General features: G+C 32.2%; 41 protein-coding genes, 3 tRNA genes and 1 other RNA gene (1 of these 45 only partly in view). 17 read left to right on the forward strand and 28 right to left on the reverse strand.

Features of this window, described 5'->3' with window-relative positions; all coding sequences use genetic code 11:
* Positions 1-553: the 3' end of a glycosyltransferase gene (locus C8P70_RS02075; protein ID WP_133711697.1), read on the forward strand. It extends 863 nt beyond the left edge of the window; only the last 553 of its 1,416 coding nucleotides appear in the window; its start codon lies off the left edge, out of view; it ends in the stop codon at positions 551-553.
* An 80-nt stretch (positions 554-633) separates the two neighbouring features.
* On the opposite strand, the gene C8P70_RS02080 is transcribed toward C8P70_RS02075, so the two are convergent.
* The gene (locus C8P70_RS02080) at positions 634-1,098 is read right to left on the reverse strand and encodes a hypothetical protein (RefSeq protein WP_133711698.1); all 465 of its coding nucleotides are present in this window, start codon (positions 1,096-1,098) and stop codon (positions 634-636) included.
* A 414-nt stretch (positions 1,099-1,512) separates the two neighbouring features.
* Here C8P70_RS02080 and C8P70_RS02085 point away from each other — a divergent pair, with 414 nt between their 5' ends.
* Positions 1,513-3,789, forward strand: coding sequence for an FUSC family protein (locus C8P70_RS02085; protein ID WP_133711699.1), 2,277 nt, complete (start codon positions 1,513-1,515; stop codon positions 3,787-3,789).
* Positions 3,790-3,815: 26 nt separating this feature from the next.
* On the opposite strand, the gene C8P70_RS02090 is transcribed toward C8P70_RS02085, so the two are convergent.
* Positions 3,816-5,018, reverse strand: coding sequence for an NAD(P)-dependent oxidoreductase (locus tag C8P70_RS02090; RefSeq protein ID WP_133711740.1), 1,203 nt, complete (start codon positions 5,016-5,018; stop codon positions 3,816-3,818).
* A gap of 157 nt (positions 5,019-5,175) precedes the next feature.
* Here C8P70_RS02090 and ssrA point away from each other — a divergent pair.
* Positions 5,176-5,574, forward strand: a transfer-messenger RNA (tmRNA) gene (ssrA, locus tag C8P70_RS02095).
* 64 nt (positions 5,575-5,638) lie between these two features.
* Here the strand turns inward: ssrA and C8P70_RS02100 are convergent.
* The 4 genes from C8P70_RS02100 to C8P70_RS02115 form a co-directional block, all read right to left on the reverse strand.
* Positions 5,639-5,983 carry a hypothetical protein gene (locus C8P70_RS02100; RefSeq protein WP_133711700.1) on the reverse strand — a complete coding sequence of 115 codons (345 nt, stop codon included), beginning with the start codon at positions 5,981-5,983 and terminating at the stop codon, positions 5,639-5,641.
* A gap of 100 nt (positions 5,984-6,083) precedes the next feature.
* Positions 6,084-6,263, reverse strand: coding sequence for a transposase (locus C8P70_RS02105; protein WP_133711701.1), 180 nt, complete (start codon positions 6,261-6,263; stop codon positions 6,084-6,086).
* A gap of 167 nt (positions 6,264-6,430) precedes the next feature.
* Positions 6,431-6,847: a DoxX family protein gene (locus C8P70_RS02110; RefSeq protein ID WP_133711702.1), complete on the reverse strand. Its 417-nt coding sequence runs from the start codon at positions 6,845-6,847 to the stop codon at positions 6,431-6,433.
* A 1-nt stretch (position 6,848) separates the two neighbouring features.
* Positions 6,849-7,556, reverse strand: coding sequence for an SDR family oxidoreductase (locus C8P70_RS02115; RefSeq protein WP_133711703.1), 708 nt, complete (start codon positions 7,554-7,556; stop codon positions 6,849-6,851).
* 168 nt (positions 7,557-7,724) lie between these two features.
* On the opposite strand from C8P70_RS02115, the gene C8P70_RS02120 reads away from it, so the two are divergent.
* From C8P70_RS02120 to C8P70_RS02130, 3 genes are all read left to right on the forward strand, one after another.
* A complete protein-coding gene (locus C8P70_RS02120) occupies positions 7,725-9,917 on the forward strand; it encodes a S9 family peptidase (RefSeq protein ID WP_133711704.1) in 2,193 nt (730 codons plus the stop codon).
* 206 nt (positions 9,918-10,123) lie between these two features.
* On the forward strand, positions 10,124-11,413 hold the full coding sequence (locus C8P70_RS02125; RefSeq protein ID WP_133711705.1) for a M48 family metalloprotease: 1,290 nt from the start codon (positions 10,124-10,126) through the stop codon (positions 11,411-11,413).
* Positions 11,414-11,432: 19 nt separating this feature from the next.
* Complete coding sequence (locus C8P70_RS02130; RefSeq protein ID WP_133711706.1) at positions 11,433-13,067, forward strand: DUF6770 family protein; 1,635 nt, start codon at positions 11,433-11,435, stop codon at positions 13,065-13,067.
* Between the two features lie 58 nt (positions 13,068-13,125).
* Here C8P70_RS02130 and C8P70_RS02135 read toward each other — a convergent pair.
* The 3 genes from C8P70_RS02135 to C8P70_RS02145 form a co-directional block, all read right to left on the reverse strand.
* Positions 13,126-13,202, reverse strand: a tRNA-Ala gene (locus C8P70_RS02135).
* 127 nt (positions 13,203-13,329) lie between these two features.
* Positions 13,330-13,986 (reverse strand): fructose-6-phosphate aldolase, encoded by a 657-nt coding sequence (gene fsa, locus C8P70_RS02140; RefSeq protein ID WP_133711707.1) that lies wholly within the window; start codon positions 13,984-13,986, stop codon positions 13,330-13,332.
* 72 nt (positions 13,987-14,058) lie between these two features.
* The gene (locus tag C8P70_RS02145; protein WP_133711708.1) at positions 14,059-14,868 is read right to left on the reverse strand and encodes an SDR family oxidoreductase; all 810 of its coding nucleotides are present in this window, start codon (positions 14,866-14,868) and stop codon (positions 14,059-14,061) included.
* 112 nt (positions 14,869-14,980) lie between these two features.
* Between C8P70_RS02145 and C8P70_RS02150 the strand changes: the two genes are divergently transcribed.
* Positions 14,981-16,015: a M28 family metallopeptidase gene (locus C8P70_RS02150; protein ID WP_394346285.1), complete on the forward strand. Its 1,035-nt coding sequence runs from the start codon at positions 14,981-14,983 to the stop codon at positions 16,013-16,015.
* A 464-nt stretch (positions 16,016-16,479) separates the two neighbouring features.
* Here C8P70_RS02150 and C8P70_RS02155 read toward each other — a convergent pair.
* From C8P70_RS02155 to C8P70_RS02175, 5 genes are all read right to left on the reverse strand, one after another.
* Positions 16,480-16,553: transfer RNA gene (locus C8P70_RS02155), tRNA-His, on the reverse strand.
* A 27-nt stretch (positions 16,554-16,580) separates the two neighbouring features.
* Positions 16,581-16,654 (reverse strand) — tRNA-His (locus C8P70_RS02160).
* 68 nt (positions 16,655-16,722) lie between these two features.
* Complete coding sequence (bshB1, locus tag C8P70_RS02165; RefSeq protein ID WP_133711710.1) at positions 16,723-17,439, reverse strand: bacillithiol biosynthesis deacetylase BshB1; 717 nt, start codon at positions 17,437-17,439, stop codon at positions 16,723-16,725.
* Positions 17,440-17,445: 6 nt separating this feature from the next.
* Complete coding sequence (locus C8P70_RS02170) at positions 17,446-18,507, reverse strand: chorismate-binding protein (protein WP_133711711.1); 1,062 nt, start codon at positions 18,505-18,507, stop codon at positions 17,446-17,448.
* A gap of 4 nt (positions 18,508-18,511) precedes the next feature.
* Positions 18,512-18,940 carry a hotdog fold thioesterase gene (locus C8P70_RS02175; protein WP_133711712.1) on the reverse strand — a complete coding sequence of 143 codons (429 nt, stop codon included), beginning with the start codon at positions 18,938-18,940 and terminating at the stop codon, positions 18,512-18,514.
* A gap of 202 nt (positions 18,941-19,142) precedes the next feature.
* Between C8P70_RS02175 and C8P70_RS02180 the strand changes: the two genes are divergently transcribed.
* From C8P70_RS02180 to C8P70_RS02190, 3 genes are read left to right on the forward strand one after another with little or no spacing between them, the layout of a single operon-like run.
* Positions 19,143-19,712 carry an L-threonylcarbamoyladenylate synthase gene (locus C8P70_RS02180; protein ID WP_133711713.1) on the forward strand — a complete coding sequence of 190 codons (570 nt, stop codon included), beginning with the start codon at positions 19,143-19,145 and terminating at the stop codon, positions 19,710-19,712.
* A 16-nt stretch (positions 19,713-19,728) separates the two neighbouring features.
* The gene (locus C8P70_RS02185; RefSeq protein ID WP_133711714.1) at positions 19,729-21,165 is read left to right on the forward strand and encodes a CCA tRNA nucleotidyltransferase; all 1,437 of its coding nucleotides are present in this window, start codon (positions 19,729-19,731) and stop codon (positions 21,163-21,165) included.
* Between the two features lie 10 nt (positions 21,166-21,175).
* Positions 21,176-22,213, forward strand: a complete 1,038-nt coding sequence (locus tag C8P70_RS02190; protein WP_133711715.1) for a COX15/CtaA family protein — start codon at positions 21,176-21,178, stop codon at positions 22,211-22,213.
* A gap of 74 nt (positions 22,214-22,287) precedes the next feature.
* On the opposite strand, the gene C8P70_RS02195 is transcribed toward C8P70_RS02190, so the two are convergent.
* On the reverse strand, positions 22,288-23,904 hold the full coding sequence (locus C8P70_RS02195; RefSeq protein WP_133711716.1) for an ABC-F family ATP-binding cassette domain-containing protein: 1,617 nt from the start codon (positions 23,902-23,904) through the stop codon (positions 22,288-22,290).
* 185 nt (positions 23,905-24,089) lie between these two features.
* Here C8P70_RS02195 and C8P70_RS02200 point away from each other — a divergent pair, with 185 nt between their 5' ends.
* On the forward strand, positions 24,090-25,514 hold the full coding sequence (locus tag C8P70_RS02200; protein WP_133711717.1) for a thioredoxin-like domain-containing protein: 1,425 nt from the start codon (positions 24,090-24,092) through the stop codon (positions 25,512-25,514).
* A gap of 327 nt (positions 25,515-25,841) precedes the next feature.
* On the opposite strand, the gene dnaK is transcribed toward C8P70_RS02200, so the two are convergent.
* The 4 genes from dnaK to lpdA all read right to left on the reverse strand — a co-directional run bounded on the left by dnaK (position 25,842) and on the right by lpdA (position 30,581).
* Positions 25,842-27,746 (reverse strand): molecular chaperone DnaK, encoded by a 1,905-nt coding sequence (dnaK, locus tag C8P70_RS02210; RefSeq protein ID WP_133711718.1) that lies wholly within the window; start codon positions 27,744-27,746, stop codon positions 25,842-25,844.
* Between the two features lie 288 nt (positions 27,747-28,034).
* Positions 28,035-28,625 carry a hypothetical protein gene (locus tag C8P70_RS02215; protein ID WP_133711719.1) on the reverse strand — a complete coding sequence of 197 codons (591 nt, stop codon included), beginning with the start codon at positions 28,623-28,625 and terminating at the stop codon, positions 28,035-28,037.
* A gap of 40 nt (positions 28,626-28,665) precedes the next feature.
* Positions 28,666-29,136, reverse strand: a complete 471-nt coding sequence (locus tag C8P70_RS02220) for a GNAT family N-acetyltransferase (RefSeq protein ID WP_243832642.1) — start codon at positions 29,134-29,136, stop codon at positions 28,666-28,668.
* Positions 29,137-29,180: 44 nt separating this feature from the next.
* Complete coding sequence (gene lpdA / locus C8P70_RS02225) at positions 29,181-30,581, reverse strand: dihydrolipoyl dehydrogenase (protein WP_133711721.1); 1,401 nt, start codon at positions 30,579-30,581, stop codon at positions 29,181-29,183.
* Positions 30,582-30,737: 156 nt separating this feature from the next.
* Here lpdA and C8P70_RS02230 point away from each other — a divergent pair, with 156 nt between their 5' ends.
* Entirely contained in the window at positions 30,738-31,943 is a 1,206-nt protein-coding gene (locus C8P70_RS02230) for an aminotransferase class I/II-fold pyridoxal phosphate-dependent enzyme (RefSeq protein WP_133711722.1), read from the forward strand.
* 28 nt (positions 31,944-31,971) lie between these two features.
* Here C8P70_RS02230 and C8P70_RS02235 read toward each other — a convergent pair whose 3' ends face one another.
* Together C8P70_RS02235 and C8P70_RS02240 are read right to left on the reverse strand one after the other, a co-directional pair.
* The gene (locus tag C8P70_RS02235) at positions 31,972-32,850 is read right to left on the reverse strand and encodes a diacylglycerol/lipid kinase family protein (RefSeq protein ID WP_133711723.1); all 879 of its coding nucleotides are present in this window, start codon (positions 32,848-32,850) and stop codon (positions 31,972-31,974) included.
* A gap of 84 nt (positions 32,851-32,934) precedes the next feature.
* On the reverse strand, positions 32,935-33,246 hold the full coding sequence (locus C8P70_RS02240; RefSeq protein ID WP_133711724.1) for a rhodanese-like domain-containing protein: 312 nt from the start codon (positions 33,244-33,246) through the stop codon (positions 32,935-32,937).
* A gap of 115 nt (positions 33,247-33,361) precedes the next feature.
* Here C8P70_RS02240 and C8P70_RS02245 point away from each other — a divergent pair, with 115 nt between their 5' ends.
* On the forward strand, positions 33,362-34,024 hold the full coding sequence (locus tag C8P70_RS02245) for a thiamine diphosphokinase (RefSeq protein WP_133711725.1): 663 nt from the start codon (positions 33,362-33,364) through the stop codon (positions 34,022-34,024).
* A gap of 68 nt (positions 34,025-34,092) precedes the next feature.
* Here C8P70_RS02245 and C8P70_RS02250 read toward each other — a convergent pair whose 3' ends face one another.
* The 4 genes from C8P70_RS02250 to rocD form a co-directional block, all read right to left on the reverse strand.
* Positions 34,093-34,674, reverse strand: a complete 582-nt coding sequence (locus C8P70_RS02250; RefSeq protein WP_133711726.1) for a porin family protein — start codon at positions 34,672-34,674, stop codon at positions 34,093-34,095.
* A gap of 76 nt (positions 34,675-34,750) precedes the next feature.
* A complete protein-coding gene (locus C8P70_RS02255; RefSeq protein WP_133711727.1) occupies positions 34,751-35,302 on the reverse strand; it encodes a hypothetical protein in 552 nt (183 codons plus the stop codon).
* Positions 35,303-35,917, reverse strand: coding sequence for a bifunctional nicotinamidase/pyrazinamidase (gene pncA / locus C8P70_RS02260; protein WP_133711728.1), 615 nt, complete (start codon positions 35,915-35,917; stop codon positions 35,303-35,305). It lies immediately after the preceding gene.
* A 46-nt stretch (positions 35,918-35,963) separates the two neighbouring features.
* Entirely contained in the window at positions 35,964-37,202 is a 1,239-nt protein-coding gene (gene rocD / locus C8P70_RS02265; RefSeq protein WP_133711729.1) for an ornithine--oxo-acid transaminase, read from the reverse strand.
* A gap of 232 nt (positions 37,203-37,434) precedes the next feature.
* On the opposite strand from rocD, the gene thrS reads away from it, so the two are divergent.
* The 4 genes from thrS (at position 37,435) to rplT (ending at position 40,691) form a co-directional block, all read left to right on the forward strand.
* Positions 37,435-39,387, forward strand: a complete 1,953-nt coding sequence (thrS, locus tag C8P70_RS02270; protein ID WP_133711741.1) for a threonine--tRNA ligase — start codon at positions 37,435-37,437, stop codon at positions 39,385-39,387.
* A 47-nt stretch (positions 39,388-39,434) separates the two neighbouring features.
* Positions 39,435-39,989 (forward strand): translation initiation factor IF-3, encoded by a 555-nt coding sequence (infC, locus tag C8P70_RS02275; protein WP_166666161.1) that lies wholly within the window; start codon positions 39,435-39,437, stop codon positions 39,987-39,989.
* Between the two features lie 60 nt (positions 39,990-40,049).
* Positions 40,050-40,247, forward strand: a complete 198-nt coding sequence (gene rpmI / locus C8P70_RS02280; protein WP_133711731.1) for a 50S ribosomal protein L35 — start codon at positions 40,050-40,052, stop codon at positions 40,245-40,247.
* 99 nt (positions 40,248-40,346) lie between these two features.
* Positions 40,347-40,691, forward strand: coding sequence for a 50S ribosomal protein L20 (gene rplT, locus C8P70_RS02285; protein WP_133711732.1), 345 nt, complete (start codon positions 40,347-40,349; stop codon positions 40,689-40,691).
* A 106-nt stretch (positions 40,692-40,797) separates the two neighbouring features.
* On the opposite strand, the gene C8P70_RS02290 is transcribed toward rplT, so the two are convergent.
* The 3 genes from C8P70_RS02290 to C8P70_RS02300 form a co-directional block, all read right to left on the reverse strand.
* The gene (locus tag C8P70_RS02290; protein ID WP_133711733.1) at positions 40,798-42,663 is read right to left on the reverse strand and encodes an LTA synthase family protein; all 1,866 of its coding nucleotides are present in this window, start codon (positions 42,661-42,663) and stop codon (positions 40,798-40,800) included.
* A gap of 69 nt (positions 42,664-42,732) precedes the next feature.
* Positions 42,733-43,548 carry a 2,3,4,5-tetrahydropyridine-2,6-dicarboxylate N-succinyltransferase gene (locus C8P70_RS02295; protein WP_133711734.1) on the reverse strand — a complete coding sequence of 272 codons (816 nt, stop codon included), beginning with the start codon at positions 43,546-43,548 and terminating at the stop codon, positions 42,733-42,735.
* A 229-nt stretch (positions 43,549-43,777) separates the two neighbouring features.
* Positions 43,778-44,080: type IX secretion system membrane protein PorP/SprF (locus C8P70_RS02300; RefSeq protein WP_133711735.1), on the reverse strand; the 303-nt coding region annotated here is incomplete at its 5' end.

Here is a 44,080-nt window from a genome sequence, read left to right on the forward strand (position 1 = left end):
ACCAGAATGGATCAGCCAAACTTTTATGGGACAACCTACGGATATTGGAGAAGACAGAGCAATGACTAATATGATTTTAAAACAAGGTTTTCATGTATTATTCCAACAAAATGCACATGTTTTAACTAATACACCCGAAAAATACAAAAATCTATATAAAATGTTTATCCGATGGGAGCGCAGTAACGTGCGCGAAAATATTATGATGAGCAAGTTTGCTTTTAGCAATTTTAGAGAAGGACCAAAAGCAGGTGCCAGAATATTGTTAATTAATCAATGGATAAAAGTTATTATGGCTTACCCTGCCACATTTTTAATGCTATACTTTATATTTACACATCCAATTTTATTTATTAGTTCTGCTTTGGTAAGTACTTTTATTTTTTCGAGTATTCAGGTATTATTTTATTCCAAAAAATATAACTTCCTTGAATCGTTTTGGGCATATCCATACAGTATTTTTTATATCTTTACTCTCTTTTGGATTACTCCTTACGCTATTGCAACAGCCAACAAAAGAGGTTGGCTAACTCGAGGATTACCTCAAAAATAAATTTGAAGACCCAATTTACACATAGCCAATAAAGAGGTAGTACTACTTTAAGTTACTGCCTCTTTATTTTTAAGTAAACTTTAAAAATCTTTATACCGCTCGCTAAAAATATTAGCCTTTTTATTTATCATATCAAAAGCTATAGGAATTCTACTGTATTTTCCATTCCAAAAACCTCCCTCCGATTCACTATTTGCACCATACTTTAGAATAAGAACAATTTGAAAATTAGGATTATCTTCCCCTTTGCGCATTAGCGGTTCACCCTGTTCATTCACTTCCATCCAATATTCAATCGGATAAACCGGTGTGCCATGCATTTGAAAAAAACCTTTATTGCCCTTGTTTAGTTTTACATAGGGTTCACCGTTACTGCTATCATATTTATAATGTCCAAGCATTTTTTGTAAAATATAAGTTGGGATATCTTTTGTCCCAAAATGCTCATTTGGACTGTCGTGAACATTTATAAACTTTTCAATATTCTGACTTTGCATAGTCCCCGAAATCATCAGTGCGAAAAAAGTTAAAATAATTATTTTCATAATTTTTTATTTTTGTGTTTAACAACTATTTGGAATTTAATATATACTTGATTTTATATTTAAATTTACTTAATTAACCATCTACTTGTCAATACCCATTTTGGGGTATTTTGAATCTATTTTTCTAGTTAGATTTCCTAAAAAAGATTTCTAACTTAATTTTTCATTTTTACTATGTAGCTATACAGTCTGTATAATTAATTAGACAATCCAAATTCGTTATAGTAACACAAAATTTAAAAGATATATTAAACCGTTCATATATTACTTTTATTTTCACTTAAATTATAGATTTACAAAAAATTGTCTTGTAAACATTATTCCAGACCTTATGTATCTTAAAAAATTAATTTCAATTCAAAGTTTAATCCTTGAAATTATCTTATCTTGCTACATCAAAAATCATGGGTAAACATGCTAAGCAAAGCTAGAAAATACACTGATAATTCGCACTTGGGAGATTCTTTAAAAATCACGATATCAGCAGTCATTCCTTTTTTGATATTAATGCCTTATGAAAAGTTTAGTTGGGCATTTGCTGCTGCCATTGGCGCCATGCTTACTGCTCTTTTAGATATTCCAAGTAGTGTAAAAGATAAAGTAAAAGGATTATTAGTTGGCTCAATTACTGTACCTGCTATTTCGCTAATTTTATCTTTTACATATCATCATTGGTATTTTTATCCTATTTTTATCTTTATTGTATTCTCCTTGGGAATGATTTCTGTTTACGGACATCGAGCCAATATGCTTTCTTTCATCGGTCTTCTCGCTACTAGCTTAGGATTAGCTCATAATTATTCTGGTGTAGAAATATGGATACACTGCCTGATGATGCTTTTTGGAGGATTGCTCTATTTAGTTGTTTCTCTATTTTTTTATTTTATAAGACCTAGACGTTATGGAATTCTTCAAACGTCTGAATGTATAAATCTAACGTCTGAATATTTAAAATACAGAGGGGATTTGTGGGCAAAAGAGGCTAATATTGAAAAAATAACAGCCGAGCAGCTCAGGATTCAGGTTAAACTTAATGAAGTTCATGAAAATCTACGAGAATATTTAATAAGAAATAAAGCTAATACAAAAAACTCCTCCAATAATCGCAGATTATTAGTAGCCTTCTCTACCTTGGTAGAAATTTTAGAAATAGCTGTTTCCTCTACTTTTGATCATAAAAAACTACATAAATTATTTAAAGATGAACCCCAAATTATTGGAACTTATCAAAAGCTTGCCTATCATTTCTCAAACACTATATCTGATATAGGACTAACACTCAACACAGGACTTAAATACCAATCTAAATACAATTTGAGTGAAGAATTAAATAATCTAAGAAAAGAATTATCTGATTTTGTACAAGAAAACCGATCTGAAAATACACTAGAAGCTATTTTATTATTTTCAAATGTTTTACATTATGCTGAAAATCAAATAAATAAAATACATATTTTAGAGAAAATTTTAATTGAAAAAACTTTTCAGACAAATGTTGAAGAGAGGTTTAAAGATTTAGAAAAATTTTTAACCCCTGTACACTACCGTTGGGAAACACTGAGAGAAAATCTTAATTTTTCATCTACTATTTTTCGTCACTCTTTAAGGCTGACGATAACTATCCTTATAGGACTTATTATCAGTAATTTTTTTAATCTCTTAAATGGTTATTGGATTTTATTAACGATAGTCGTAATCATGCGTCCGGGATATGGGTTAACTAAACAAAGATCCTTTGAAAGAGTTATTGGAACTGTAATTGGTGGATTACTCGCTTTTGCTTTGCTGTATTTTATTGACAATACAACAATTATAGCTTATCTGACCGTGTTTACGATGATTTTCGGATATTGGTTTTCCCACACTGACTATAAAATAGGAGTAACATTTATAACCATGTATGTTGTATTGATTTATGGAATATTAACACCCAATGTCATAGATTTATTAATCTACAGAATCATAGATACCTTGATTGGGGCACTGCTTGCTTTTTCTGCTAATTATCTTTTGTGGCCATCATGGGAATTTTTAAATGTAAATATACATTTGTCAAAAGCTATACAAGCAAATAAAAATTATGTAAAAGAAATAACATTACTCTACAATGAAAAAGGAGAGGTCAATCTACCCTATAAATTAGCACGAAAATATGCTTTTATTGAAGTTGGAAACTTAATGGCTTCTTTTCAGAGAATGATTCAAGAACCAAAATCAAAACAAAAATTCAGGACAGAAATATATGAATTAGCAGTACTAAACCATACTTTTTTATCAACAGCAGCATCTATTGGAATTTATGTCCAATCACATACTACTACTAAAGCATCCGAAGCTTTTAATGTAGTAATGGATTATTCAAATAAAAACCTAAATTTTGCCATACAACTCCTTGAAGATAAATTTGATATGAGTAATATATCTGATGAAGAAACAGAGAATTACAATATCAGCCTTTCTTATTTGAAAGGAATCAGAGAATACGAACTTAAAAAGACTTATTCAGACGATGAAAAAATAAAAAGCATGATGGAAGAGTCTGTCTTAGTTATCGAACAATTAATATGGTTATCAAGTTTATCTGAAAAAATTCTAAAAACTAGCCGCACCATTGCTGAGAAAAAACAGAATACAGAAGATACATATTTATTTAAAAATTTTACTAAAAAAATTCCTTTTGGAAGAGAATAAATTATTCAAACTAAATCTCTCTAAATCTAACCATCAACATAATCCTGTAAATATAAAAATCTATCTGTTAATTTTCCGTTTTTAGTGACAGTAGCCCTCTCTAAAATACCATCTTTGTCTCCGTTAAAAAAAGCAGGTAATATTTCCTCTACAAATATTGCTCCAAAACCTTCACTGGCATCCTTAGGCAGTTCGCACGGGAGGTTATCAATAGCCATAACCGTAATTGCTGCTGAATGGTTAAACTCTACCTCAACATGTTTTCCTGGATAATAGCCATAGAAAGGATCTGCGATAGTTGAAGCCCTCAACGTACTGTCTATCGGACCATGATCTACATCACAAGATATATCACCAATTACTTTAATTTGATTTTTTGAACTATTCAACATTTCTTGGGTTAAAATTTTAGGTGAACCCGCTTTAAAAAAATGGCCTGCAATAAAAATATCTGCTGTTTGCGAAAATCTTTCAAAATTACTTTCATATTGCTCAGGATATTGATAAAAATCAGCTTTTTCTGCGGGCTGTCCATCTTTACGTTTATAATAATCAGTTACTCCGATTTGAGTATATACCGGACAGTCATATTTTTGTTTAAGAAAGTGTTCAATAGACACCTTCTTTACTTTCATTCCATCTAAAATTTCCATCGCTCCTTTGGCTACTTTACCTGTTCCTGTTAAAACAACTTTGATAGGCGGAAAAAATTCTTTTTTTAGTTTAGCTATTAAATCTTCTTTATGCAATAATGTTTCTGCTTTAGGAAGATTAAATAATTCATATTTTATTGCAAAAGCTCTAAAAGTATTATAAGCCCCTACTATTCCAGCATATCTTCCAAATCCGATTAAACGATGATTATTTTCATCAACAAAAGCTTCATGATCCATTAAAGTAATGTTTTTTTCCAAACATGCTTTTAATAATTTTCTGTTGTACTCCTGTTTTTTTATTGTATGCGAGAAAAAAATATAAGTTTTGTTGGGAATAAGCGCATTTACAGGCACTTCTTTTACTCCTAATAATATATCACAATTACTTAAATCATTAGTAACATTAAAGCTTTCTGCTTTATATTGATCGTCTGAAAAAATTCGAATATCTGAAGATTCTACTACTGCTGCTAATTCAGGAAAAATATTTAAGGCTTTTTTTAATTGTTGAGGATCAAGTACAACTCTTCTGTCTGGCGGATTTTTTCTTTCTTTTATAATGCCTAATCTTATCATTAAATTTATTGTTTATCTTAGGTTAGTTTGAGTTTTCCAAATATACTGCTTTTCCTTCGTTACTGAAAACAATCCTTTTGATTAGTTTTATATAAGTTTGAAAGATTTTAAAAAAGTATTATTTTTGCAATAATTAATTCCTTAAAAGAAATAGGGGGTCGATCGGTTTTGACAGCAGGTGGAATTAGTTAGTAAGCATGTCGAGCGTTGTTATGCAGCTCGTAAATATCACGTAACAAACTTTTTAAACGGCGAAGAAAATTACGCTTTAGCTGCTTAATCTGAATTACAGTAAGATTTGCCTTTAGTTCTCACCAGGTGAGAAAGCTAAATTCTCCTTAAGAGCCTTGGTTTGTGGCACTTTGTTGAGGGGAACCGTAAAATAAACCTAGGAAGTTTAGTGTCTCGGACATCTTCCGAAATCTTAGAGGCTAAGTTAGCAGTGGTTGTTTCAAACCAAGCTGCTGATCGAAAATTCAAGTTGAAACTAAGCGTGTAGAAAGCTCTCTGATTGCTTGTTTGGACCCGAGTTCGATTCTCGGCGACTCCACAAAAAAAATAATAACCTACTAAATAACAGTAGGTTATTATTTTTTAGATTAGTTTTTGTATAGTTTTTAAAAATCGACTTTACTTTTCGAGTATATTTTATACCCAAAAACAACAATAAAAATCATCAGCAAAAGAGTTTCAGTCCAATCAAACTGTTTTTTATCTACATTTTTATTTTGCGACTGAACTTCTTTTTTACTGACTTCATCAATTTTTGATTCACTTTCAGTTTGCAAAACTTTATCTTTTAATTGTTCCTGATTAGTTTCTTTCTTTTCAGAATCAATCACAGGTTGCGAAATATCAACTCTACCATTCGGATGGATAGTTATATTGTCCGCTTTAAAATTAAGCTTGTAAATCAACTCCCAAATCGCATACGCTATTTGCCACATGATTTCATTTTCCATTTTTAGCTTTTCAAACTCTGCCTAATCCGCTAAGTATTGCTATATGATTGTAATAATTTATTCATCGGCATACATCTGTTTAAGCTTGTGATTCTCTTCTTCAAGCTCTTTTAAACGCTCCAATACTTGTTTTTTTCATATCTCCATACTTCTTTCTCCAGTAGTAAAAAGTACTCTTATCAATACCTAGTTCTCGAGAAATTTCACTTACTGATCTTCCCTGTCCATTTTCTTTGAGAGTCTTAATGATTTGGTTCTCACTAAAATTACTTGTTTCCATCTTTGACAGTCTTGTTTAAAGTTAATAATTTCGAATTAAAAACTGTCCTATTTTTGGGGAAGCCTGCCTACAATATTATACGAATCATCCAAGTGCTAAACCAATCAAGTTTAGATTTTATTTAGGAAAATTATCTTTTGTAAACCTTGTTACCTAAAGAGTTATTTTTATATCCAAATTCCTCTTTTTTGCTTATTTATTCTTATTTTTCCCGGACCTATAAGTAAAATGGCAACCGAAGCAATGAGAAATAGCAAATTTAGTTCTCCTTTAAGCCCACCTGTTGCAGGATTAAGTTCTAAACCCGTTGTTCCCAATACTAAAAAAAAAGTCATCAACATAGTAAAAGCTATTAGGAAACTTGAAATTCTTGTAGCTACGCCAAAGATTAGAAGTAATGGAGCAATAATTTCTGCTACAGGAACACCTATCCATAAAAAAGAAGGTAAGCTATTACTTTCTAACTGCTTAACAATAAAGTCATGACCATGAATTAGTTTGTGAATCCCGTGAAAAATCATCAACCCTCCCACTCCCACTCGCAATATAAATTTTCCAGCATCAGATGTAGTATTATTTCTCATTTTATTTCGTTTTAGACGGTCTTATTTCAATTTTACTTGGCAAAACACGAGGGTTCAACTTTAGTATATCTACCACTAGTTCTCCTATATCTTCGGGTTGTATTTTCCATGCATCCTTTTCTGATGGTTCATTATTGTTAAAATATGTAGAAACCGAACCTGGTAAAATAGTCGTTATCTTAATATCTGAATCTCTCAAGTCAAGCATTGCTGCCTGTGTAAAACCAACAACGCCAAACTTGCTGGCATTATATCCAGACGCGGTTGCAAAGAAGTTTATACCTGCTAAACTGGCAATACTTATAAAATACCCTTTTGTTTTTTTCAATTCTGCAATACTAGCTTTCAAAGTATAAAAAGTTCCAGTTAAATTAGTATCAATCATAGTATGCCAATCCTCAATTTTGAGATCTTCAACCGGTTTAAAAATACCTATACCTGCATTAGCAATAACAACATCTAATTGTCCGAAATGTTCAATAATTTTATTTATTGCATTTTGTTCATCATCAAAATTTTTCACATCAGATTGGATAGGCAATACATTATCTGAAGAGCCTAATGATTGAGCAATTTCTTTTGCCATTTCATAATTTCTTCCTGATAGGGCTATTCTATAATTATTTTGTAATAAAGCATATGCAATTCCTCTCCCTATTCCTTTTGTTCCGCCTGTTATATATGCTACTTTTTTAACTGATTTTTCCATCTTATTATTTATTTATACAATCCTCTAACATCTAAATTATTCAAAAACACCTTACAATTTAGGCAACTCTTTATTTGTCAACTAATTTAAAAGTAATTTTTAAATAAATTGGTCAAGCCTGATAAAAATTTTAATTTAGCGGACATTATAAAACCAGAATCTCAAAACATGAAAAAACGATCTTTAGTTTTCTTTTTGTTGGTTAGTAATTTATTATTTGCACAACGAAACTTAACAATAGCTGAAGCTACATACGGACAATTTTTACAATTTTCCCCAGAAAAATACAATCGTCCGAGCTGGAAAAATGATGATACCTTTACATTTATTACAAAAACGAACGATAGCCTTATTGCCAAAAGCAAAACAAACAATTGGGATTCTTACTTAATTTTAACTGCTGAGGAACTATATGCCAACTTAGAAAGCAATTTTAAAAATTCTTCATTTAACTTTACAACACTTCCTTCTGACTTGAAATGGATAAGCGATAATGAAATTTCGTTTTCTGTAACTGATAAAGCAAGCTCAAAAAAATATTTGATATACTACAATACCCAAGAACAAAAAGTAATAAACAGTTTCGTTTATAAAAGTAATGGGGCTGAAGAAACTGTATCTAGAAATAAAGATTTTGTGGCTTGGCTGGATGATAATAATATTATCATTACTGATAATAAAGGATCTAATATCGAGGTTACCAATGACCCTGTTTTAGATATAATAAATGGCAGTCATAATACACACCGGGAAGAATTTGGGATAGATAAAGGAATGTGGTGGAGTCCCAAACAAGATCAGCTTTTATATTACAGAAAAGACCAAAGTATGGTTACAAACTACCCTTTACCCCAATGGAGTAGCCGAGTTACAGCAATAAAAAACATAAAATATCCCATGACAGGAATGACTAATGAAAAAGTTTCTTTAGTTATTTTTGATGTTTACACCAATAAAAAAGTTACCTTACAAACAGGAGAACAAGACCAGTTTTTAACCATGGTAACCTGGGATCCTTCGGGAAATTATATTTATGTGGGTATTCTAAATAGAGAACAAAATCATTTAAAAGTAAATAAATATAATGCTGCTACTGGAATTTTTGAACAAACTTTGTTTGAAGAGAGTTCTAAAACTTATACAGAACCTTCACAAGGATTAGTATTTAACCCTGCTGACAGCAAAACATTCTTATATTTTTCAGATAACGAAGGATATAGACAAATGTACTTATACAATACAGAAGGCAAGTTAATTAAATCGCTGGGGCATGAAGATGTTATTGTTTCTGATTTTTTAGGTTTTGACAAAGAGGGTAAAAATGCTTTTTATATTGGTGTGACTAATCAAGGGCTAGACCGCCAGCTTTTTAAAGTAAATCTGAAAAAAGGGAAAACGGAACAAATAACCGAAATATCAGGTACACACACAATAGTTTTAAACAACAGTAAAACGCTTTTTGTCGATCAGTTTAACAATACTGAAACTCCTAATCAGACCAAATTAGTTAATCTAGAAAATAAAAAAGAAATAAAACTCATCAATGCTAAAAATCCGTATCAGGGAATAATTAATATGCCAAAAATGGATTTGATTACAATTACTGCCGAAGACGATAAAACTCCTTTAAACGGAAGAATTATTTATCCTTCTAATTTTGACGCAAATAAAAAATATCCGGTTATGGTTTATGTATATGGCGGCCCACATGCTCAGCTGATAACCAACTCATGGTTAGGAGGAGCTTCCTTATTTTTTCACTACATGGCTCAACAAGGTTATATAGTTTTCACTATTGACAACAGAGGAAGTTTTAACAGAGGACGAGATTTTGAGCATGTGATTCATAGACAATTAGGACAAATCGAAATGGCAGATCAATTAAAAGGAATAGAGTATTTAAAATCCCTTTCTTTTGTAAATTCTGAAAAAATTGGAGTGTATGGCTGGAGTTTTGGAGGCTTTATGACAACAACCTTATCCGTTCATCATCCCGAAATTTTTAAAGTAGGCGTTGCGGGAGGTCCAGTAATGGATTGGAAATATTATGAAATAATGTATGGTGAACGATATATGGATACACCTAAAGAAAATCAGGAAGGTTACGAAAAAACCAGTTTAATTAATAAAGCCGATAAATTAAAAAACAAATTGCTGATTATTCATGGAGCTCAAGATCCTGTAGTAGTTCAACAACATTCGATGGAGTTTATAGAAGCTTGTATCAAAGCTAACAAACAAGTAGATTATTTCTTATATCCAACACATGAACATAATGTAAGCGGAATCGATCGAGTACATTTAAACACTAAAATAGCCAATTACTTTTTTGACTTTTTAGCTGAGCCTGCAAAAAATTAAAAACTAAAATTATTAACGATATAAAAAGCCATCTGTCTTCAGATGGCTTTTTATATTAAATGAAAATTACACAAAAAAATTCGCATAATTTAATGTTTTTTTAACTTAAATTTGCTAATAAATAATTTATATGTACTTTCGTCACACCTAAAAATAAATCACTTTTTATACTCTATCAACTGGAATTTTTATAAATACTTTATTAAATGAAATCTATTTATATCATTATACTTTTTTTAATATCAATCAATATTTCGGCTCAAGAGATTATACTATTGGATACACTACACTTACAAGATAAAAAAAAATTAAAAGATAAATATAACGAACGTAAAAGCCTCTTTTTATCTCAACTCAATCATATTCACGATAAAAAAGAAGTAAAGGAAATTAAGGCTATTTTTGAAGAAAATTATAAAGATATCAACAATAAAATTGACAGGAATGAACTCATATTTGATTCTCCTTTAAATAATTACTTAAACGATCTCGGTGTATCTATCCAAAAAGAAAACCCTGAGATTCCTAAAAACATTTCTATACTTATATCTCGAGAATATAGTATAAATGCCTTTAATCGAGGTGAAGGAACAATTATAGTTAATAATTATTTGCTTAATGCTTTAGATCACGAAGATCAATTGGTTTATATTCTTTGCCACGAAATGGCACATCAAACTTTAAATCACGTACTTGAATCGGTAACAAAACATGTACAATCAAATAATTCTCTTGAGTTAAAAAAACAAACAAAACAATTAAAAAAACAGAAATATAACCAAAAAACCAAGGCAGAAAATCTATTGATGGAAATTGCTTATAAAAACTCTGCTATAAATAGAGCAAAAGAATTACAGGCAGATTCTTTGGGATATGTGTTTTATTCCAGATTAAATCGCGATCCCTATCAAGTAGTTAAAACACTTGAAATACTTAGAGACTCTGACAAAGAAGGAGATTCTATAACCATAAAAGATTACGAAAAGCTATTCACTTCTTTTAAGCTTCAAACTAAAGAACAATGGTTTAAAATGGAAAGTTTTGATCAGTATAATTATCAAAAAAACACAAAATTTAACACAGATTCTTTGAGCACGCATCCAAATTGTGATATTCGAATAGAAAAACTAGTTAACCATTCGCCAGAAATAAAAAAAACAATTCAACAACTTGCCCCTTCATCAGACACATTTTTAAAATGGCAAAAAAGCGCTGTATACCAAAATATTCAAAACGAATATTTTGCCAAGAATTATGGAAATAGTTTGTATGAAGCACTGAAACTTTATAATAGAAAACCCGACCCATTACTTAAAAAGTGGATTGGTTTAAACTTTATAAAATTGTATGAAGCCAAAAAAAGCTACGAACTAAACAAATATATAAGTCAGGTTAATATTGCAAAATACACGCATAGCTACAACCTCTTCAGCACTTTTATCTTCAATTTGACTCTTTCTGATTTAGAAACAATTTGTAAGAGTTTTAATTCATAATCACCTTTAAAAAACAATAATGAAAAAAGCAATTTTATTTTTAGTACTACTTCTCGGTATAACAGCACAAAGTCAGGTAGTTGATCTACAAGAACTATCTAACGGAGAACTTATACAATCACAGCCTTTATACAACAAGACACAAGATGATATCTATGGATATTTTTTTATTTTTAAAAAAGACAGGGTAGATAAAAAAGAGTTTTTATATGAATACACATTGTTAGACAAAAATCTAAACAAAGTGCTTTCCGGAAACTTTGTTGAAAAATTGGGAGATTACGGAAAATTTATTATAGTAAACGGAATTTACCGAGAGGGCTATATTACTTTCAAAATAGATGAAAAATTTGCAGAAATCGGCGTAAAAATTCGCACTAAATACAGAATTTTAGACATCAAAGAAAATACCATATCGGATGCGTTTGTTTTGTCAAAAGAACTTAAAAAGGTTTATAATGAACCGTCAAAATCGATTAAAGAAAGTACTGTATTTACGTTTTATCCAAACTCTTTTGGCTATCATTTACTTACTCCTTTAGAAAATAATGCGGAAAGTGGTATGTATGCTTTAATGCCAAAAGAAGGTGATAAAGAATCAAGAGTACGAGGAATTTCCTATTTTAATGAACAATTAAATCCTTTGTGGTCTTTTAGCTTTAATCAAAAAGGGAAAAGAAAACAATATGAGGAAGTTTTTTTCTTAAATAATAAAATTCATTCTAACATTTTAGTTGGCAGAAGATTGTATAATGGATCAGCAAATCAAAAATTAAGAGAAAAAGGAGAGATATTCAATACCTTTTTATTTTTCAATAAAGACACTGGAAAACTTATCAGCGAATTTTCTCCTTTCGGAAATAAAAAAGCAGATGAAACAGAAGTAAAAGATGTATCTAATATCAACATCTTTTTAGATTCAGATAAAAAAGTCACCTTTTTAAATCGCATAATGAGTTCTAAAGTAAAAAAGTTTACTTTGGATGAAGAAAAAATTATTGGATTCTCAAGATCAGAATATGATATTGCAACTGGAAAAGAATTGAGTCGACATATTTTTACATGGGACAAATTATCTGAACATCTTAATATTAATGAACACGGCTATATAAAAGAAAAAGGAGAGCCTAATAGTTATTTATATTTACACGATGTAATTTTAAAATCTGACGGAAATCTCATATTCATTACGGAACAATATAAAACTCTAACAGGCACTTTGCTTGTAGGCGGTTCGCAAGGTGTAAAAATAAGTGATATGATTCTTTTTGAAGTAGATAAAAATATGGCATTGGTAAAATTTCAAAAAATTGAAAAAGAAATAACCAATTATAGAGTTGGTATAAAAATGGACGGTACGACAGCCAACCAGTATGGAGCTTTTGATTATGCCGGATATCAAGATTTAAGAAACGATGATTTTTTAATCTATTATTACAACAAACAAAGACCGGAGAACGGAGGCAAAAAACAAAATACATTAGGTATAATTTCTTACATAGACGGAAACTTTACAGAACAAAAACTCCCTTTGAAATCAAAAGACGGAAGTGAGCTAGTGATAGTTCCTGCTAAAAAAGGATATATTATGATTGTCGAAAAATTTAAAGATAATACAAAGGGGCTTGAAATTCGTTTAGAAAAAGTAAATTAAAAATTAAAAAGCCTAACAGTTTTATTTTAAACTGTTAGGCTTTTTTACATTACTTTTCTGGTGGAGAATAAGGGAGTCGAACCCTTGACCTTTTGGCTGCCAGCCAAACGCTCTAGCCAACTGAGCTAATCCCCCATTTATTATACAGTGCGAATATACTACTTCATATTAAATATACAAAACCAAAATAGCAGAATTTATTTATGATACAAAACAGAGAAAAGCCAAGATTTATTTTTCTCTGTTTTGTATAAATTCACATCTATTTATTGCCTTTAGCATAATCTGCTAAAAACTGTGCCAAACCATTGTCTGTCAAAGGATGTTTTAGTAATCCTAAAATAGCAGACAAAGGACCGGTCATTACATCGGCACCAATTTTAGCACAATTTACAATATGCATAGTATGACGTACAGATGCAGCTAAAATCTCTGTTTCAAATCCGTAATTATCGTAAATCTGACGGATTTCTTCTATTAAAATCAAGCCATCCGTAGAAATATCATCAAGCCTTCCGATAAAAGGAGAAACGTAAGTCGCTCCTGCTTTAGCCGCTAATAATGCTTGTCCCGCAGAAAAAACTAAAGTAACGTTTGTTTTAATTCCTTTTGAGGAAAAATATTTACAAGCTTTGATTCCTTCCTGAGTCATAGGAAGTTTCACTACAATCTGCGAATTCAAAGCAGCCAACTCCTCTCCTTCTTTAATCATTCCGTCGTAGTCAACCGAAATCACTTCTGCACTTACATCACCGTCAACAATATTGCAGATGGCTTTATAGTGATTCAAAATATTTTCAGCCCCTGTAATTCCTTCTTTTGCCATTAAAGACGGATTGGTCGTAACTCCATCCAAAACTCCAAGAGATTGAGCTTCTTTTATTTGCTCTAAATTAGCGGTATCAATAAAAAATTTCATAATTATATAACTTAAAATGAATTATGTTTCTGTTCAAAAATACGACTTATATATTTGACTAATTATACTTTTTTAGCTTTTTATTTTGTAATGATTCATCAAAAGTTTTTCGTAAACTTTTCCAGGGAGAATCTTTTTGAGAAATAGAGAAAACTTTTGCAGTGGCTCACCAACCACGTATCTTACTTTAGGTCTTTTTATTTGCATAATTTTATATATGGCTTTTGCCATATCTGCTGGATCTCCTCCTTTATCAACATGCTTGTTCATCATATCTAATGACATTTGATAAACTTCTTTATAAGCAGAATCTTTTAAAACAGGTGAATGATAACGTCCTGCAGCTATATTAGTTGCAAAGTCCCCCGGAGCTACATTGGTAACTTCAATATTAAAAGGTTTGAGTTCCATTCTCAATGCCTCAGTAATCATCTCTAAAGCGCTTTTAGAAGATGAATATACCCCTCTGAAAGGCAATCCCATATAACCGGCAATAGAAGTAACATTTATTACTAACCCTGAATTTTGCCGACGCATTACTGGCAAAACAGCCTTTATTACTTCTATCGGTCCAAAAACATTAGTCTTAAAATTATTCAGGATCTCCTCTGTTGCAATTTCTTCTATTGCGCCGGTAATTCCCACACCAGCATTATTAATCAGTACATCAATCTTGTTTTCTTTTGCTAAAATTTCCTCAATTGCATTTTGTATACTTTGTGTGTCCCTGACATCTAATTTTACCAAAGTAAATTGAGAAGCAGTTACTTTTTGTGGATTACGACTTGTTCCGTAAACTCTATATCCTTTTAAGGTCAAAAACTCTCCAATGCACTTTCCTATTCCGGATGATCCTCCGGTTATTAAAACAACTTTACTCATTAATCACTCCTTATTTTAACAAAGATAATACTCTGTATGTTTTTAAGTTCAAAAATATTTTTAATTATTTAATATATTTGTCCACATAGTTTTACAATTTACATTAAAAATGATTAAGAAACATCTTATAGTATCCGGTTTTTGGGGAGTATTTCTTTTGCTGACAAGCTGTAAAACCCAACAAGATTCATTGCTTCCACCTGATAATCAAACCCCAACAACTTATTGGAAAAACATTCATGAAGATTCACTGGCAAAAAATCTTAACATACTGGCTTCTGCAGAGTTTGAAGGAAGAAGAACAGGGGAATTAGGACAAAAAAGAGCAGCTAATTTTATCGCCGAATATTATAAGCGTTTGGGAATATCGCATCCGAGAGGAACAGCGGATTATTTTCAGGAAATACCCGCATCATTTATGCGCAATGCCTCAATGAAGTTAAAAGATAGTGAAAACGTTTGGGCATATATTGAAGGAACCGAAAAACCTGATGAGATACTCATAATTTCAGCACATTACGATCACTTGGGAATTTTGCTGGATCAGATTTATTTTGGAGCTGATGACAATGCATCGGGAACTGTGGCACTTATGGAAATTGCCCGTATTTTTAAACAGATATATAACCAAGGTATAAAGCCAAAACGCTCTGTTTTATTTTTACATGTTTCTGGAGAAGAATTTGGTTTGTTTGGATCAAAATATTATGTTGAAAATCCTATTTTCTCTCTCAAAAATACAATTGCCAATCTAAACATTGATATGATAGGACGACGAAGTAAAGAATATACTAAACCCGATGATTACATCTTTTTAGTCGGATCAAAAAAACTAAGTGATGATCTACATTATTTATCAGAAAAAGCAAATATAGAGTCAGTAAATTTAAGTTTGGATTACAAGTTTGATCATGAAAATGATCCGCAACAAATTTATTACCGCTCAGATCACTATAACTTTGCCAAAAATAATATTCCTGTAATTTTTTACTATAACGGAACACATGAAGATTATCATCTGCCAACCGACACCCCAGATAAAATAGACTTTCCACTAATGAAAAAACGCGTACAACTCATTTTTGAAACTGCATGGAAACTGGTGAATGAGACTGAAAGACCTAAATTGAACTCCAAAACTAATTAATACGACTAGTCCTAAAATAGGTTGACAGTTATTACACAAAATTTATATCCGAAGATATCTTATTTCTTCAGATTTTTTTATACTTTATTTTAGGAATTTTCATATTAAGGACTTGGATACGATCTAAAAGTTATTGTAGAGAAACACTTTTTATTTACGTTTAAAAGTTCTAGTTCTCGGGTAGAATGACGTTTTTCTCTAGCTCCATAAAAGTGTAAGCTTCCCTAATAATCTACAAGTTTTAGATATGCTTATTCATTGTTTTTGGAGTCTGAGTATGTTGGGTATAATACTTTTTTTTTCATTGAAGTTCCAAATTGTTCATCTGATGTAATTTCTTTGTGTCCGTTTGTTCCTTGACGAATTTGATGGTTTCATAATAAGTTGATTGGGTGCCAACTTATTTCAGGACGAGACAATACAAACCAATAAAAGACAGCCTAATACTGTCCTTTATTGGTTTGGGTGACTAATGGGTCTCGAACCCACGACCTTCGGAACCACAATCCGACGCTCTAACCAACTGAGCTATAGTCACCGTTTAATTTTTTTCATACAATATTTGGGTGACTAATGGGTCTCGAACCCACGACCTTCGGAACCACAATCCGACGCTCTAACCAACTGAGCTATAGTCACCGTGTTTTTGTTAACGGATGCAAATATAAGGATATTTCCTATCCTGTCAAGACTTTTTATATAAAAAATTAAATCAAATCTTCTAAGCTATTGACCGCCAAATATCTTTCTGCTGTAAAACCTTCTGCAAAATCTTTATTTATCAATCGTCCTAAATCCTTTGCCCGATAAGTTATACTATCTAAGAAGTTTTTAGATGTTATAGGAGTTGAAGGTTCTGTAGAATTTTTATCATAAAACTGTGTTCCATAAGCTAATACTGATTCCACTTTTTTCTCAATATATCCAGTAACATCAACCACAAAATCAGGCTCTATATTTCTCCATTGAATATAGTGATATACTACTTTTGGGCGCCATTCTGTTTGAAGCTGTCCATTACAAACTGTTTCTATTTTTCTCAACCCTGATAAAAAGCAAGCATCAGAAACCAGTTTACTTCCTTTTCCGTGATCTATGTGTCTATCATCAATTGCATTGCACAATACGATCTCAGGTCTGTATTTCCTAATCATTTTAATGATTTCCAGTTGATGCTTTTCATCGTTTACAAAAAAACCATCTCTAAAGCCAAGATTTTCTCTGATCTGTACTCCCAATATTGTGGCAGCGGCACTTGCTTCCTCTTCTCTTATTTCTGCAGATCCGCGCGTACCGAGTTCACCTCTTGTCAGATCAACTATTCCTACTTTTTTACCTAGATCAATTTCCTTTGCAATAGTTGCTCCGCATCCTAACTCCACATCATCTGGATGGGCTCCAAAAGCTAATATATCTAATTTCATATTCTATTAATTATTTAATATTTGTTTCATTGTTGAGGACTTATTAACAGTTTCAATAAACTCACTTTCCGGATTACTGTCCTTCGTAACACCGCAGCCTACATAAATATTAATGTTATTTTCTTCAATTTCCATACATCGCAGATTAACATACAAATCACTTTCATCATTTGTATTTTGCTCAACATTACAGTTTAACTCTCCTAAATATCCGGCATAATATTTTCTATCATAACCTTCTTTCTGTATCAAAAAATCAAGAGCTATTTCTTTGGGCATACCGCAAACAGCGGGTGTTGGATGCAAGGCTTTAATAATTGATTTAAAATTATAAGTTGAAAGCACAACCTCAATATCTGTGCAAATATGCATTACTTTTGCAGCCTTTTTAGTATAAGGTTGAGAGGTCCATATTTTATCAGCAAAAGGCTGCAAGGTTTGAACTATAAAGTCTGTAACAAACTGCTGCTCTTCTTTTTCTTTACTCCCCCATTCTACTATTGGCATATCGTGAGTTAATTGTGTCCCTGCTAATGCCATAGTATATAGTTTTTCACCTTTTATTTGAAGCAATCGCTCTGGTGTAGCTCCCATCCAAAGACCTATTTCTGGATGATAAAAAACAGAGCAAAAAGCCGTAGGATATGTTTTTATAAGTTTTTTAAAGATAGAAACTATATTGTTTATCGGTGCATTTAGTGTTTCTTTTCTGGAAGGTACTACCTTAGCAAACAATCCGGAATTAATAGCCGTAATACATTTTTTAACTAATTGTTCAAATTGCGCCTTAGCTTCTAAATCGTTATTATGAAGTGAAAGCTCTGATAACTCTTGTTCTTCTTGTAAGACTTTCTCAATAAGTACTGTCGATTCTTTTAAAGGAATATATATCTGTTTTCCTTCACAAAAAGGAGCTAAAACGAATCCTTGTTCTGTAAAATCTTCCAAAAGATATAATTTCGTCGAATTTTGAAAAATTCCGACAATTGTATCTGAATTTGATTTTCTATAAACAGCAAAAGGCTTTCTTACGTTATAAAAATGAACTAAGTGTTTAAATACCCTCATACAATTACCTATCTATCACTATATTGGTTATTTTACAAATAGATATAAGTACATCATTTTCGTCAACAATTTTTATTTCCCAAAGGTGTAAAGTTCTTCCTCTATGCAGAAGCTTGGCTTTTCCGATAACATATCCTGATCGTTTACTTCTAACGTGATTAGCAGAAATTTCTATTCCTCTTATTTCTTGTTTACTGGAATCTATCAGCATTAATGAAGCTCCGCTTCCTAAGCTTTCTGCCAATGCAACTGATGCCCCCCCATGCAATAATCCCATAGGCTGATGGACTCTGGAGTTTACGGGCATTTTAGCTACTAAATAATCTGCTCCCGCATCAATATATTCTATTTCCAAAGTTTCCATAAGTGTATCTTTAGTTACTTTAGCATACATTTCAAGTATTTTGTCTTTATCAAAGTTTCTCTTATTCATTTCCTCTACAATTTGAGCAAAGTTAGGCGTATATATTTTTTTAACGACTTAAAATTAAAGTAAAATTACCTATGCATTCTTAAAAATATTATAATTATTCCTAATTCTTTCCAAGTAGGAATTTTTACTCTTTGGATTCGATTACCATTCCTTATTTTTTTAGTAATTTTAAGCCCTGATTTAATTGAGTTAGTAGCAGAGAATGGAAGATATTCAAAAAGAAATCCGCAATGCATATGACGTTATAAAAAGCGGAGGAATTATATTATATCCCACCGATACCGTATGGGGTATTGGATGTGATGCTAACAATGCCGAAGCAGTACAAAAAGTATACCGCCTGAAAAAAAGAGTAGAAACTAAAAGCATGATTGTTCTCGTGAATGAGAGAGTATTGCATTATGTATTTAAAAACATTCCCGAAGTAGCATGGGATATCATCGAATACAGCAATAAACCAACTACTCTTATCTTAGACAACCCTAAAAATGTTGCTCCAGAAATAATAGCATCAGACAAATCCCTAGGAGTCAGAATAGTACAGGAACCGTTTTGTTATGGTTTGATTGAAAGAATGAAATCGGCTTTGGTTTCAACCTCCGCCAATATAAGCGGACAACCGGCTCCAAAAAATTTCTCTGAGATTTCTGCTGAAATTATAGATGGAGTAGATTATGTTGTTAATCTAAAACAAAACGATTTTAAATCAGCAAAACCCTCTACTATTATTAAATTAAAAGAAAATGGAGAAGTAGCTATTATTCGAAAATAATAGTACTTACAATGCTATGGACGACAGAACAAAAATATATAAAGAAGCCCTCACACATCCAATCTTTGAAATTGTATCACAGGCAGCAAAAAATTTAGCTATAGACAGTTACGTCATCGGCGGTTTTGTTAGAGACTTTATATTAAACAGAAATTCTAAAAAAGATATTGATATTTTAGCTGTAGGAAATGGAATTGATTTAGCTTTAGAAGTATCGAAATTGATTCCAAATCATCCGCAAGTTCAGGTTTTCAAAAACTACGGTACTGCAATGCTCAGATACGATGATATAGACATTGAATTTGTGGGCGCCCGAAGAGAATCTTACCATTTTGAAAGCAGAAAACCTGTTGTGGAAAATGGCACATTAGAAGATGACCAAAACAGAAGAGATTTTACTATAAATGCCTTAGCTCTGTCTTTAAAATCTAAAGACTTTGGTCGTTTAATAGATCCTTTTAATGGAATAAAAGATTTAAATAATAAAATTATCCGCACGCCTTTAGATCCGGATATAACATATTCTGACGACCCCCTTCGCATGATGAGGGCAATCCGATTTGCTACTCAACTAGACTTTAAAATAGATGAGAAATCTCTGAATTCAATATCTAAAAATCACAAGAGACTTGAAATTATATCCGGAGAGCGTATTGTTGAAGAGCTGAATAAAATTTTAATGACTCCCACTCCCTCCAAAGGTTTTTTATTATTATACCAAACTGGCTTATTAAATTTGATTTTACCAGAACTAACTGCTTTAAATCAAGTAGAGGAGATTGAAGGGCACAAACACAAAAACAACTTTTATCATACTTTAGAAGTAGTAGATAATATATGCAAAACTTCTGATGATCTGTGGTTGAGATGGTCTGCGCTGCTCCACGACATAGGAAAAGCTCCTACCAAACGATTTTCAAAAAAACAAGGCTGGACTTTTCACGGACATGAGTTTTTAGGAGGCAAAATGGTTAAAAAAATTTTTATACGCTTACATATGCCTTTAAATCACAAAATGAAATTTGTACAAAAAATGGTCACCATGAGCTCACGTCCTATCGTTTTATCGCAAAAGGAAGTTACCGATTCCGCAGTGAGAAGACTGATTTTCGATGCCGGAGAAAATGTCGAGGATTTAATGACCTTATGTGAAGCTGATATAACTACAAAAAACCCTTCAAAATTTAAAAAATACCATAACAATTTTAAATTAGTCCGCCAGAAAATTATTGAAGTAGAAGCACGCGATCATATAAGAAACTTTCAGCCTCCGATTTCGGGAGAAGAAATTATGCAGATTTTTGGTTTGCCTCCTTGCCGAGAAATAGGCTCTATAAAAGAATCTATAAAAGAGGCAATTTTAGAAGGAATCATCTCTAATGATTACAATGCAGCTTACCAATTTATGCTTAAAAAAGCACAGGAAATGGGACTTGAAATTATCAATAAATAAAATAGATGTAATGAAAAACTATTTTTTACTTTTGGCTAAACTGTCTTTAATATCAGTTTACCTTGTTATTTTTGCAGGTGCTGCCGTAAGAATGACAGGCTCTGGTATGGGATGTCCTGACTGGCCTAAATGCTTCGGCTATTACATTCCTCCTACTGAAATTGAAACTATACAATGGCAACCTAACTGGGAATATCAAAAAGGACAGATGATAATTCACGATAATAGTTTGTGGAAAGCGAAAGAAAATTTCACGACAACAGGTATATATAATGAACTGCATTGGGAGAAATACACTAGACATGACTACGCCGAATTTAATCCAAAACATACCTGGACTGAATATATAAACAGACTCTGTGGCGCTTTATCTGGATTAATTTGTTTTTTAATGGCAATTGCATCGATAGGCTATTGGAAAACCCAAAAAGGTCTTGTTTTATCTTCCTGGCTGGTTGTTTTCTTAATGGGTTTTCAGGCATGGCTTGGAGCAACTGTGGTCTATTCTGTTCTAAATCCTCTAAAGATAACTATCCACATGGTTATGGCTTTGGTTATTGTTGCCTTAATTATTGGTATTATTAAAGCCGCTAAAAATAAAACTGAAATTAAAAAATACAATGGAAAATTCAGGATTCTTATCATAGTTTCTTTATTTTTCAGCCTTTTTCAGATTATTTCCGGCACTCAAGTGAGAGAATTCATTGATGAACAGGTTAATGCTGGTATTAACAACGAATATTTATGGTTAAATAACCCTACTTTAGATTTTTATATTCATCGTAGCTTTTCATTTGTAATTTTATTCATTAATATTTATTTATTTTATTTAAATCGTCATTTAAGATTAGGCTTCAATAAAATGAAATGGGTTATGTTGCTTCTAATTTTAAATATCCTAACAGGCGTTTTAATGTATTACATACACTTTCCCTTTGGATCACAAGCTGCTCATTTAGTTTTAGCAACCATTTTGTTTGGAATCCAGTTTCAATTAACGCTAGAAGCGCGAAAATGTTATTATAGCGGTAAGAGTACGGAAGATTGATTTTAAATATCCTTTAATTTGTTAAATACTAAAAAAGAGAGCATCTAGAAACTCTCTTTTTTATAGGTAATAATCTAAAAATACATTTTATTCCTAAGCTCTTTAACTTTTGGGTCATCCAAATAATCATCAAAAGACATATATCTGTCAATTAATCCGTTTGGTGTTAATTCTAAAATCCGAGTACCGACCGTCTGAGCAAACTCATGATCATGTGTAGTTAACAGTATGGTCCCTTTAAAGTTTTTTAAAGAATTATTGAAAGCTGTAATTGATTCTAAGTCTAAGTGATTTGTAGGTTCATCTAACATTAACACATTAGCTCGCAACATCATCATGCGAGAAAGCATACAACGTACTTTTTCCCCCCCCGATAAAACTCTTCCTGTTTTAAGTGCTTCTTCTCCCGAAAACAACATTTTACCTAAAAAACCTCTAATATAAACTTCGTCTCTTTCTTCTTCCGTTTTTGCCCACTGGCGCAACCAATCTACCAAGGTTAAATCATTCTCAAAAAATTCATGATTTTCTACAGGAAGATAAGAACGAATTGTTGTTATACCCCACTCAACTTTACCAGAATCTGGTTGTTTATTTTGATTTAAAATTTCATAAAAAGCTGTTGTTGCTCGCGAATCTTTTGAAATCACTACTATTTTATCTCCTTTAGCCACGTTTAAATCTACATCTTTAAACAAGACTTCTCCGTCAATTGATGCTGATAATTTTTCTATATTCAAAATTTGATCTCCAGCTTCTCTTTCCTGTTCAAAAATAATAGCAGGATATCTTCTTGATGAAGGCTTAATATCATCCAGTTTCAATTTTTCCAACATTTTTTTACGAGAAGTAGCTTGTTTTGATTTAGCTACGTTAGCACTGAAGCGTCTAATAAACTCTTCTAATTCTGCTTTTTTCTCCTCCGCTTTTTTATTCTGTTGAGCTCTTTGTTTGGATGCTAATTGACTAGACTCATACCAAAAAGTATAATTGCCCGAATAGTGGTGTATTTTTCCAAAATCTATATCTGAAACATGGGTGCACACGGCATCTAAAAAATGACGGTCATGAGATACAACTAAAACAGTATTTTCATAGTTTGCCAAAAAGTTCTCCAGCCAACCTATTGTCTCAAAATCAAGGTCGTTAGTAGGCTCATCCATAATCAGTACATCTGGATTTCCAAATAAAGCTTGCGCCAACAATACACGAACCTTTAATTTAGCATCCATTTCAGCCATTAACGTATAATGAAACTCTTCCTGTATTCCTAAATTAGATAACAAGGTTGCCGCATCAGACTCAGCATTCCACCCTCCCATTTCATCAAACTGAATTTGCAATTCCCCTATTCGATCTGCATTTTCATCTGTATAATTAAGATAAAGATCGTCCATCTCTTTCTTTATAGCATACAAATTTTTGTTTCCCATCATCACTGTTTCTAAAACTGTGAATTCATCAAACATATTGTGATTCTGGTTCAACACAGACATCCTTTTTCCCGGTTCTAAAGATACGTGACCTGAAGTTGGATCAACCTCTCCAGACAATATCTTCAAAAAAGTAGATTTTCCGGCGCCATTTGCACCAATAATCCCGTAGCAGTTCCCTTGTGTAAAGGTTACATTAACTTCATCAAATAATATTCGTTTGCCAAATTGAACTGACAGATTTGAAACTGTTAACATCTCTGTATTTTTGAATTAAATTGACTGCAAAATTAGTGATTTTATATTACAAATATAGTATTTGTAATTCGGAACTGTTCCATTTTACTTTTAACCATCTATTAACAAGATATACTGTCAGTAAAACTTATTTTTGCTATAAACGTCAACCAACCCTAGAATAAATATGTATTACACATAACAAAATGTATATTCAAATATTATATAAATATCTTTTTTTTTTAAGTATTTCCACAATTATCTTACTGGCTTCTTGTCAAAAAAAATTTGAGCCAAATGATTTTAGTGCTTACTTCCAAGGGGAAATTCAAAACCCCACCACTAATTATGTGTTATTCTGTAAGGATAACGAAATATTGGACACTTTATTTCTCAATAGTGAAAATAAATTTTCTAAAAAGTTTGATTCTCTTCCCTCAGGTATGTACATATACAAAATAGAGCCCGAATTTCAATATATTTACTTTGACAAAAATGACAGTTTAACAGTAAGGTTAAATGCAAATGACTTTGATCATTCAATCATTTTTTCAGGGAGAGGCTCTGAAAAGAATAACTTTCTTATGAATTTAAACGTAAAAAATATAGTAGATGAAAGTAACAAATATGAAAATTTCGATCAACCACTTAATATATTTTTAAGAAAATTAGATTCTACTCAAGCGATAAGAACTACTTATTACCTAAAAAGTAAAGCTATAATTGGATGGGATGAAAATTTTGACTTATATGCAAAAACAAAATTAGACCTTCACTTTTACTCTCAAAAAGAAGTATATCCATTAGCACACTATATCCGTACAGGAGAAAATGTAAAAACCCAGCTACCGAGTGATTACTATAACTTTAGAAAAAGAATTGATTTCAACAATGAAAATTTAACCAAATACTCTTCTTTTACAAGGTATTTATCTATCATGCTTAATTCAATTGTAAATGAATCTGAAGTAGAATTTGACAGCCAATCTAAATTTGATAAAAACATTGAAAAACTAAATATTGTTGATACTTTAATACAAAACCAAAAAGTAAAAAATGCTATACTAAACAATATTGCCTTCATATATTTACTAGAAGACCAAAATATATACAATAATGATAAATTTCTAACACGCTATTTTGAATTATCTACAGATAATGATCAACATAATGAAATATTACAAATACAAAAAGCTGTTCAAAATTTAAAGGATAAAAAAAAGCTTCCAAATGTTCCTCTTGTTGATACCAACAATAGGCGTGTAATTATTACTCAAATAATAAAAAAACCTACTTTAATATTTTTTTGGACTAAAAATGGTTTAGCACATGCAGAAGGTGCACATCGAAGAGCTATTAATTTATTGCAATCTAATCCAGATATTCAAATCATTTCTATATGTATTGACGGAGAGCAGGAAGATTGGAAAAAATTTATCTCTAAATTTAAACAACCTGGTTTAATAATGCTTAGAAGTTCTGATTTTAATATTATGAAAGACAAATGGATAATTACTAAAATTCAGCGAAGTATGATTTTGGATTCTGGTGGAAAAATTATAAATCCTTTTATAAACATTTTTGATAAAAATATTCAACAAATAATCAATAACAAAACAACTCAAAATTAGTTTTAAGATACTGTTCTAACACTATTACGCGTATTTTATTCCTTGCGTGAATCATTCTTATCGTAATCCAAGTGAGTATCTAACTCACCTTCTAGCACTTTTTAATTTCTAACTTTTGCAAGTCTTTTAGGAAGTTTTGAAGTTCATCTATAGTTTTAAACTGTTTGAAAAAATCATCCGAAAATAGGTCTTTTATTTTTATAAATATTGGATATATAAAAAAATTCTGCTTGGGTTAAAAACCAAGCAGAATTTTATAGTTATACAGTTTTTAGTAAAGTGCCGTTAAACACCACCTCTTATTTTTTACATAACTTTCAAAAGTTATTATTTCACTTCTTCATAATCTACATCTTGCGCGCCACCTGCATTATCAGGTCCTCCGGTTGTCTGATCTTGTTGTGTGCTTTCTCCTCCTTGTTGAGCCTCAGCTTGTGCTTTATACATTTCTTCAGAAGCTGCCTTCCAAGCTTCATTAATCTTATCTAAAGCAGGCTGAATAGTATCAACACTTTTTGTCTCATAAGCCTTTTTCAACTCATCTAAAGCACCTTCAATCGCAGATTTATTATTTGTCGATAATTTATCTCCAAACTCTTTTAATTGTTTCTCAGTTTGAAAAATCATAGTATCTGCTTCGTTGATTTTATCTGCAGATTCTTTGGCTTTTTTATCTGCATCTGCATTAGCTTCTGCTTCTTTTTTCATTCTTTCGATTTCTTCTTCTGTCAATCCTGATGAAGCTTCAATACGAATATCGTGTGATTTACCTGTTCCTTTATCTGTTGCAGATACTTTAATGATTCCATTCGCATCAATATCAAAAGTTACTTCAATTTGAGGCACGCCTCTTTGTGCAGGTGGAATACCATCTAAATGGAATCGACCAATTGTTTTATTATCATTTGCCATCGGTCTTTCTCCTTGTAATACGTGGATTTCAACTGACGGTTGGTTATCAGCAGCAGTAGAGAAAACCTGAGATTTTTTTGTAGGAATTGTTGTATTGGCTTCTATTAATTTAGTGAATACTCCTCCCATAGTTTCAATTCCTAAAGAAAGTGGTGTAACGTCTAGCAACAATACATCTTTAACATCGCCAGTTAATACTCCTCCTTGAATAGCAGCTCCAATAGCCACAACCTCATCTGGATTTACTCCTTTGTGTGGTTTTTTACCGAAGAATTTCTCTACTTCTTCTTGAATTCTTGGGATACGTGTTGATCCACCTACTAAGATTACTTCATCAATATCTGATTTTGACAATCCGGCATCTTTTAACGCTTTCTCACAAGGAATCATAGAACGACGCACTAAATCATCAGACAATTGTTCAAATTTAGCTCTTGTTAGCGTTTGTACTAAGTGTTTCGGTCCTGAAGCCGTAGCAGTGACATATGGCAAGTTAATCTCTGTTTGGGTTGCAGAAGACAACTCTACTTTCGCTTTTTCAGCTGCTTCTTTTAAACGTTGTAATGCCATGGCATCTTTGCGTAAATCTACACCTTCTGCACTGTTAAACTCATCTGCTAACCAGTTTATAATTACGTTATCAAAGTCATCTCCTCCTAAGTGCGTATCTCCATTTGTAGATAATACTTCAAATACTCCGTCTCCTAATTCTAGGATAGAGATATCAAATGTCCCTCCTCCTAAATCGTAAACTACTACTTTTTGATCTTTTCCTGTTTTATCTAATCCGTATGCTAATGCAGCCGCTGTTGGCTCGTTAATAATACGTCTTACTTTTAATCCTGCAATTTCACCTGCTTCTTTTGTTGCCTGACGTTGAGCGTCATTAAAGTATGCTGGTACAGTGATTACAGCTTCTGTTACTTCTTGTCCGAGGTAGTCTTCTGCTGTTTTTTTCATTTTTTGTAAAGTCATTGCAGAAATCTCCTGTGGAGTATATAAGCGTCCATCTATATCAACACGAGGTGTATCATTATCCCCTTTTAATATTTTATAAGGTACAACCTCAACTTCCTTCGCCGCTTCACTATACTTTTCGCCCATAAATCTTTTAATAGAAGAAATGGTTTTAGTAGGATTAGTTACAGCCTGACGTTTTGCAGGATCTCCTACTTTTATCTCACCACCTTCAACAAATGCTACTACAGAAGGGGTAGTTCTTTTCCCCTCTGCATTAGGAATTACTACCGGTTCATTCCCTTCCATTACTGAAACACAAGAATTTGTAGTTCCTAAATCAATACCGATTATTTTACTCATAATATTTTATAGTTTATTTTTTTATACTTATTTAATTATTGAGTTTCAAACTCGATTAACTATTAAACAATCTTTATGCCAAGCCTGTTTAAAGATTTTTTTTACAGTCATAAGCAATAAATGACCTAAAACAATGACAAAATGTCACTATTTTAAACATTCATTGCAGTATAAAATGCTATTCAGTCACGAGAGGATGACAAAAGATTAATATAAAAAGTTCTTGGTTATGTTTATTTAATTTTGCTGACAAAAAAAGCTGCCTTTTATTTCGGCAGCCTTTAATTTTTAGTCTTTTTTAAAGTACAGATAAACTTTCTCATTTTTGGAGGTTCGACTGTAATCGGACAACCTGTCCTCTATTCGTAAATAACCTGCTTGATAACCAATTTCTACATCTCCTGAATAATGAGTTTTTCTCACTATTTTATATTCTTTACCAGGATTTTCTTTTTTTTCTTCTTCTGTTAATAATACCTTATTATCATCCGTAATAACAGAAGCCATAATTCCAGCTTGTTTTAGCTTTGCATTTCGTAATATTCTTGGAAACTCAAATATCATTTCACAATCTTTATCCTTATCTTCTGCTCTTCTGTAGTTAAAATATGAAATAGAATCCAGTGCGACAGTTGCTTCTTTATAAATCATTATAAAATCATCTTTTTTACACAAGGTAGATTCAGTGATCAATCCAGTTTTTCTGTCGCCTATTTTATTTCCCGCATATGAGTACCTTCCACTTTCTAAATCTTGAAAACTTTTTAAAGGCGTGTATTCCTGTGAAAATACCGGGTCTATTTCTTCACCATTGTCATCACTTTTTGAGCAGCCAATAAACAAAGTAGAACATGCCAAAAACAATAAAATTTTTTTCATAATTATCTTTTATTTATTAATGTCTGATATTTTCAGACTTTTATTTCATTTTCAATTTTTCAGTTGGTATATCATTTTCGATTCCTTTCCAGTACGATTCAAAACCGAATTTTTCTAGTAATTTTCTCGAAGGAATATTCTCCGGATCTATTATAGCTATAATTTTAAAATCTGAAAACTTTTCCCTTGCTCCTTTTATCAGTTCAGCACAAATTAAAGTTCCAATTCCTTTTTGCCAAAACTCTTTTTTGAGGAGATAACCTATTTCCAAAGATCTTTCCAAATGCGTATTATAAACAATTTTGCAATCCCCTAGTAAAATATTTGTACTTGTTTCGAAGACCTTAAAATATCCTAACTGGGCATCGACAGAACTTTGTCTTAATATTGATAAAAATTTCTTGCCAGCTTCATCCTTATTTAATCCTTTGCCGGTAATATATTTCATTATTTCATCATCAGAAACCAGACTGAAATATTCCTCAAAATCTGTTGATTGATATTTTTCCAATCTGATTTCTGTCATAACTTATAAAATATAGTTTTATTACTTAATTAAACGTGTATGGCTCTGTTTTCTGTCGCTGCAAGTGCTGCCTCTTTTATAGCTTCTGCAAAAGTCGGATGAGCATGCGACATTCGAGCCAAATCTTCTGCTGAAGCTCTGTACTCCATGGCTACAACAGCTTCTGCAATCAGATCTGCTGAACGAGCGCCAATCATGTGGATTCCTAAAATTTCATCGGTATTCTTATCTGCTAATATTTTAACCAATCCATCGGTATCTGCACTTGCTCTGGCACGTCCTAATGCACGAAATGGGAAACTACCTACTTTATATTCTTTCCCTTCTGTTTTTAACTGTTCTTCTGTTTTTCCAACTCCTGCAACTTCTGGCCAGGTATATACCACACCAGGAATCAAATTATAATCTATATGAGGTTTTTGTCCTGCCAAAAACTCTGCAACTAAAACTCCTTCCTCTTCTGCTTTATGTGCCAACATAGCTCCTCTAACAACATCTCCTATAGCATAAATATTAGAGACTGTTGTCTGTAAATGTTCATTCACTTCAATCTGTCCTCTCTCAGTTAACTTTACACCTGCTTTTTCAATATTTAATCCCTGAGTGTATGGACGACGACCTACTGCAACCAAAGCGTAATCTCCTTCTAAAGTAACAATTTCTCCTTTTTTATTTTCAGCAGCAACTTTTACGCTATCACCTTCGCGTTCAACAGACTGAACCTTATGAGAAGTGTAAAACTTCATCCCTTGTTTTTTCAATACTTTAGTCAGTTCTTTAGACAAAGCTCCATCCATTCCCGGAATCACTCTGTCTGCATATTCCACCACTGAAACCTGGGCACCTAACCGAAGGTATACCTGTCCTAATTCCAAGCCGATGACTCCACCTCCAATAACAATCAGATGTTTTGGAACTTCTGATAGTTTTAAAGCTTCTGTTGAAGTAATAATCCGTTCTTTGTCTAGCTTAATAAAAGGCAAATTAGACGGCTTAGAACCAGTAGCAATAATTGTATTTTTTGCTTCAATTTTTTCTACAGACCCATCTTTTTTAGTGATATTAATTGTAGTTGTATTTTCAAAAGAGCCTACTCCTTCAAAAACTTCAATCTTATTTTTATCCATTAAAAATTTAACTCCAGCACAAGTTTGATCCACAACCGCTTGCTTGCGATCAATCATTTTTGCTAAATCAATTTTCATTCCGTTAACCTCAATTCCGTGATCAGCAAAATGAGCTATTTCTTCAACATGATGCGAAGATGCTAATAGTGCTTTTGAAGGAATACATCCAACATTAAGACAGGTTCCTCCTAATGTTGAATACTTCTCAATAATTGCTGTTTTAAATCCCAATTGTGCGCAACGAATTGCAGATACATATCCTCCAGGTCCAGAGCCTATTACAACTACATCAAATGAACTCATAGTATTTTATATTTTTATTATTTTATGTTTAAACAGCAAATTTACGATTTTAAACGAATTATATAATTTTTATCCCAAAAGTTTTACAGACAGATCTGTTACCTTTTCTTCAAACAAATTCTTTATATTTGGAAAAAACTAAATCACAACATTTTTATGAAAAATTTCAAACCAGCAAATAACATACAAGATTTGCAGTTTTTTGGAGAATTCGGCGGAGTAAATCCTTCTATTTCGGATTCTTCAACTTATACATTTATGGCTGCCAAAACTATGTTTGACACTTTTGAAGGAAATACAGACGGATGTTATTTGTATTCGCGTCACTCTAGTCCAAGTAATCTCTATCTCTCTGAAGCTCTTGCACAAATGGAAGGTACAGAATCAGCTAATACAACAGCTTCGGGAATGGGAGCAATAACTTCCACATTACTTCAAATTTGCAATGCCGGAGACCATATCATATCAAGCCGAACGATTTATGGCGGAACTTATGCATTTTTAAAAAATTTTACGCCAAAATTCAATGTTTCTACAACATTTGTAGACATTACTGATCTAAATTCGATTGAAAAAAGTATACAACCTAATACAAAAATTATTTATTGTGAGACCGTAAGTAATCCTCTTTTGGAAGTTGCAAATATTAGAGAAATTTCAAAAATTGCAAAAAAACATGGTTTGAAACTCGTTGTAGACAATACATTTTCTCCGCTTTCTGTATCACCAGCTCAATTAGGTGCTGATATTGTTATTCACAGTCTTACAAAATATATTAATGGAAGCAGTGATACTATAGGAGGTGTTATTTGTGCTGAAAACAGTTTTATAGAGAGCTTAAAAAGCGTTAATGATGGTGCCACTATGTTATTAGGTCCCACTATGGATAGTATCAGAGCTGCCGGAATTTTAAAAAATCTGAGAACGCTTCCTATCCGAATTCAGCAACACAGTAAAAATGCACTATATCTTGCCGAAAAACTGGAAGAGTCGGGAATCAAAACCGTTTATCCGGGATTGTCATCACACCCAAGCCATGAATTGTATAAATCAATGATAAATACTGAATTTGGATTTGGTGGTATGCTGACAATTGATGCAGGAAACCTTGAAAAAGCAAATGCTCTTATGGAGCTTATGCAAGAAAAAAATATTGGCTATCTCGCAGTCAGTTTAGGCTTTTACAAAACACTTTTCAGTGCTCCAGGGACTTCTACCTCTTCCGAAATTCCAATTGAAGAACAAAAAAGTATGGGACTTACTGATGGATTGGTTCGTATTTCTATCGGGTTAGATCACGATATTGAAAGAACGTATCAAAAAATGATGGAATGCATTAAGGAGTTAAATATTTTAAAATAAAAAGAGGTTTTTAAATAGCCTCTTTTTTCTAACAAATAACTTTTAAAGCCCCTTCTTTTACTTCAATTTGAAATGAGTTTGTTTTAAATTCATAAAATTCTCCATCTAACTGTAAACCATTCTTTTTCTGATCTAGAACTTCAACCTCAATTTTTTGGGTTTGAACATAATCAGTTTTCCTGAATGTTTCTGTTTTCTTTAATAATACATATAATCCAAACGTCAACTGTTTAATAAAGTTAATTTTTGGTACCATCACATAATCTAATAATCCGTCTGTTAAACTGGCTTTGGGCGTAAGTGTTATATTGTATCCCATTTCATTCGAATTAGAAATAAATAGCAATAGAGGATTTACTTCCTTAGATATACCGTTATAGGACACTTTCATTTTTTTAGTTCGATATTGCAAAGCAGAATTAAGTGCTGCTCTGATATAGGAAACAAGTTTGTGCTTACCTGATTTTTCGTAACTTTCTATAATAGTTGCATCAATTCCAAACCCCATATTGCTAAAAAAGTATTCTCCATTTACACTTCCTACATCCATTTTTAATATGCGACCTGTCTTAATTTTCAAAATTGCCTGCTCAATATCTTTAGGAATAGATAAATTTGAAGCCAACCCATTACCTGAACCTACCGGAATAATGCCAAAAAAAATATCTTTACCTACTATTTGTGTAGCTACCTCATGTATAGTACCATCCCCTCCGCATGCAACTACTATATCCGCGCCTGCTTCAATTGCGGATTCAGTTAAAGAGATTGCATGCTTTTTATATTTTGAAAAAGCTACCTTTAAATCATATTCTTCTTCCTGAAAAAAAGCTCTTAGATAATTATAATCAATATTGTGTTTCCCTTTTCCTGAAATAGGATTAATAATAAAATGTATTTTAGTCATAACTATTTTTACGCATTATAAAATGATATAAAAGATAATGCTATTTCTGTAATCCTATAAAAAAAGCTAACTAACTGTTAGCCTTTACTCATTTACAGGACCTTCCCATTCTGTAATTCCTCCTAACAAATTAAAGGTATTTTCAAAACCAATCTGTCCCATTAAAAGACAAGCTTGATTACTTCTTCCGCCAGCTTTACAATAAACGTAATAATTTTTATTTTTATCTAGTTTTTCCAATTCATCTAAAAACTCCTGCCCTTTATAAATATCTATGTTTATTGCGTTTGGTATTGATTTCTCTTCAACTTCCTCTTCTGTTCTAACATCTAATATGACAGCATTAGTATCGTTTTGATACTGTTCCCACCATTGTTCTTGCGATAAATTCATCATCTTATTTGAATGTTTTAGTTATAGTCTTCAAAGATAAAGTTATTCTACTTTAAGGGAAATATTTTATTCAAATAATTCCTATTTAAATTAGTTTGCTTTACTTTGTCAATAAAAAATGTCATCACATCATATTGTTAGAGACGATCAAGAACCTGCTTTAATTATAGCTAATGGCGAAGCTTGTAAGCAAGAGTTAATGAATCAATTATTAGAGTGGTCTCCTTTAGTTATTGTATTGGATTCCGCAATAGAAAGAGTCATCGATTTAGGTATTAAAATTGATGTGCTCATTGGTGATTTTGACAGAGGTTTTAATCCGGAAGATTATTTGGAAAAACAATATCCTTTAGAAATTGTCAGAGCCAGTGATCAAGTTTACACTGATTTAGAAAAAGCATTTCAATATCTTATACAAAGAAGCATTCCTGCAGTAAACGTTATTTGGGCTACCGGAAGACGCGCTGACCATACGATTACTAATATAGCCAGTATTGCTAAGTTTAAAGATGATTTAAAAATTGTTATTTACGATGATTATTCCAAAATATACCGTATCCCTAATTTGTTTAAAAAATGGTATGAAAAAGAAACTATTATTTCCTTAATCCCTGTAGGACAAGTCAACGGAATTACAACTGATAATTTAGTATATCCTTTGAATGAAGAATCTTTAATCTTAGGGCAACGAACAGGAAGCAGCAACTCTGTTCTCAACGATGGAATTGTTACCATCAGTTACAAAGAAGGTGATTTATTAATGATGGAATGTCACGATTAATTAAAACAAATAAAAAAAAACAGAGTTTAACAACTCTGTTTTTTTATTTAATTTTTTAAAGAATAAAATTAATTATTACCTAAAAATATTTGGAAACCTAAAGCTAAACCTAAACCATTTTGAGCAGTAGCATTTGCTTGATTTGATTTACTGTAATTATATCCTACAATAGCTTCTAAAGCCACATTACGACTAACGAAATGAGAATATCCGGCATTGATAGCAAAAGCAAATGATGTATCACTATCGCCCGCTACTTCAGCTCCCGAGATACCAATACTACCTTGTCCAAAAAATCTACCTGTTTCACTAGCTCCTTCCGGAAAATAATATCTTGCAAAAGGCATAACTTTATAATTCCAAATGTTATCTCCTCCTTTAACGGTTTGAAGTCCGGCACCTAATTCCAGACCTACAGCAATTCCGTCAGTGATAAAATATCCAGCTCGAGGTGAAAAGTTAATATTAAAACTTTCCTCTTCGAAACTATAACCTGTTGATCCTAAAGCTCCACCAACTATCCAGTTTCCTTTTTGAATTGGTGTAGTTCCTACTTTTTCTGATAACTTTGGTTTTTCAATTTTGGTTTGAGCATTAGATGTTAACATTCCACCTACTAATAATGCTGCTAATAACGTAACTTTTTTCATACTTTCATTTTTTAAATTTAATACAATTTAATATCAGCAAAAATCAAGCCTTTTTATGTTTTATATAAAAATATTTTCAGGATATTTTTGATTTATCTACTAATTCTTTTCTTAGTTCAACAAATTTTTTTCTACTCCCGACAAGTCCTTGAATTAAAAAATCCCTCGCTTTTTCGATTTCAATTTCCCTAAAATATTTAAACCAAACATCTGTCTGCAAGATTTCTTTGATTTTGGCAATGCGTTTTGCAGCATCAGCTGCATTCCACAAAACTGCCTCACTATCCTTTAGACAATACTTATGTACAAAAGTCACATCTTTTTTTTCTTTTTCTACAACAATAGCATACAGAGGTTCATTTTCATTATTGGGAAAAAAGCTGTCCCACGTGGCATAAGCTATATAATATTTCCCATTTTTTTTAGACTTAGATATAAATTTCCATCTACAATTTGCGGCTCTGCCCCAATGATCCGACAAACGAGCTACTCCTTTTTCATCAAAAAAATATTCGCTTCCTGATTTACTTTTATAGTCAGCAGTGCGCCCTTTTATAAAATCTCTTGAAATCTCTTGCCATTCACAATATGTATGCTTAAAAAAATTGTAGCGGTTATATTTTTTCATCTACAATATCAATTGATTTTCGTTCTCTACAATCTCTATCCCTTTTAGCTTCATTATTTTTTTAGCCTCTATCAACCCGGTATCTGTAATAGGTTTAGTTGCAAAATCTAAAAAATAAGTTCTAAAATCCAATTCTACAGCATCAACAGCACTGTAAAAGACACAAAAATCAGCCGCTAAACCGCATATATACAGTTCACTTACATTCTTATCCCTTAAATAACCAGCCAATCCAGTATTTCTGCGTTTTCCATTATCAAAAAATCCGCTATAAGAATCTATTTCTCTATCCAATCCTTTTCTAAAAATAGCAGAAATACAATTACTATTCCATTCTTTTGTAAACTCTGCGCCTTTCGTACCTGAAATACAGTGATCAGGCCATAAAACCTGATTTAAACCATTTAAATCAACAACATCAAATACTTTCTTGGCGGGATATTGAGATGCAAAACTTTTATGATTTTGCGGATGCCAATCCTGAGTCGCAATTATTAATTCAAATTTTTCCTGAATTCGATTTATGACTTCAATAATCTCATTTCCATTCGGCACTGCAAGCTTTCCTCCGGGAAGAAAATCATATTGTAAATCAACAACTAAAAGTGCTTTCATAATCAAGGTAAAAAAACTCGCCTTATACAAAGCGAGTCAATTTTTTTTAATTTTCAAATTCTTTTAATGTTTCAATAATAATGCGAACACAATCTAACAGTTGTTCTTCATTCATTACCAGAGGCGGAGCAAAACGAATAATGTTTCCGTGAGTTGGTTTTGCTAGCAAACCATTATCTCGTAATTTTAAACAAATATTCCAGGCAGTTTCACTTTCTTCACTGTCATTAATAACAATAGCATTCAGCAATCCTTTTCCTCTAACCAAATTACATATATTGCTAGTATCAATATATTTATTCAACTCGCTTCTAAACAATTGTCCTAATTTCTCTGCATTATCTGCCAGCTTTTCATCAATTACAACATCTAGTGCAGCCATAGCAATAGCCGCAGCCATTGGATTTCCTCCAAATGTAGAACCATGTTGTCCTGGTTTTATAACATTCATAATCTCGTCATTTGCCAAAACAGCTGAAATAGGATAAGCTCCTCCTGACAATGCCTTTCCCAACACTAAAATATCTGGTTTAACATTTTCATGATCTACTGCCAGCATTTTTCCGGTACGGGCAATTCCCGTTTGCACTTCATCCGCAATAAACAAAACATTATTTTGTTCACATAACAATTTAGCCTCAGCCAGATACCCTGCATCTGGTACATAAACGCCCGCCTCTCCCTGAATAGGTTCTACTAAAAAGCCTGCTATATTTTTATTGTTTTCCAAAATAGCTCTTAAAGCATCTGTATTATTATACTCCACTCTTATAAAGCCATCTGTATATGGTCCGTAATTTTGTCGGGCATCAGGATCATTTGAAAAAGAAATAATTGTTGTTGTACGACCGTGAAAATTATTTTCACATACAACTATCTGGGCTTGATTTTCAAATAAGCCCTTTTTTTCATAAGCCCATTTTCTGCAAAGCTTTAGTGCTGTTTCTACCGCTTCTGCACCTGAATTCATCGGCAAAATTTTATTAAACCCGAACAACTTGGTTATTTTTTCCTCATATTGCCCAAGCTTATCATTGTAAAAGGCTCTGGAAGTAAGCATTAACGTATTAGCCTGCTGATGCATTGCTTCGACTATTTTAGGATGACAATGCCCTTGATTTACGGCTGAATAAGCTGATAAAAAATCATAATATTTTTTCCCTTCAACATCCCATACATAAACCCCCTCTCCTTTAGATAAAACTACAGGAAGCGGATGATAATTATGAGCGCCATATTTATTTTCTAATTCTATTGCTTGCGCTGATGTGATTTTTTGTGACATTATTATTTTACTTTTTTCATTATTTCTTAATTCATGCAAGGTACAAAAAACTATACTTTTATCTCCACTAATTAAGAATGTTTTGATAAAATACTTAGCACAGTTTTATAAAAACAATAGTATTTTTGATAAACTCATCCTTTTTCGATTTTATTGCATAAAACATGCGGCTCTTAAAAATTGTATCAGTTATTAAAATCATGTATATTTGCACTTATTTTAATATTTTATGATGATAAAAATTACATTACCAGACGGTTCAGTGAAAGAGTTTGCTTCAGGCAGTACTCCTTTTGATGTGGCTAAATCCATTAGTGAAGGGTTAGCTCGAAATATAATTTCAGCAAACTTTAACGGAACAACCATTGAAACCACTACTCCTCTGACCCAAGATGGTAGTTTAATTTTATACACGTGGAATGATGCAGAAGGGAAAAAAGCATTTTGGCACTCCACTTCTCACGTCATGGCTCAAGCTTTACAGGAGCTTTATCCCGGAATCAAATTGACAATAGGACCTGCGATTGAAAATGGATTTTACTACGATGTAGATTTTGTAAATCACAAAGTCAGTGATGCTGATTTCAAAAAAATAGAAGATAAAGTTTTAGAAATAGCACGAGGCAAGCACGATTTTAAAATACGTTCCGCATCCAAAGCAGAAGCTTTAGAATTTTATAAAAAAGAAGAAAATCCGTATAAAGTAGAATTAATTGAAAATCTCGAAGACGGCACAATTACGTTTTGCGATCATGATAGCTTTACCGATTTATGCAGAGGCGGACACATTCCTAATACAGGAATAATCAAAGCTTTTAAAGTTTTATCCGTGGCAGGAGCCTATTGGAGAGGAGATGAAAAAAACAAACAATTAACACGCGTTTATGGTATCTCCTTTCCAAAACAAAAAGATTTAACAGAATATTTAGCTCTGATTGAAGAAGCTAAAAAACGTGATCATCGTAAATTAGGTAAAGAGCTGGATTTGTTTACTTTTTCTCAAAAAGTAGGACAAGGATTGCCTTTATGGCTTCCAAAAGGTGCTGCTTTAAGAGATCGATTAGAGCAATTTTTGCGTAAAGCACAGAAAAAAGCAGGGTATGAACAGGTGGTTACACCACACATCGGACAAAAAGAGTTATATGTAACCTCTGGGCATTATGCTAAATATGGAGCCGACAGTTTTCAGCCAATTCACACACCGGTTGAAGGTGAAGAATTTTTATTGAAGCCGATGAACTGCCCGCATCACTGCGAAATTTATAATGCAAAACCGTGGTCTTACAAAGATCTGCCGAAGCGGTTTGCTGAATTCGGAACAGTATACCGGTATGAGCAATCGGGTGAATTACACGGATTAACAAGAGTAAGAGGCTTTACCCAGGATGATGCACATATTTTTTGTACTCCCGATCAGTTGGATGAAGAATTTAAAAAGGTCATTGATCTTGTTTTATATGTATTTGGTTCTCTTGGATTTGAAAACTTTACTGCTCAAGTTTCGGTTCGTGACCTAAACAATCCTGATAAATATATCGGATCAGTTGAAAATTGGGAAAAAGCAGAGCAAGCCATCATAAATGCAGCAAAAGATAAAGGTTTAAACTATATAATTGAAAGCGGAGAAGCAGCTTTTTACGGACCTAAACTTGACTTTATGGTTAAAGATGCTTTGGGTAGAAGCTGGCAATTAGGAACCATACAGGTAGATTATAATCTGCCGGAACGTTTTGAACTTAGTTACAAAGGGTCAGATAATGAATTACACCGTCCGGTAATGATTCATAGAGCCCCATTTGGCTCTATGGAGCGTTTTATCGCTATTTTACTAGAACACACCGGTGGAAATTTCCCGCTTTGGCTGATGCCGGAACAAGCTATTATCTTGTCTCTGAGTGAGAAATATGAAAAATATGCGAAAAAAGTTTTAGATTTGCTAGAAAATAGCGAAATTCGCGCGTTGATTGACAACAGAAATGAAACTATCGGAAAAAAAATCCGAGAAGCTGAAGTTCAAAAACTTCCCTATATGCTGATTCTTGGTGAAGAGGAAGAGAAAAACGGCATGGTTTCTGTTAGAAAACACGGAGATTCCGGAAAATCAAACCAAACAATGAAAGTAGAAGATTTCATTGCAATAATTAATAACGAAATTAAAAACTCAACCAAACAATTTGGAGAGTAAAAAAATGTATAACCGCTTGATAAAACAAGCAAAAAACTTTTAAAGCCATAGCAATAAGACAAAAAAGAGGTTATAAACCTCGCGAAGAAAAAAAAGATGCGCATAGAATTAATAATGCCATTCGTGTTCCTGAAGTTCGACTTGTAGGAGATAATGTTGAAATTGGTGTATATAAGCTTGCAGACGCTATGCGTATTGCTGAAGCACAAGAATTAGATTTAGTGGAAATTTCACCCAATGCTGAACCACCCGTTTGTAAAGTAATCGATTATAAAAAATTCCTTTATGAACAGAAAAAGCGCGAAAAAATATTAAAAGCCAAATCTACACAAATCACCGTTAAAGAAATTCGCTTTGGTCCGCAAACAGATGAACACGACTATGAGTTTAAAAAGAAAAATGCTATAAAATTTTTAAATGAAGGATCAAAATTAAAAGCATTTGTATTTTTTAAAGGTCGTTCAATTATCTATAAAGATCAAGGGCAGATTTTATTGTTAAGACTAGCTCAGGATTTAGAAGAATATGGAAAAGTTGAATCTATGCCTGTATTAGAAGGAAAGCGTATGACTATGTTTATCGCTCCTAAAAAGAAAAAGTAACCCTTTTACAAGGAAAAAATATTATTAAGTAAGATAATCACTAATAACTAGGAAATTAAGATGCCTAAAATGAAAACAAAATCCAGTGCTAAAAAACGTTTTAAACTTACTGGTTCTGGAAAAATCAAAAGAAAGCACGCTTTCAAAAGTCACATTTTGACTAAAAAATCTAAAAAGCGTAAATTAGCTTTAACACATTCTACTTTAGTATCTAAAGCAGACGAAGCTAACATTAAAGATCAATTGAGATTAATCTAAAAATTGATCCGGTTAAAACTATTTAATAACCCTGGAGTGGTGCAATAAAATTTTGAGAAGAGTTTGAAAAAACCGCCCACTACAAAAAAATAAAAAAATATGGCAAGATCAGTAAACTCAGTAGCTTCAAGAGCAAGAAGAAAAAGAATCTTGAAGCAAGCCAAAGGTTACTTTGGAAGACGTAAAAATGTTTGGACAGTAGCTAAAAATGCGGTAGAAAAAGCAATGCAATATGCTTACCGCGACAGAAAGCAAAAAAAGAGAAATTTCCGTTCACTTTGGATTATGCGTATTAACGCAGGAGCCAGATTACACGGACTTAGCTATTCTCAGTTCATGGGTAAATTAAAAGCTAATAATATTGAATTGAACCGTAAAGTTCTTGCAGATTTAGCAATGAATCACCCAGAAGCTTTTGCAGCTATCGTAAACAAAGTAAAATAAAAACATTATTATTGTCTAATACGATTTTTCTTACTTAATATAAAAAAAGACCGTTAAATTGATAACGGTCTTTTTGATTTTGTATAAGAGGCAAAAGATTATTTAACTATTTATCCACAGTTAAAAGATTATTTTTTACTCTGTGATTAAAAGACTGGATATAAGCTTTCAGGAAACTTTCCATTTCTTTTACTTTTTCGGGTTCTGTATTTTTTAGATTAGTTTTAAGTTCGGGATCCTTTTTCCAGTTATATAGTCCCATAGTATTCTTTCCGTCAAAGGCAAGGTAATAATCCCCTTGTTCATAGTTATAAATATTGTCGAGATAATTTACTACAAAGTCATTTTCTGATTTATAAGATTTCCCATAACTAATTATTTGTGTAGTAATCTGTAAATAATCCATCAAACTAGGTAAAATATCAATCTGCTGAAAATTTTTCTCTACTTTTTTAACAGGAATTGATTCATCTCCGGGAGTTAAAAATAAAATCGGGATTCTAAATTTTCCTACATTGGTTTTCCAATGTTCTTCCTGTGGTTCGGATGATGTATGATCTGCGGTGATGATAAAAATAGTATTGTTGTACCAATCTTTTGTTTTGGCTGTTTCAAAAAACTTTTTGAGCGAATAATCTGTATAAGCAATAGATTCGTGGATATCTGCAACGCCTTTTGGAAATTTATTTTTGTACTTATTGGGTATGGTATAAGGGGCATGGGAAGAAATAGTAAAAAGAGTTGCAAAAAAAGGTTTGGAAAAATCATCTAGCCTTTTACTGAAAAACTGCATAAATTCTTCATCGAATATTCCCCATGAACCATCAAAAGCTTCCGGACCTTCGTATTCATTTTTGCCATAATATTCTTTAAATCCCGCAACATTAGCATACTGATCAAAGTTTTGACTGCCATTAAATGCTCCGTGAAAAAAAGCAGTATGATATCCATTACTATTCAGTATTTTAGGAAGCGGATATACATCGTTTAAGGCATAGCTTGAAGTAATGTAAGTTCTGTTCATTAAACTTGGAATACTTGAAATTGCAGAAGGTACAGCATCTATAGAAACTTTTCCGTTAGCAAAACCATTCTCAAAAAAATAACTGTTTAATGCAAGCGAATCCATAAAAGGTGTAAGTCCTCGGTGCATATTTTCTCGACCAAAGCTTTCTACAATAAGCAAAACGACATTTTTATTATTAATACTGTCATATTTAAAAGTCTGAACAGGGTTAAAAATAGTCAACAACTCTTCATCCTTAAAAAAATGCACATCTTCCAAAACTTCATTTTTTCCTGCTGTCTTCAGAACTGAAAAAGGAGTATTTAAAACTAAAGCTGTGTTTTTTAGCCCACCGTATTGAGCCGCATCTACTAATCTTAGAGGTTTAGGCTGAAAACCACCCCGTCCTAAAATAAGCATGACAGTAGCCAATAATAGGGCAAAAAATAAACCTCCGAATGAAAATCTACTGTAAATAATCTTATAGTTAATTTTGCGATATAACAGCCAAAATAGAATAAAAGAAAAAAACATAAATAGAGGAATCCACCAGTAGTTTACAATATACGATTTCAGTAAGCCCGGAAGTTCTTGCTCCATTCCAGAAGCAGTAATAAAAGCGTAGGTACTCCGTCTTCCTATAAATTTAAAATACTCATAATCCACATAATTTAAACATAAGATAATGATATTTGTTATAAAAAAACTATAATAAAGAAACTTTTGATATCCTTTTTGAGTTTGAAAATTACCAGGAACCAAATGTAAAAGAGCAAATAAAATATTGACATAGCCTAAAGCAGATAAATCAAAACGCACTCCTCCCAAAAAAGTTTTAAAACTCCATGTATCCAGTAAATGTGAATTATAAAAATAAAAACCAACTCTGCATAATTGGTAAAATAAAAAGACAAGCAAAAATCTCTTTAAAAACAAGAGGAGATTTTGTGAGTAAATCTTCTTCATATAAAGTTTTGATTAATAAGGATAAAATAAAAAACAGAATTTTTAATTCTGTTTTTTGTTTTTTACAGATTATACAGCCACATTATGTTCTCTTAATGCATCGTTTAAAGAGGTTTTTTTGTCTGTAGATTCTTTTCTTTTTCCTATAATCAGAGCACAAGGAACTTGATATTCTCCTGCAGGAAATTTTTTAGTATAACTTCCAGGGATAACTACACTTCTGGAAGGTACTCTGCCCTTAAGTTCTATAGGTTTGTCGCCTGTAACATCAATAATTTTAGTAGATGCAGTTAAAACAACATTTGCTCCTAAAACAGCCTCTTTTTCTACATGAACTCCTTCTACCACAATACAGCGTGAACCAACAAAAACATTGTCTTCAATAATTACAGGAGCTGCTTGCAGAGGTTCCAAAACTCCCCCTATTCCAACTCCTCCTGATAAATGAACATTTTTTCCAATTTGCGCACATGAGCCAACTGTTGCCCAGGTATCTACCATAGTTCCTTCATCAACATAAGCTCCTATATTTACATAAGAAGGCATTAGAATAACTCCTGAAGAAATATAAGCACCATGACGAGCAACTGCATTAGGAACAACGCGAACACCTTTTTCTGCATAATTTTTCTTTAAAGGCATTTTATCGTGATATTCAAAAATTCCAATTTCCTGCGTTTCCATCTTTTGAATAGGAAAATACATAACTACGGCTTTTTTTATCCATTCGTTTACTTTCCATCCATTTTCTGTTGGTTCTGCAACACGCAATTTCCCTGAGTCAATCAGTTCTATAATTTCGCGAATAGCTGATTGAGTATTGCTTTTTTGAAGTAAAGAACGGTCGTTCCACGCTTTTTCAATAGTTTCTTGTAAATTATTCATTCCTATGAATTAATATAAATTAGTTATTTGTTTATTTAAGGATAGCTTCAAACATGACTTTGCAGACAAATATATGAAAAAGTTATTTAGATAATAGTTCGCTTATAACAAATATAAAAGCACAGGATTCTTTACTAAAAGTATATATTCAAAAGCCAATAAGAATAAAAAAGCTATCCTCTGAGGAGAATAACTTTTTTATGAAAGCAAGCGATAGCAACATTATATTTTAAAAATATCTCGAAGAACTCGATACTCTTTTCGAGAAAAACAAATCGTAAAGCAGAATAAACTCATGCGATCCCTTGGCTTCTCTTCGGATATCCGAAGTGATGTAATCATAGGCATAACCGATTCTAAGGCTCTTGGTAATCCTGTAATTCAGCATACCGCCTATGGCGTCATCTTTTCGGTAAGTTATTCCGCCTTCCAACTTATTGGCATACATCGCATTTAAGCTAACATCAAATGACATCGGTGCATTAAAACCGTATTTAACCATTGCCGAAGGTTTTAGCTTCCAGTCTCTGTC

Origin of the sequence: Myroides indicus, assembly GCF_004364575.1 — a bacterium.
Lineage (GTDB): Bacteria > Bacteroidota > Bacteroidia > Flavobacteriales > Flavobacteriaceae > Flavobacterium > Flavobacterium indicum_A.

Excerpts from the sequence above, each read along its gene's own strand:
- C8P70_RS02080 (WP_133711698.1), bottom strand. The coding sequence starts at position 1,098 with ATGAAAATAATTATTTTAACTTTTTTCGCACTGATGATTTCGGGGACT.
- C8P70_RS02085 (WP_133711699.1), top strand. The coding sequence starts at position 1,513 with ATGCTAAGCAAAGCTAGAAAATACACTGATAATTCGCACTTGGGAGAT.
- C8P70_RS02100 (WP_133711700.1), bottom strand. The coding sequence starts at position 5,983 with ATGGAAAATGAAATCATGTGGCAAATAGCGTATGCGATTTGGGAGTTG.
- C8P70_RS02105 (WP_133711701.1), bottom strand. The coding sequence starts at position 6,263 with ATGGAAACAAGTAATTTTAGTGAGAACCAAATCATTAAGACTCTCAAA.
- C8P70_RS02110 (WP_133711702.1), bottom strand. The coding sequence starts at position 6,847 with ATGAGAAATAATACTACATCTGATGCTGGAAAATTTATATTGCGAGTG.
- C8P70_RS02115 (WP_133711703.1), bottom strand. The coding sequence starts at position 7,556 with ATGGAAAAATCAGTTAAAAAAGTAGCATATATAACAGGCGGAACAAAA.
- C8P70_RS02120 (WP_133711704.1), top strand. The coding sequence starts at position 7,725 with ATGAAAAAACGATCTTTAGTTTTCTTTTTGTTGGTTAGTAATTTATTA.
- C8P70_RS02125 (WP_133711705.1), top strand. The coding sequence starts at position 10,124 with ATGAAATCTATTTATATCATTATACTTTTTTTAATATCAATCAATATT.
- C8P70_RS02130 (WP_133711706.1), top strand. The coding sequence starts at position 11,433 with ATGAAAAAAGCAATTTTATTTTTAGTACTACTTCTCGGTATAACAGCA.
- fsa (WP_133711707.1), bottom strand. The coding sequence starts at position 13,986 with ATGAAATTTTTTATTGATACCGCTAATTTAGAGCAAATAAAAGAAGCT.
- C8P70_RS02145 (WP_133711708.1), bottom strand. The coding sequence starts at position 14,868 with ATGAGTAAAGTTGTTTTAATAACCGGAGGATCATCCGGAATAGGAAAG.
- bshB1 (WP_133711710.1), bottom strand. The coding sequence starts at position 17,439 with ATGAAATTAGATATATTAGCTTTTGGAGCCCATCCAGATGATGTGGAG.
- C8P70_RS02170 (WP_133711711.1), bottom strand. The coding sequence starts at position 18,507 with ATGAGGGTATTTAAACACTTAGTTCATTTTTATAACGTAAGAAAGCCT.
- C8P70_RS02175 (WP_133711712.1), bottom strand. The coding sequence starts at position 18,940 with ATGAATAAGAGAAACTTTGATAAAGACAAAATACTTGAAATGTATGCT.
- C8P70_RS02180 (WP_133711713.1), top strand. The coding sequence starts at position 19,143 with ATGGAAGATATTCAAAAAGAAATCCGCAATGCATATGACGTTATAAAA.
- C8P70_RS02185 (WP_133711714.1), top strand. The coding sequence starts at position 19,729 with ATGGACGACAGAACAAAAATATATAAAGAAGCCCTCACACATCCAATC.
- C8P70_RS02190 (WP_133711715.1), top strand. The coding sequence starts at position 21,176 with ATGAAAAACTATTTTTTACTTTTGGCTAAACTGTCTTTAATATCAGTT.
- C8P70_RS02195 (WP_133711716.1), bottom strand. The coding sequence starts at position 23,904 with ATGTTAACAGTTTCAAATCTGTCAGTTCAATTTGGCAAACGAATATTA.
- C8P70_RS02200 (WP_133711717.1), top strand. The coding sequence starts at position 24,090 with ATGTATATTCAAATATTATATAAATATCTTTTTTTTTTAAGTATTTCC.
- dnaK (WP_133711718.1), bottom strand. The coding sequence starts at position 27,746 with ATGAGTAAAATAATCGGTATTGATTTAGGAACTACAAATTCTTGTGTT.
- C8P70_RS02215 (WP_133711719.1), bottom strand. The coding sequence starts at position 28,625 with ATGAAAAAAATTTTATTGTTTTTGGCATGTTCTACTTTGTTTATTGGC.
- lpdA (WP_133711721.1), bottom strand. The coding sequence starts at position 30,581 with ATGAGTTCATTTGATGTAGTTGTAATAGGCTCTGGACCTGGAGGATAT.
- C8P70_RS02230 (WP_133711722.1), top strand. The coding sequence starts at position 30,738 with ATGAAAAATTTCAAACCAGCAAATAACATACAAGATTTGCAGTTTTTT.
- C8P70_RS02235 (WP_133711723.1), bottom strand. The coding sequence starts at position 32,850 with ATGACTAAAATACATTTTATTATTAATCCTATTTCAGGAAAAGGGAAA.
- C8P70_RS02240 (WP_133711724.1), bottom strand. The coding sequence starts at position 33,246 with ATGATGAATTTATCGCAAGAACAATGGTGGGAACAGTATCAAAACGAT.
- C8P70_RS02245 (WP_133711725.1), top strand. The coding sequence starts at position 33,362 with ATGTCATCACATCATATTGTTAGAGACGATCAAGAACCTGCTTTAATT.
- C8P70_RS02250 (WP_133711726.1), bottom strand. The coding sequence starts at position 34,674 with ATGAAAAAAGTTACGTTATTAGCAGCATTATTAGTAGGTGGAATGTTA.
- C8P70_RS02255 (WP_133711727.1), bottom strand. The coding sequence starts at position 35,302 with ATGAAAAAATATAACCGCTACAATTTTTTTAAGCATACATATTGTGAA.
- pncA (WP_133711728.1), bottom strand. The coding sequence starts at position 35,917 with ATGAAAGCACTTTTAGTTGTTGATTTACAATATGATTTTCTTCCCGGA.
- rocD (WP_133711729.1), bottom strand. The coding sequence starts at position 37,202 with ATGTCACAAAAAATCACATCAGCGCAAGCAATAGAATTAGAAAATAAA.
- thrS (WP_133711741.1), top strand. The coding sequence starts at position 37,435 with ATGATAAAAATTACATTACCAGACGGTTCAGTGAAAGAGTTTGCTTCA.
- rpmI (WP_133711731.1), top strand. The coding sequence starts at position 40,050 with ATGCCTAAAATGAAAACAAAATCCAGTGCTAAAAAACGTTTTAAACTT.
- rplT (WP_133711732.1), top strand. The coding sequence starts at position 40,347 with ATGGCAAGATCAGTAAACTCAGTAGCTTCAAGAGCAAGAAGAAAAAGA.
- C8P70_RS02290 (WP_133711733.1), bottom strand. The coding sequence starts at position 42,663 with ATGAAGAAGATTTACTCACAAAATCTCCTCTTGTTTTTAAAGAGATTT.
- C8P70_RS02295 (WP_133711734.1), bottom strand. The coding sequence starts at position 43,548 with ATGAATAATTTACAAGAAACTATTGAAAAAGCGTGGAACGACCGTTCT.